At 66.7% G+C, this 56,071-nt stretch carries 52 protein-coding genes and 2 tRNA genes (2 of these 54 cut by a window edge); 13 read left to right on the forward strand and 41 right to left on the reverse strand.

Going from position 1 to position 56,071, the window contains the following annotated elements:
• Nucleotides 1-808, reverse strand: partial view of an autotransporter outer membrane beta-barrel domain-containing protein gene (locus AC1RNQ_RS18305; protein ID WP_493173436.1) — the start only. The gene continues 2,405 nt to the left of window position 1, outside the view; only the first 808 of its 3,213 coding nucleotides appear in the window; the start codon lies at nucleotides 806-808; the stop codon falls past the left edge of the window.
• Between the two features lie 208 nt (nucleotides 809-1,016).
• On the opposite strand from AC1RNQ_RS18305, the gene AC1RNQ_RS18310 reads away from it, so the two are divergent.
• From AC1RNQ_RS18310 to AC1RNQ_RS18320, 3 genes are read left to right on the forward strand one after another with little or no spacing between them, the layout of a single operon-like run.
• The gene (locus tag AC1RNQ_RS18310; protein WP_493173438.1) at nucleotides 1,017-2,213 is read left to right on the forward strand and encodes an efflux RND transporter periplasmic adaptor subunit; all 1,197 of its coding nucleotides are present in this window, start codon (nucleotides 1,017-1,019) and stop codon (nucleotides 2,211-2,213) included.
• Nucleotides 2,214-2,219: 6 nt separating this feature from the next.
• Nucleotides 2,220-5,414, forward strand: a complete 3,195-nt coding sequence (locus AC1RNQ_RS18315; RefSeq protein WP_493173440.1) for an efflux RND transporter permease subunit — start codon at nucleotides 2,220-2,222, stop codon at nucleotides 5,412-5,414.
• Entirely contained in the window at nucleotides 5,411-6,802 is a 1,392-nt protein-coding gene (locus AC1RNQ_RS18320; RefSeq protein ID WP_493173942.1) for an efflux transporter outer membrane subunit, read from the forward strand. Before AC1RNQ_RS18315 ends, AC1RNQ_RS18320 begins: the two co-directional genes overlap by 4 nt.
• Here the strand turns inward: AC1RNQ_RS18320 and AC1RNQ_RS18325 are convergent, their stop codons facing one another.
• Both AC1RNQ_RS18325 and AC1RNQ_RS18330 read right to left on the reverse strand, forming a co-directional pair.
• On the reverse strand, nucleotides 6,803-7,945 hold the full coding sequence (locus tag AC1RNQ_RS18325) for a GGDEF domain-containing protein (protein WP_493173442.1): 1,143 nt from the start codon (nucleotides 7,943-7,945) through the stop codon (nucleotides 6,803-6,805).
• A 91-nt stretch (nucleotides 7,946-8,036) separates the two neighbouring features.
• A tRNA-Ser gene (locus tag AC1RNQ_RS18330) sits at nucleotides 8,037-8,127 on the reverse strand.
• Nucleotides 8,128-8,201: 74 nt separating this feature from the next.
• Here AC1RNQ_RS18330 and AC1RNQ_RS18335 point away from each other — a divergent pair.
• On the forward strand, nucleotides 8,202-9,173 hold the full coding sequence (locus AC1RNQ_RS18335; RefSeq protein ID WP_493173444.1) for a peptidylprolyl isomerase: 972 nt from the start codon (nucleotides 8,202-8,204) through the stop codon (nucleotides 9,171-9,173).
• Between the two features lie 5 nt (nucleotides 9,174-9,178).
• A complete protein-coding gene (locus AC1RNQ_RS18340; protein ID WP_493173446.1) occupies nucleotides 9,179-9,493 on the forward strand; it encodes a DUF1905 domain-containing protein in 315 nt (104 codons plus the stop codon).
• Here the strand turns inward: AC1RNQ_RS18340 and AC1RNQ_RS18345 are convergent.
• The gene (locus tag AC1RNQ_RS18345) at nucleotides 9,483-9,611 is read right to left on the reverse strand and encodes a hypothetical protein (RefSeq protein ID WP_493173448.1); all 129 of its coding nucleotides are present in this window, start codon (nucleotides 9,609-9,611) and stop codon (nucleotides 9,483-9,485) included. The two genes, AC1RNQ_RS18340 and AC1RNQ_RS18345, sit on opposite strands and share 11 nt — an antisense overlap.
• A gap of 116 nt (nucleotides 9,612-9,727) precedes the next feature.
• Here AC1RNQ_RS18345 and AC1RNQ_RS18350 point away from each other — a divergent pair.
• A tRNA-Thr gene (locus tag AC1RNQ_RS18350) sits at nucleotides 9,728-9,802 on the forward strand.
• A 77-nt stretch (nucleotides 9,803-9,879) separates the two neighbouring features.
• On the opposite strand, the gene AC1RNQ_RS18355 is transcribed toward AC1RNQ_RS18350, so the two are convergent.
• Nucleotides 9,880-10,758, reverse strand: coding sequence for a LysR substrate-binding domain-containing protein (locus tag AC1RNQ_RS18355; protein ID WP_493173450.1), 879 nt, complete (start codon nucleotides 10,756-10,758; stop codon nucleotides 9,880-9,882).
• A 136-nt stretch (nucleotides 10,759-10,894) separates the two neighbouring features.
• Between AC1RNQ_RS18355 and AC1RNQ_RS18360 the strand changes: the two genes are divergently transcribed.
• Nucleotides 10,895-13,216: a CDC48 family AAA ATPase gene (locus tag AC1RNQ_RS18360; RefSeq protein ID WP_493173452.1), complete on the forward strand. Its 2,322-nt coding sequence runs from the start codon at nucleotides 10,895-10,897 to the stop codon at nucleotides 13,214-13,216.
• 86 nt (nucleotides 13,217-13,302) lie between these two features.
• Here the strand turns inward: AC1RNQ_RS18360 and AC1RNQ_RS18365 are convergent, their stop codons facing one another.
• Nucleotides 13,303-14,613, reverse strand: coding sequence for an MFS transporter (locus AC1RNQ_RS18365; protein ID WP_493173454.1), 1,311 nt, complete (start codon nucleotides 14,611-14,613; stop codon nucleotides 13,303-13,305).
• A 178-nt stretch (nucleotides 14,614-14,791) separates the two neighbouring features.
• On the opposite strand from AC1RNQ_RS18365, the gene AC1RNQ_RS18370 reads away from it, so the two are divergent.
• Nucleotides 14,792-15,430 (forward strand): class I SAM-dependent methyltransferase, encoded by a 639-nt coding sequence (locus AC1RNQ_RS18370; protein WP_493173456.1) that lies wholly within the window; start codon nucleotides 14,792-14,794, stop codon nucleotides 15,428-15,430.
• A 147-nt stretch (nucleotides 15,431-15,577) separates the two neighbouring features.
• Here the strand turns inward: AC1RNQ_RS18370 and AC1RNQ_RS18375 are convergent, their stop codons facing one another.
• Nucleotides 15,578-16,774, reverse strand: a complete 1,197-nt coding sequence (locus tag AC1RNQ_RS18375; RefSeq protein WP_493173458.1) for a phospholipase D-like domain-containing protein — start codon at nucleotides 16,772-16,774, stop codon at nucleotides 15,578-15,580.
• Nucleotides 16,775-16,929: 155 nt separating this feature from the next.
• Here AC1RNQ_RS18375 and rpoZ point away from each other — a divergent pair, with 155 nt between their 5' ends.
• A complete protein-coding gene (gene rpoZ / locus AC1RNQ_RS18380) occupies nucleotides 16,930-17,274 on the forward strand; it encodes a DNA-directed RNA polymerase subunit omega (RefSeq protein ID WP_058808280.1) in 345 nt (114 codons plus the stop codon).
• A gap of 93 nt (nucleotides 17,275-17,367) precedes the next feature.
• Here rpoZ and AC1RNQ_RS18385 read toward each other — a convergent pair whose 3' ends face one another.
• The 10 genes from AC1RNQ_RS18385 to wecB all read right to left on the reverse strand — a co-directional run bounded on the left by AC1RNQ_RS18385 (nucleotide 17,368) and on the right by wecB (nucleotide 28,093).
• Nucleotides 17,368-17,973: a DUF3800 domain-containing protein gene (locus AC1RNQ_RS18385; protein WP_493173460.1), complete on the reverse strand. Its 606-nt coding sequence runs from the start codon at nucleotides 17,971-17,973 to the stop codon at nucleotides 17,368-17,370.
• Between the two features lie 10 nt (nucleotides 17,974-17,983).
• Entirely contained in the window at nucleotides 17,984-18,475 is a 492-nt protein-coding gene (locus AC1RNQ_RS18390; RefSeq protein ID WP_493173462.1) for a hypothetical protein, read from the reverse strand.
• 26 nt (nucleotides 18,476-18,501) lie between these two features.
• Nucleotides 18,502-20,445: an ATP-dependent zinc metalloprotease FtsH gene (ftsH, locus tag AC1RNQ_RS18395; protein WP_493173464.1), complete on the reverse strand. Its 1,944-nt coding sequence runs from the start codon at nucleotides 20,443-20,445 to the stop codon at nucleotides 18,502-18,504.
• An 86-nt stretch (nucleotides 20,446-20,531) separates the two neighbouring features.
• Nucleotides 20,532-21,530, reverse strand: coding sequence for a tRNA lysidine(34) synthetase TilS (gene tilS / locus AC1RNQ_RS18400; protein WP_493173466.1), 999 nt, complete (start codon nucleotides 21,528-21,530; stop codon nucleotides 20,532-20,534).
• Nucleotides 21,484-22,467, reverse strand: a complete 984-nt coding sequence (locus tag AC1RNQ_RS18405) for a tetratricopeptide repeat protein (protein ID WP_493173468.1) — start codon at nucleotides 22,465-22,467, stop codon at nucleotides 21,484-21,486. The genes tilS and AC1RNQ_RS18405 overlap by 47 nt, the downstream gene beginning before the upstream one ends.
• 131 nt (nucleotides 22,468-22,598) lie before the next feature.
• On the reverse strand, nucleotides 22,599-23,444 hold the full coding sequence (locus tag AC1RNQ_RS18410; protein WP_493173470.1) for a helix-turn-helix domain-containing protein: 846 nt from the start codon (nucleotides 23,442-23,444) through the stop codon (nucleotides 22,599-22,601).
• 142 nt (nucleotides 23,445-23,586) lie between these two features.
• A complete protein-coding gene (hslU, locus tag AC1RNQ_RS18415) occupies nucleotides 23,587-24,888 on the reverse strand; it encodes an ATP-dependent protease ATPase subunit HslU (protein WP_493173471.1) in 1,302 nt (433 codons plus the stop codon).
• A gap of 4 nt (nucleotides 24,889-24,892) precedes the next feature.
• Entirely contained in the window at nucleotides 24,893-25,459 is a 567-nt protein-coding gene (gene hslV, locus AC1RNQ_RS18420) for an ATP-dependent protease subunit HslV (RefSeq protein WP_493173473.1), read from the reverse strand.
• Between the two features lie 233 nt (nucleotides 25,460-25,692).
• Nucleotides 25,693-26,988: a UDP-N-acetyl-D-mannosamine dehydrogenase gene (gene wecC, locus AC1RNQ_RS18425; RefSeq protein ID WP_493173475.1), complete on the reverse strand. Its 1,296-nt coding sequence runs from the start codon at nucleotides 26,986-26,988 to the stop codon at nucleotides 25,693-25,695.
• Nucleotides 26,978-28,093, reverse strand: a complete 1,116-nt coding sequence (wecB, locus tag AC1RNQ_RS18430) for a non-hydrolyzing UDP-N-acetylglucosamine 2-epimerase (protein ID WP_493173477.1) — start codon at nucleotides 28,091-28,093, stop codon at nucleotides 26,978-26,980. The genes wecC and wecB overlap by 11 nt, the downstream gene beginning before the upstream one ends.
• A 223-nt stretch (nucleotides 28,094-28,316) precedes the next feature.
• Between wecB and AC1RNQ_RS18435 the strand changes: the two genes are divergently transcribed.
• From AC1RNQ_RS18435 to AC1RNQ_RS18445, 3 genes are all read left to right on the forward strand, one after another.
• Nucleotides 28,317-29,099: a metallophosphoesterase gene (locus tag AC1RNQ_RS18435; protein ID WP_493173479.1), complete on the forward strand. Its 783-nt coding sequence runs from the start codon at nucleotides 28,317-28,319 to the stop codon at nucleotides 29,097-29,099.
• Complete coding sequence (locus AC1RNQ_RS18440) at nucleotides 29,096-31,060, forward strand: polysaccharide biosynthesis protein (RefSeq protein ID WP_493173481.1); 1,965 nt, start codon at nucleotides 29,096-29,098, stop codon at nucleotides 31,058-31,060. Before AC1RNQ_RS18435 ends, AC1RNQ_RS18440 begins: the two co-directional genes overlap by 4 nt.
• 68 nt (nucleotides 31,061-31,128) lie before the next feature.
• Nucleotides 31,129-31,926 carry a class I SAM-dependent methyltransferase gene (locus AC1RNQ_RS18445; RefSeq protein WP_493173483.1) on the forward strand — a complete coding sequence of 266 codons (798 nt, stop codon included), beginning with the start codon at nucleotides 31,129-31,131 and terminating at the stop codon, nucleotides 31,924-31,926.
• Between the two features lie 2 nt (nucleotides 31,927-31,928).
• Here AC1RNQ_RS18445 and AC1RNQ_RS18450 read toward each other — a convergent pair whose 3' ends face one another.
• Nucleotides 31,929-32,792 (reverse strand): FkbM family methyltransferase, encoded by an 864-nt coding sequence (locus tag AC1RNQ_RS18450; RefSeq protein WP_493173485.1) that lies wholly within the window; start codon nucleotides 32,790-32,792, stop codon nucleotides 31,929-31,931.
• Nucleotides 32,793-32,981: 189 nt separating this feature from the next.
• On the opposite strand from AC1RNQ_RS18450, the gene AC1RNQ_RS18455 reads away from it, so the two are divergent.
• On the forward strand, nucleotides 32,982-33,755 hold the full coding sequence (locus AC1RNQ_RS18455; RefSeq protein WP_493173487.1) for a class I SAM-dependent methyltransferase: 774 nt from the start codon (nucleotides 32,982-32,984) through the stop codon (nucleotides 33,753-33,755).
• 20 nt (nucleotides 33,756-33,775) lie between these two features.
• On the opposite strand, the gene AC1RNQ_RS18460 is transcribed toward AC1RNQ_RS18455, so the two are convergent.
• The 23 genes from AC1RNQ_RS18460 to AC1RNQ_RS18570 form a co-directional block, all read right to left on the reverse strand.
• Nucleotides 33,776-34,900, reverse strand: a complete 1,125-nt coding sequence (locus tag AC1RNQ_RS18460; protein WP_493173489.1) for a glycosyltransferase family protein — start codon at nucleotides 34,898-34,900, stop codon at nucleotides 33,776-33,778.
• A 5-nt stretch (nucleotides 34,901-34,905) separates the two neighbouring features.
• A complete protein-coding gene (locus AC1RNQ_RS18465; RefSeq protein ID WP_493173490.1) occupies nucleotides 34,906-36,063 on the reverse strand; it encodes an N-acetyl sugar amidotransferase in 1,158 nt (385 codons plus the stop codon).
• Nucleotides 36,064-36,073: 10 nt separating this feature from the next.
• Nucleotides 36,074-36,862: a HisA/HisF-related TIM barrel protein gene (locus tag AC1RNQ_RS18470; RefSeq protein ID WP_493173492.1), complete on the reverse strand. Its 789-nt coding sequence runs from the start codon at nucleotides 36,860-36,862 to the stop codon at nucleotides 36,074-36,076.
• A gap of 5 nt (nucleotides 36,863-36,867) precedes the next feature.
• Nucleotides 36,868-37,698 carry a sulfotransferase family protein gene (locus tag AC1RNQ_RS18475; RefSeq protein ID WP_493173494.1) on the reverse strand — a complete coding sequence of 277 codons (831 nt, stop codon included), beginning with the start codon at nucleotides 37,696-37,698 and terminating at the stop codon, nucleotides 36,868-36,870.
• 3 nt (nucleotides 37,699-37,701) lie between these two features.
• Nucleotides 37,702-38,310, reverse strand: a complete 609-nt coding sequence (gene hisH, locus AC1RNQ_RS18480) for an imidazole glycerol phosphate synthase subunit HisH (RefSeq protein ID WP_493173496.1) — start codon at nucleotides 38,308-38,310, stop codon at nucleotides 37,702-37,704.
• On the reverse strand, nucleotides 38,307-39,638 hold the full coding sequence (locus AC1RNQ_RS18485; protein WP_493173944.1) for an oligosaccharide flippase family protein: 1,332 nt from the start codon (nucleotides 39,636-39,638) through the stop codon (nucleotides 38,307-38,309). The genes hisH and AC1RNQ_RS18485 overlap by 4 nt, the downstream gene beginning before the upstream one ends.
• A 32-nt stretch (nucleotides 39,639-39,670) precedes the next feature.
• Nucleotides 39,671-41,497, reverse strand: a complete 1,827-nt coding sequence (asnB, locus tag AC1RNQ_RS18490) for an asparagine synthase (glutamine-hydrolyzing) (RefSeq protein ID WP_493173497.1) — start codon at nucleotides 41,495-41,497, stop codon at nucleotides 39,671-39,673.
• A 5-nt stretch (nucleotides 41,498-41,502) separates the two neighbouring features.
• Nucleotides 41,503-42,093, reverse strand: coding sequence for an acyltransferase (locus AC1RNQ_RS18495; RefSeq protein ID WP_493173499.1), 591 nt, complete (start codon nucleotides 42,091-42,093; stop codon nucleotides 41,503-41,505).
• Nucleotides 42,090-42,782: an acyltransferase gene (locus tag AC1RNQ_RS18500; protein ID WP_493173501.1), complete on the reverse strand. Its 693-nt coding sequence runs from the start codon at nucleotides 42,780-42,782 to the stop codon at nucleotides 42,090-42,092. The genes AC1RNQ_RS18495 and AC1RNQ_RS18500 overlap by 4 nt, the downstream gene beginning before the upstream one ends.
• An 11-nt stretch (nucleotides 42,783-42,793) precedes the next feature.
• Complete coding sequence (locus tag AC1RNQ_RS18505; RefSeq protein WP_493173503.1) at nucleotides 42,794-43,909, reverse strand: DegT/DnrJ/EryC1/StrS family aminotransferase; 1,116 nt, start codon at nucleotides 43,907-43,909, stop codon at nucleotides 42,794-42,796.
• Complete coding sequence (locus AC1RNQ_RS18510) at nucleotides 43,906-44,469, reverse strand: acyltransferase (RefSeq protein WP_493173505.1); 564 nt, start codon at nucleotides 44,467-44,469, stop codon at nucleotides 43,906-43,908. The genes AC1RNQ_RS18505 and AC1RNQ_RS18510 overlap by 4 nt, the downstream gene beginning before the upstream one ends.
• Entirely contained in the window at nucleotides 44,469-45,530 is a 1,062-nt protein-coding gene (locus AC1RNQ_RS18515; protein WP_493173507.1) for a Gfo/Idh/MocA family protein, read from the reverse strand. Before AC1RNQ_RS18515 ends, AC1RNQ_RS18510 begins: the two co-directional genes overlap by 1 nt.
• An 83-nt stretch (nucleotides 45,531-45,613) precedes the next feature.
• The gene (locus AC1RNQ_RS18520) at nucleotides 45,614-46,600 is read right to left on the reverse strand and encodes an MraY family glycosyltransferase (protein ID WP_493173509.1); all 987 of its coding nucleotides are present in this window, start codon (nucleotides 46,598-46,600) and stop codon (nucleotides 45,614-45,616) included.
• Complete coding sequence (locus AC1RNQ_RS18525; protein WP_493173511.1) at nucleotides 46,597-47,544, reverse strand: UDP-glucose 4-epimerase family protein; 948 nt, start codon at nucleotides 47,542-47,544, stop codon at nucleotides 46,597-46,599. The genes AC1RNQ_RS18520 and AC1RNQ_RS18525 overlap by 4 nt, the downstream gene beginning before the upstream one ends.
• On the reverse strand, nucleotides 47,544-48,317 hold the full coding sequence (locus tag AC1RNQ_RS18530) for a glycosyltransferase family 2 protein (RefSeq protein ID WP_493173513.1): 774 nt from the start codon (nucleotides 48,315-48,317) through the stop codon (nucleotides 47,544-47,546). The genes AC1RNQ_RS18525 and AC1RNQ_RS18530 overlap by 1 nt, the downstream gene beginning before the upstream one ends.
• Before the next feature lie 14 nt (nucleotides 48,318-48,331).
• Nucleotides 48,332-49,426 (reverse strand): glycosyltransferase, encoded by a 1,095-nt coding sequence (locus AC1RNQ_RS18535; protein ID WP_493173515.1) that lies wholly within the window; start codon nucleotides 49,424-49,426, stop codon nucleotides 48,332-48,334.
• Nucleotides 49,423-50,826, reverse strand: coding sequence for a hypothetical protein (locus tag AC1RNQ_RS18540; RefSeq protein WP_493173517.1), 1,404 nt, complete (start codon nucleotides 50,824-50,826; stop codon nucleotides 49,423-49,425). Before AC1RNQ_RS18540 ends, AC1RNQ_RS18535 begins: the two co-directional genes overlap by 4 nt.
• Nucleotides 50,827-50,920: 94 nt before the next feature.
• On the reverse strand, nucleotides 50,921-51,892 hold the full coding sequence (locus AC1RNQ_RS18545; protein WP_493173519.1) for an acyltransferase family protein: 972 nt from the start codon (nucleotides 51,890-51,892) through the stop codon (nucleotides 50,921-50,923).
• Nucleotides 51,892-52,944 carry a glycosyltransferase family 4 protein gene (locus AC1RNQ_RS18550; protein WP_493173521.1) on the reverse strand — a complete coding sequence of 351 codons (1,053 nt, stop codon included), beginning with the start codon at nucleotides 52,942-52,944 and terminating at the stop codon, nucleotides 51,892-51,894. The genes AC1RNQ_RS18545 and AC1RNQ_RS18550 overlap by 1 nt, the downstream gene beginning before the upstream one ends.
• 16 nt (nucleotides 52,945-52,960) lie before the next feature.
• A complete protein-coding gene (locus tag AC1RNQ_RS18555; protein WP_493173522.1) occupies nucleotides 52,961-53,977 on the reverse strand; it encodes a CgeB family protein in 1,017 nt (338 codons plus the stop codon).
• Complete coding sequence (locus AC1RNQ_RS18560) at nucleotides 53,974-55,107, reverse strand: glycosyltransferase (protein ID WP_493173524.1); 1,134 nt, start codon at nucleotides 55,105-55,107, stop codon at nucleotides 53,974-53,976. Before AC1RNQ_RS18560 ends, AC1RNQ_RS18555 begins: the two co-directional genes overlap by 4 nt.
• A gap of 18 nt (nucleotides 55,108-55,125) precedes the next feature.
• Nucleotides 55,126-55,986 carry an FkbM family methyltransferase gene (locus tag AC1RNQ_RS18565; RefSeq protein ID WP_493173526.1) on the reverse strand — a complete coding sequence of 287 codons (861 nt, stop codon included), beginning with the start codon at nucleotides 55,984-55,986 and terminating at the stop codon, nucleotides 55,126-55,128.
• On the reverse strand, nucleotides 55,986-56,071 hold the 3' portion of the coding sequence (locus AC1RNQ_RS18570; RefSeq protein WP_493173528.1) for a hypothetical protein. The gene runs 1,168 nt beyond the window's last position; 86 of the gene's 1,254 nt are visible here — the last part of the coding sequence; the start codon falls outside the window, past its right edge — the gene reads right to left on this strand; the stop codon is at nucleotides 55,986-55,988. Before AC1RNQ_RS18570 ends, AC1RNQ_RS18565 begins: the two co-directional genes overlap by 1 nt.

Here is a 56,071-nt window from a genome sequence, read left to right on the forward strand (position 1 = left end):
AGATGACACCGCCGGTGATGTCACCCTCGATCGACAGCGCGGGGCCGCCGTTCAGCAGGTCGTCGGCATCGAGCTTCGACGGGTCGGTCGGCGGCGTGGTGAAGCGATAGCCGGTCGAGGTCAGGTTGCCCTGGACGACGAGCGAACCGGCGATGTTGCCGCCGAGCCGGGCGGCGGTCGCGTCGAGGCCGGTCGCGGTGATCGTGCCCGCGAGGCGGACGTTGCCGGTGACATTCTGGAGCCCGACACCGAGCGCGCGGTCGCCGAGCACCGAGATCGTCCCGTCGGTCGTGAAATTGCCGGTTAGCGGGCCACCGAGGCGGATGCCTGCCGAGTCATTGCCCTCGATCGTGATCGCGCCCGAATTCAGGATGTTACCGTTGAAGGCACCGAGGGTCTCGATGCCGACGCGATTGCTGCCGATCGCAAAGGCGCCGTCGATGTCGCCGTCATTGTCGATATCGGTCGGCGCATAGCTTTCGTCGATGATGATTTTGCCGGTGGACGTGTTGGTGATGGCGCTCGTCGTGCCGGCGTTGGCCACAATACCCTTCGAGCCATCGGCGTTGGTGATCTGGATCGTGCCTTCGTTGACGAATTTGTGGTTGCTGTCGATCGTGACCGCGGTGCCCGAGGCCGGCATGATCGACCCCGAAGCCGCGAGCCGCGCATCGTCGGGGGTCGTGCCGCCGTTGACGGTCGAGGAGCGGATCGGCGTGGTAAGCGCATTCCCAATCACGGTTTCGGCAAAGGCGGGAGTGGCCATGACAGCCACCAGGCAGGTCGACGCGAGCAGGGTCTTGCGCATTGAGTTCCTCTTGAAATCGGGGCGGGAAAGCTCCCGCGACAATGGCTTGACGGAGCGGACGGGGCGCAGCCTTGGAAAATAGTGCCGGTCCGGACAGGAAAAGTGTCGCAACTTGTCGCAATCGTAACCACAGCCATTGCGTCCTGCGGCCCAATTTGCTGAATGATCGGGGGAGCAGGCTATCCCCAAGCCCGAAAAGGTTCTTCGAATGCGAAACTATGGGCGGTCGATGCTGCGGCTCGGCGCTGTCTGCATGGCGTTGACGATGCTCGCCGCCTGTTCGGCGGGCGACGACGACAGCAAGGGCGGGCGACAGGCGCCCGAGGTCGGCTATGTCGTCGTCCAGCCGGGGGCGGTGCCGGTGCCGATCGAACTCGGCGCGCGCACCGTCGCCTTCGAAACGAGCGAGGTGCGGCCGCAGATCAATGGCATCATCCTGCGCCGCCTGTTCGAACAGGGCAGCTATGTCCGCGCCGGGCAGCCGTTGTTCCAGATCGATGGCAGTCTGTATCGCGCCGCGGTCGACCAGGCGTCGGCCAATCTGTCGAGCGCGCGCGCCAGCGCCGAGGCGGCCAAGGTCCGCGCCGACCGCTTCAGGCCGCTCGCCGAGATGGAGGCGATCGCCAAGCAGGATTATACCGACGCCGCGGCGCAGGCACGCGTTGCGAGCGCCGTCGTCGCGCAAAATGCGGCGGCGCTCGAAACCGCGCGGATCAATTTGCGCTATACGACGATCAGCGCGCCGATCAGCGGGCGCATCGGGCGCACCCTGTTCACTGCGGGCGCGCTGGTCAACGCGAACCAGGCCGATGCGCTGGCGGTGATCCAGCGGACCGACCCCATCTATGTCGACATGCAGCAGTCGAGCGCCGAGCTCACGACGCTGCGCCAGTCGATCGCTTCGGGCGGCGTGCTACCGGGCAGCGCCAATGTGCGGCTGCTGCTCGAGGACGGCAGCCCCTATGGCTTTACCGGGACGATCGAGTTTTCCGAGGCCGTCGTGAGCGAGGGCACCGGGACGGTCACGCTGCGCGCGCGTTTCCCGAATCCCGAGGGAACCTTGCTGCCCGGCATGTTCGTGAAGGCGGTGTTCGACCAGGCGATCGAGCAGAACGCCTTTCGCGTGCCGCAGGCGGCGATGCAGCGCGACTTCGACGGGTCGGCCTTCGTCTATCTGGTCGGCAAGGACAATAAGGCGATGCGCCGCAAGGTCACCGCCGAACGGACGCTGGGCACCGACTGGATCGTTACCGAAGGCCTGAAGGCGGGCGAGCGCGTGATCAGCCAGGGTCTCGGAAACCTGCGCCAGGGGCAGGCGATCCGCCCGGTCGCGGCGACCAGCCCCCAACGCGTGGGCGCGCCGAAGAGTGGCGGCGCGGGCGGGCAAGCGAAGAAGGGCGACTGACCGCCGATGTCGCGCCTGTTCATCGATCGCCCGATCTTCGCCTGGGTGCTGGCGATCATCGTCATGCTGGGCGGGGTCGGCGCGCTCTATCTGCTGCCGATCGAGCAATATCCCGACATCGCCCCGGCACAGGTCAATATCCGCGCGAGCTATCCCGGCGCCTCGGCCGAGACGATCGAGAACAGCGTTACGCAGGTGCTGGAGCAGCAACTGACCGGCATCGACGGGCTGCTCTATTTCAGTTCGCAATCGAGCTCGCGCGGGCAGGCGAACATCACCGCGATCTTCGCCAAGGGCACCGACCCCGACATCGCGCAGGTGCAGGTCCAGAACAAGATCCAGTCGGCGCTGTCGCGCCTGCCGCAGCAGGTACAGGCGCAGGGCATCCGCGTCACCAAGTCCAATTCGGACACGCTGCTGCTCGTCGGCGTTTACGACGAGACCGACACGCGCGTGAACCAGGACGTGTCCGACTATATGGCGTCGAACATCCAGGATCCGCTGTCGCGCGTCGAGGGGGTCGGCGAGGTCAATATCTTCGGCGCGCCGCACGCGATGCGCATCTGGCTGAACCCGCAGCGGCTGGCGGCGGTGGCGCTGATGCCGAGCGACGTGATCTCGGCGATCAGCGCGCAGAACAGCGAGGTCGCGGCAGGCGACGTCGGCGGGCTGCCGTCGCCGCGGGGACAGATGCTGAACGCGACCGTCACCGCGCAGTCGCGCATGCAGACGGTGCCCGAGTTCGAGAATATCGTGCTCAAGACGCTGCCCGACGGATCGAGCGTGCGGATCAAGGACGTCGCGCGGGTCGAGATCGGCGCCGAAAGCTATGCCGTGATCAGCCGGATCAACGGCCACCCCGGCGCGGGCATGTCGATCTCGCTGTCGCCCGGCTCCGACGCGCTGGAGACCGCCGACCGGGTCAAGGCCCGCATGGAGGAACTCGCCGCCGATTTCCCCGACGGGCTGACCTACAGCTATGCCAATGACTCGACCGAGTTCATCAAGCTGTCGGTGAGCGAGGTGCAGAAGTCGCTGTTCGAGGCGATCCTGCTCGTCATCCTGGTGATGTTCGTCTTCCTGCAGAGCTGGCGCGCGGTGCTGATCCCCGCGATCGCGGTGCCGGTGGTGCTGCTCGGGACCTTCGCGATCTTCTATATGCTGGGGTTCAGCATCAACACGCTGACCCTGTTCGGGCTGACGCTGGCGATCGGCCTGCTCGTCGACGACGCGATCGTCGTGGTCGAAAATGTCGAGCGATTGATGGAAGAAAATCCCGGCATGTCGGCGCGCGAGGCGACGATCCAGTCGATGCAGGAGTTGCAGGTCGCGCTGATCGCGATCGCGCTGGTGCTGTCCGCGGTGTTTCTGCCGATGGCCTTCTTCGGCGGGTCGACGGGGGTCATCTACCGCCAATTCTCGGTCACCATCATTTCGGCGATGATGCTGTCGGTGCTCGTCGCGCTGATCCTGAGCCCGGCGCTGACCTCGACCCTGCTCAAGCCCAAGGATCATGGCGAGGCCGGCACGGCGGGCGGGCGCTTTCCCCGTGCGCGCGCCGTTTTCGAGCGTGCGAAAAACGGCTTCAACATGCGCTTCGATAATATGGTCGAGCGCTATGTCGGCAGCGTGACCAAGGTGGTCGACCGCAAATGGCTGTTCCTCGGAATCTATGCGGTGCTGCTCGTGGTGCTCGTCTTCCTCTTCCTGCGCCTGCCCGGCGGCTTCCTGCCGGGCGAGGACCAGGGCCGCGTCCAGATCCAGTTCCGCCTGCCTGCGGGCGCGACGCAGGAACGCACGCTGCAGGTGCGCGACGAGATCGAGAAATATATGCTTACGCAGGAGAAAGCGAACACCGGCGCGCTGTTCCTGATCGCGGGCGGCGGCGGCGGTTCGGCCGCGGGGCAGAATACGGGGCAGGGCTTCGTCAACCTCGTTCATTGGGACGATCGTCCCGGCGAGGATCGCACCGCCGATGCGATCGCCGAGCGCGCGCGCAAGGCGCTGAGCGGCCTGCGCGATGCACAGATCTTTGCGCTGGTGCCGGGCGCGGTGCGCGGGCTGGGCGACTCGTCGGGCTTCACGATGCAGTTCCAGAACCGCAGCGGGATGAGCCGCGAGCAGTTCGTCGAGGCGCGCGAGAAACTGCTCGCGATGGCCAACGCCAACCCCAAGCTGACCTCGGTGCGCCTGTCCGACCTGCCCGACGTCGCGACGCTCAAGATCGACATCGATACCCAGCGGCTCAACGCTTATGGCATCGCCAACAGCGATGTGAATGCGACGCTGTCGGCGGCGTGGGGCGGGCGCTACGTCAACGACTTCATCGACAAGGGGCGCGTCAAGCGCGTCTATGTCCAGGGCGATGCGCCCTATCGCGCCAAGCCCGAGGATCTGGGGCAATGGTATGTCCGCTCGAACGACGGCGAGATGTCGCCTTTCTCGGCCTTCGCCAAGACCGGCTGGTCGACCACGCCGAGCAGCAGCTCGCGCTTCCAGGGCGTGCCCGCCTTCGAAATCTCGGGCCAGCCGGCGCCGGGCACCAGCTCGGGCGAGGCGATGGACGAGATGGAGCGGATGGCGGGGGAAATCCCGGGGACCAGCGTCGCCTGGTCGGGCTCCTCCTATCAGGAGCGGCTGTCGTCGGGGCAGGCGCCCTTCCTCTACGCCATCTCGCTGCTGGTGGTCTTCCTGTGCCTCGCCGCGCTCTACGAAAGCTGGTCGATCCCCTTCGCGGTGATCCTCGTCATCCCGCTGGGGCTGATCGGCGCGGTGTTTGCGGTGAACCTGCGCGGGCTGGAGAATGACGTCTATCTCCAGATCGGGCTGCTCACGACGATGGGGTTAGCTGCGAAGAATGCGATCCTGATGATCGAGTTCGCCGAGCAGGAGGAGCGCAAGGGCAAGCGCGTGATCGAGGCGGCGGTCGAGGCGGCGCGCATCCGCCTGCGCCCGATCCTGATGACCAGCTTTGCCTTCATCTTCGGCGTGCTGCCGCTCGCGATCGCGACCGGGGCGGGGGCGAACAGCCGCGTCGCGATCGGCACCTCGGTGATCGGCGGCATGCTGACCGCGGCCTTCCTCGCGATCTTCTTCATCCCGCTGTTCTTCGTGCTCGTCCGCCGGGGCGTGCGCGACGGGCTGAAGGCGGTTCGCGAATGGCTAGGCCGGCGCCGCGGCGGCACGGCAGCGACGGCATGAAGCGCGCGCTGATCCTCGGCGCCGCGACGCTCGCGCTCGGCGCCTGCTCGCTCGCGCCCAAATATGTCCAGCCGGCGCCGCCGGTGCCGACCTCGTGGCCCGTCGGCGACGCCTATCTGGCGCAGAGCGAGGCGGCGCTGCCGCGCGTGACGCTGAACGACTTGTTCCGCGATCCGCGGCTGCAGCAGCTCATCGGGCAGGCGCTCGCGAACAACCGCGACCTGCGCATCGCCGCCGCCAATGTCGCCGCGGCGCGCGCGCAGGTGCGCGTGACGCGCTCGGCGCAATTTCCCGCCATCGGCGTGAGCGGCTCGGCCGATTATACCGACGGCGGCATCGCGGGCGGCGTCGCGGCCGGCGGGCGCGAAAGCTATGCGCTGCAGGCGGGGGTGTCGGCGTTCGAGCTCGACCTGTTCGGGCGGCTCGCCAATGCGACCGCCGCCGAACGCGACCGCGCCTTTGCCACCGAAGCCGCCGCACGCACGGTACGCCTCGCGCTGATCGCCGACCTCGCCGAGGCCTGGACCAATCACGCCGCCGACCGCGAACTGCTGGCGATCGCGCGCGATACCGCCGACAGCGCGCGGCGTAGCGTCGTGCTGACCCGCGCGCGGCTCGAGGGCGGGGTCGCGCCGCGCACCGACCTGCGTCAGGCCGAACAGGTGCTCGCGACCGCCGAGGGCGACCTCGCGCTACAGACCGCGGCGGTGGCGCAGGACGAGAATCTTATTCGGCTGCTCGTCGGCGCCGACTATGACAAGGCGCTGCTGCCCGCGAGCCTCGACGAGGTCAGCGCGTCGATCGCGACCTTGCCCGCGGGTACCAACTCGCGAATCCTGCTGCGCCGCCCCGACGTGATCGAGGCCGAATATCTGCTGCGCGCCGCCAATGCCGACATCGGCGTCGCGCGCGCGCGATTGTTCCCGACGATCTCGCTGACCGGGCTGCTCGGCTTCGCGAGCGACGCGCTGGGCTCGCTGTTCACCGGCGACGCCTTGCGCTTCACCGCGGGCGCCGACGCCAGCCTGTCGATCTTCGACGCGGGCGGGCGCCGCGCCGGGGTCGCGGTCAGCGAGGCGCAGCGCGACGCTGCGCTCGCCGCCTATGAACGCGCGATCCAGACCACTTTCCGCGAAGTCGCCGACGCGCTCGCCGACCAGGGCACGCTCGGCGAACGGCTGCGCGCGGCCAACGCCAACACCGAAGCGGCGGCCGATACCGCACGCCTGACCGACGCGCGTTATCGTGGCGGCGTCGACAGCTTCCTATCGAGCCTCGACGCCCAGCGCAGCCTCTACAGCGCGCGGCGGAGCGGGATTGCGGTCGAACTGGCGGCGGTGCGGAACAGGATTACATTGTTCCGAACGCTCGGCGGTTTGCCCGACTGATCATCCCGCAACGATACGGTTCTTGCCCGACGATTTGGCAGAGTACAGCGCCATGTCGGCGCGGCCGACCAGATCGTCGAGTCCGGCGTCGCCTGGCTGCAGTTCTGCGATGCCGAAGCTGCTGCACAACCGGGCGCCGGGTGCTCTTGGGAACAGCAGTTGCGTCAGATCGGACTGGATACGCTCGGCGACGATTGCGGCTTGCGGCGCGCGGCTGTTCGGAAGGATCAGGATGAACTCGTCGCCGCCCAGGCGGCCAACGATATCGTCCTTGCGGAGCGATCGCTGGAGGACGTCGGCAAAGCACTGCAGCGCGGTGTCGCCCGCCGCATGGCCGAATTCGTCGTTCAGGCGCTTGAACCCGTCAAGGTCGGAGGCGATCACCGACAGCCGCGTGTCGTGACGGCGCGCCGCAGCAAATGCGCGGCCGCCGAAATCGCCTAGCCCACGGCGGTTGAACACCAGCGTCAGCGGATCGACGAGCGACTGCATCAACAATTTCGCCGACAAGTCCCCCGCAACCATCAGGATCGCGGCGATGCCGGTGCCGATGAAGATCGGCGGCAACCCCATGACCAAAATGGTGCGATAGAGGTTCAGCCAGTCCTCAGCACGGGTTGTCGCCGCCTGGAAGCCGACGGTCAGCAAGAGCAGTTCGTAGCATGCGAAAAGGACGAGAAGCGCGGCATAGGTGATCTCGGCCGCACGCGCGGTGTGCCCGATCGGTAGCAGCCGGTACGCGCCGGCCGCCATGGTGCACGCGGTGTAGAGCGGGAGGAGGAAAGCGAGCACCAGATTGGCATCGATTGCGAAGGACACGAATCCCGCCAGCGCGGCAACCGCAAGCGCCGTCGCGATGATGCCGCGTAGCGGCGTACCGGGATCGCGCCGCCGCCGGATTCCGGCATAGGCCAGCGCGACGCTGGCGATCAGACAGACGCCCGACAGATACATCATTGGGGTGCTCTTGAGGCTCAATCCCGCCATATTGGTGAGCCACTGTAGCGTCGATGCCGCATAGGCCCCGGCCCAGAGAAGGATGTGCCGCTCGCGCGAAAATTGCAGCCAGGCCAGCGCCATCGCGCCGGTCATCACCACGCTTGTGAAGAGCAGCAGTGAAATCAGGAAATTGAGTGACGCCATCCAGGACAACCCCCTCCGATTGTTCTTCGGGCAAGGATTAGCCGCCGACCGGGCTCCGGCAACAGAAATCTGCGGTTTGCCCGGATGAAGGTGGCGGAGCGGGTGGGATTCGAACCCACGATAGGCTTTTGACCTATACTCACTTTCCAGGCGAGCGCCTTCGACCACTCGGCCACCGCTCCGCATGCACTGGAAGGCGCGCCCTAATCGCTTGGCGGGGCTTTCGCAAGTCGGATAGGCGTGGCAGACGGATGGCATGAACCATCGTTTCCTTGCCGCCGCTGCGGTACTCGCGCTTTCCTCTTCCGTCGCCGCGCAGGAGGCGTCGCCGCCGCCGTCGCCGGGCGAGATCGCCGCCGCGGCGCCGGCGAGCGACTGGATCGCGATTCCGGCGTCGGATATGCTGGTCATAGACTTGGCGCCCGATGCAGCGGGCAAGGCGCGCCGCGTCGTCATCCAGTTGATGCCCGCGCCCTTCGTCGCGGGGTGGGTGGGCAACATTCGCAAGCTCGCTGCCGCGCATTGGTGGGACGGGACGAGCGTCAACCGCCTGCAGGACAATTACGTAGCGCAATGGGGCGACGCGACCGAGAGGAAGGCGCTGCCCGAGGGTTTGGCGACTGTGCCCGAAAGCGACTATGTTCTCAGCGGGGACGCCGCCTATAGCCTGAAACGGCTGATCGTCGATCACGAGCGCGCGCTGATGGCCGATCCCTATTGGCGCAGCGGCGGCTATAGCTTTGCGAACGGCATGCCGGTCGCACTCGACGATGTCCGGCTGTCCGGCTTGCCCGACCCCAACCCGGCCAAGGCTTGGCCGATCCATTGCTACGGCGCGGTCGGCGTCGGCCGCAACCTGTCGCCCGATACTGGCAGCGGCGCCGAACTCTACACGGTGATCGGCCATGCGCCGCGCCACCTCGACCGGAATATCGCCGTCGTCGGCCGTGTGATCAGCGGAATCGAGCATCTGTCGAGCCTGCCGCGCGGGACCGGTGGGCTCGGCTTCTACGAAGACGCGAGGGAGCGGGTGCCAATCGCGTCGATCCGCATCGCCAGCGATCTGCCCGCCGCCGACCAGCCGAGGTTCGAATATCTGTCGACCGACAGCAGCAGCTTCCAGCGCTACGCCAACGCCCGCGCGAACCGGCGCGATCCCTTTTTCAACGTGCCCGCCGGCGGCGCCGACATCTGCAATATCCCGGTGCCGGTGCGCGCGGTGAAATAGGGACGGTGGAGACCTTCACCACCACCACGCCGCTATGGCGCTGGCAATCGGCGACCGCGCCCGCTGCCTGGTTCTTCCTGACCATCGCGGGCGAGGCGGCCGACGGGATCCGCTTTGCCGCGATGTCGGGGCAATGGCTCGACAAGCGCGGCGGGTTCGGCTCGGCGCGGGTGAGCGTGGCGATCGGCGAGACCGTCTGGCAGACCTCGGTCTTTCCGCACAAGGAGAGCGGCGGCTGGCTGCTGCCGGTCAAGGCCGCGGTGCGCAAGGCCGAGGGGATCGCCGAGGGCGACGACGTGACGGTGACCGTCAGTCTTTAGGTGGGGTTTTGGCCTTGCCCTCGCGCGCCTGCGCCTTTCTTTTGCGCAGATTTTCGCGCAGCGCATCGGCCAGGCGGCGTTCGCGTTCGAGGTCGGCGGGGGAGGGCGGCTTGCTCACGGGCCGTCCATGCGCGCGAAATCTGTCCAGCGTCAAGCCTATCGCCTTGACAGGCGAAGGGCGCCCCGCCATAGGCCGCGCCTGCCCCGCAGACATGCGTTCGCGGGCGCCCGGTTGCTGCTGTAGCTCAGTGGTAGAGCGCGTCATTGGTAATGACGAGGTCGACAGTTCAATCCTGTCCAGCAGCACCATTTCCTACCATCTGCAAGGCTCTGCCCTCGGGGCGACTGACTGCCCGCCCCGGCGCCCTGCCGCTGAATCGCGCGCGTCAGATCTTCGCGCCGAGCAGCCAGTCGTGGAACAGCTTGACCGCCGGCTGGCGCAGCGCGCGCGGGCGGCACACGAACCAGTAGCTGTACGGGCTGTCGACGTCGAAATCGAACAGCCGGACGAGCCGCGGGTCGTGCGCATCGTCGAAATGATGGCCGTGCATGAAGGCGACGCCGATGCCCTGCGCCGCGGCCTCGAGCATCAGCGGCCCCGAATCGAAATAGTCGATTCCCGCAGGCTCGAGATACGGCATGCCGATCGCCTTGCGCCATTCGCCGAAGGTCTCGGGCATTTCGCGGTGGAGCAGGATCGTCGCGCGCTGGAGCTGTTCGGGGACGGTGATCGGGCGGTTGCAGTCGGTGAGCGTGCGGGCGGCGATCGGGAAGACCTTGTCCTGATCGAGCCGCGCGGCATAGAGCGCCGGATCGATCGAGCGCGCGAGCGCGATCGCGGCGTCGATGCCCTCGCCGAGCCGCGCCTCGGCGTGCGACATCGTCTCGATATCGATATGCAGCTCGGGATGCTTTTGCCGGAGCTCGGGCAGGCGCGGGAAGAGCCGCTGCTGCGCGAAGAGCGGCAGGACGTTGAGGTGGAGGCGCAGCGACGCGTCGGGGCTGCCCGCCTGCGCGATGACGCTGCGCAAATCGTCCAGAATCGGCGATAGCTGGTCCTGCAGCGCACGCCCCGCCTCGGTCAGCCGCAGCCCATGATGGTGGCGATCGAACAGCGGGCGGCCGACGGCATGCTCGAGCGTCTGGATGCGCCGCGACAGCGCGGGCATTGACAGGCCAAGCTCGATCGCCGCGGCCTTGACCGTGCCATGCCGGGCAACCTCGAGAAAGGCTTCCATGCTGCTGAGGGGGGGGAGGCGTGCCATGATCGTTCGCCCGCAATGATGACATGACACCGCGCGTCCTGCCAGACTTTTGTGCACTGCGTCATAAGCTTGGGGTCGCAAAGGGGGAACGACCTCCCTATCTTCGCCGTTCTGACCATTTTGCGGGAGACACGCCTTGGCCGACGCAGCGGTGAAAGAAAAACAGGTCAAACTGCAGGTTGCCAACGCGCGGGCCGAGGAAAGCGGCGGCGGCATCGCGCGAATCCCGCGCGCGGCCATGGCCGAACTGGGGCTCTCCGAGGGCGATATCGTCCAGATCAGCGGCAAGCGCGACACCGCGTCGCGCGTCGTTTTGCCCTATGCCGAGGACGAGGGGCTCGACGTCATCCGCCTCGACGGGCTGCAGCGCGCCAATGCCGGCGCGGGCGCGGGCGACATGGTGGCGCTGACCCGCGTCGAGACGCGCCCCGCGGCGCGCGTGGTGTTCGCCCCGGCGCAGGAGAATCTGCGGCTGCAGGGCTCGGCCAATGCCTTGAAACGCAGCTTCTTCGGGCGGCCGCTGGTCGCGGGCGACACGGTGGCGACGGCGGGGCAGCAGCGGCTGCCGTCGGGCGACATGCCACCGCAGCTGCGCCAGATGCTCAACGCTCCGGCTTACGCGTTGGCCGAGGTGCGCCTGCTCGTGGTGTCGGCGAGCCCCAAGGGCGTCGTCTTCATCGACGAAAATACCGAGATCGAGCTGCTGCCCGAATTTCAGGAGCCGCAGGACGCACGGCGCACCGACGTCACCTATGACGATCTGGGCGGGCTGGGCGAGACGATCGACCAACTGCGCGAGATGGTCGAGCTGCCCTTGCGCTATCCCGAGCTGTTCCGCCGCCTGGGCGTCGATCCGCCGCGCGGGGTGCTGCTGCACGGGCCGCCGGGAACCGGCAAGACGCGGCTGGCGCGCGCGGTCGCCAACGAGAGCGAGGCGCAATTCTTCCTGATCAACGGGCCCGAGATCATGGGGTCCGCCTATGGCGAGTCCGAAAAGCGGTTGCGCGATATCTTCGAGCAGGCCGCGAAGGCCGCGCCGTCGATCCTGTTCATCGACGAGATCGATTCGATCGCGCCGAAGCGCGGGCAGGTGCAGGGCGAGGCCGAAAAGCGGCTCGTCGCGCAATTGCTGACGCTGATGGACGGGCTGGAGCCGCGAACCAACCTGGTGGTCATCGCCGCGACCAACCGCCCCGACGCGATCGACGAGGCGCTGCGGCGCCCGGGCCGTTTCGACCGCGAGATCGTCATCGGCGTCCCCGACGAAAAGGGACGGCGCGAGATATTGGGGATCCATACGCGCGGTATGCCGCTGGGCGAGGATGTCGATCTGGACGAGCTCGCACGCACGACCTTCGGTTTCGTCGGCGCCGACATGGCGGCGCTGACGCGCGAGGCGGCGATCGAGGCGGTGCGGCGGATCATGCCCAAGCTGAACCTCGAGGAAGGGACGATCCCGCCCGAGGTGCTCGACGAACTGCGCGTGACGCGCGCCGACTTCAACAATGCGCTGAAACGCGTCCAGCCGTCGGCGATGCGCGAGGTGATGGTTCAGGCGCCCAAGACGCGCTGGAGCGACATCGGCGGGCTCGACGCCGCGCGCGACAAGCTGATCGAAGGGATCGAACTGCCGCTGAAGAATCCCGAGGCGTTCCGGCGGCTGGGGATTCGGGCCGCGAAGGGCTTCCTGCTCTATGGTCCGCCGGGCACGGGCAAGACCCTGCTCGCCAAGGCCGCGGCGCGCGAATCCGACGCCAACTTCATCTCGATCAAGTCGTCGGACCTCTTGTCGAAATGGTATGGCGAGAGCGAGCAGCAGATCGCGCGGCTGTTCCAGCGCGCCCGCGCGGTCGCGCCGACGATCGTCTTCATCGACGAACTCGACAGCCTGGTGCCCGCGCGCGGTAGCGGCACGTCGGGCGAGCCGCAGGTGACCGAGCGCGTCGTCAACACGATCCTCGCCGAGATGGACGGGATCGAGGAAATGCAGTCGGTCGTCGTGATCGGCGCAACCAACCGCCCGAACCTGATTGATCCCGCGCTGCTGCGCCCGGGACGGCTCGACGAACTGATCTATGTGTCGGTGCCCAATGCCGAGGGACGGCGGCGCATCCTCGAGATCCAGACAGGCAAGATGCCGCTCGACAAGGATGTTGACCTGGGAGTGCTCGCCGAGAAGTCGGATCGCTTCACCGGCGCCGATCTGGAAGACCTCACGCGCCGCGCGGGCCTTGCCGCGCTCAAGCGCTCGATGGGCGCCGAGACGGTGACGATGGAGGATTTCGAAACCGCGCTGAAGGACACGCGCGCCTCGGTCACCGAGGCAATGGAGAAGGATTATGAAAAGATCCAGGGCGAGATCAAACAGAATGCGATGAGCGTCGACCCGATCGGCTTCTTCGCGCCGGGCATGCTCAAGCCCGTGCGCGAAAGGAAGCACGAGGAGTCGAAGGATTAAACTATTACGTCATCCCGGCGAGGGCCGGGATCTCAACCTCGCGTCATGATGCCCCGGCGAGATCCCGGCCTTCGCCGGGATGACAGTTAGTGGGTACCGGCTTCCAGTCGGAGCGCCTTCCAGCCCCACAGGACCAGCCAGCCGCAAAAGCCCGCCATCAGGCCGTAGGCGACGATCGGGTGCCAGTTATAGAGCAGCACCCCGATCGCGGGCGAGACGATATACGCCGAGCCGTTGATCGACGCGGTCATGCCCGCGACCGCGCCTTGGTCGCGGCGCGGCACCGCGAGCGACGACCCCGCGGTGAAACCCGGTCGGAACAGCCCGAAGCCCAGCGAGGCGAGCGCGAAGCCGATGATGATGCCGTGGAGGTCGAACGACAGCCCGGTCATCAGCGTGCCGGCCCCGCCGAGCGCCGCGCCGACGAGCACCGCGGTGCGCGGCGACATCTTGAGCAGCGGGATCAGCCCCCATTGCGACAGCAGGGTCGCGAAGGCGCCCGCCATCAGCACGATGCCGGTGATCGCCGCGCCCTCGTCGGGGCGCAGGCGGAGATTCATGCGGTCGAGGATCAGGAAGCCGATGACGCCGAGCATCATCGCCTGCGCCTGTCCGCCGAACAGCCCCGCGAGCAGCCAGGGCCGCACGCGCGCGTCGGTCCAGCGCAGCGGCGGCGATGCGGCGGACGAGGGGTCGACGATCTCGTCCTCCGCCTCGTCGGTCGCTGCCTCGGGCGAGCCGCCCGTGGTCGGGTAGGAGGCGATATTGCCGCGCGCCGCGAAACGCGGAACATCGTCGGGTAGCCGCCAACGCAGGGCGATCAGCACAGCGAGGCCGATCAGCGCGAAAACCAGCAGCGGGCCCGCGAGCCCGACGAAGGGCAGGATGAAGAAGGGCGCGATCGCGGGACCGATCACCGTCCCCAGCCCGAAGGAAGAGGAGACGAGCGACAGCGCCTGCGTCCGCTCCTCCGGATCGGTGCGCGAGGCGACATAAGCCTGCACCGCGGGCGGCGCCGCCGAGCCCAGCCCGCCATAAAGGCTGCGGAACAGTGCGAAGAGGACGAAGGTCACCCCCGCCGCGAGCCAGCCCTCGAGCCCCGACCACAAAACGAGCCCGCACAGCGCCATCGACGAGAGGAAGCCGATCACGCCGAGCGCCATCAGCGCCTTGCGCCCGCGCTTGTCCGACTGGCGCGCCCAGTGCGGCGCGGTGAGCACCCACAGCAGCGCCGACCAGCTGAAGGCGAGGCTGACCCAGACGTCGGGGATGTGCAGCTTGGCGCCGATCGCGGGCAGGATCGACTGCATCGCGGTGTTGCCCGCGGCGGCGACGAGCATCACCGCAAAGAGCACCGCCATGCGGTCGGCGGGGATCGAGCGGCTGATCGTCGACATGTCGCTCTCCCCCTTTTTGCTTCCGCGCGTGCGGATCGACGGTACCCAATCCCCTACACGCACTGTCCCGTCTGTCCAGACGCGGAACGCACGAGCGCATTGTCAAGCATAGTCTTTCCTTGCGTCCGGCGCGGCTTTTTGCCACGCCTTCGGCATCCGCAACAACGCGAAAGCCATCATGTCCAATCTCCGGGCGCATGCCCAAGAACAGAAGGTCGCGCTGTCCCAGCGGATCCGCGACCGCGCAAAGCGCTTTTTCGGGCCTTGGGGCATGTTCGTGAAGGGCTTCATCAAGCATCCGGTGATGGTCGGGTCGATCGTGCCGTCCTCGCCGACGCTGATCCGCCACATGCTGAAGCCCGTCGACTGGAAGAACACCAGGCTCTTCGTCGAATATGGCCCCGGCGTCGGCACCTTCTGCCGCCCGGTGCTCGAAAAGATGGCGGGCGATGCGACGCTGATCGCGATCGACACCAACGAGGATTTTATCGACTATCTGCGCAAGGACATCCGCGACAGCCGCTTCATCGCGGTGCACGGATCGGCCGCCGACGTCGAGGAGATCGTCCGCGCGCACGGCTTCGACCATGCCGATTATGTGCTGTCGGGCCTGCCTTTCTCGACGCTGCCGGCGGGCGTCGGCCCGGCGATCGCGGCGGCGACGCATCGCGTGCTGCGCCCCGGCGGCGCCTTCCTCGTCTATCAGTTCCGCGCCCGCGCGCGCGACTTCCTCGCGGCGCATTTTACCCGCATCGACAATGCGTTCGAATGGGTCAATGTCCCGCCCTGCTTCCTCTTCTGGGGCTGGAAAGACTAGGACCGATCGCCATTCGGCCCATGGCGGCCTGCAAATGGCGGCCTCTCGCGCTTCCGGTGCTCACGTACCGAAGTACGCTGCGCTCCAGGTCACGAGAAACCACCATTTTCGGCTCGCCCTGAGCCGAATGGCGACCGGTCCTTTGACCTAAACCTCGGTCTCGGGATCGATTTCGCCCAATCCGAAATTGAGCCGGCGGGATACCGTATAATCGGCGACGCCGACGACGAACCAGGCGAGCATCCAGCGCAGCCGCGTCAGCCAGGTGCCGCGTTTCTTGTGCTTGGCCGCGGTGATGGCGTCGCAATCGGGCTCCAGCCCCGCGATGAAATCGCGCATCTGCTGCGCAAAGCCCGCGTCGGCGACGCGCAGCATCACCTCGACGTTCATGAACAGGCTGCGCATGTCGAAATTGGCGGTGCCGACATAGACGACATCGTCGACCACGATCAGCTTCATGTGCAGCCGGCACGGCAGATATTCCCAGATCGTCGACCGCTTGCGCAGCAGATAGCCATAGAGCAGGCGCGAGGCGCCGATCGTCGCGGGATTGTCCGACTTCGCTGCCATCACGAAGCGCGCGCGGCCACGCTTGGCGACGCGGCCGAGGCGGCGGAGCATGCCCTGGCCGGGCGAAAAATAGGCCATCGCCATATCGAGCTGGCGCGCCTTGTCGAGGTCGGCGCGCACCGCACGCGCCCAGGGCGACAGCCGCTGGGTCGGGCCGCCGACGAGCCAGCTCACCGGGCCGATATCGACCGGCCATTCGCGGATCAGCCGGCGCAGCATCAAGAGCTTGCCGTCGTCGTTGACCGTATAGTCGTGGATCTCCGCGAACCATTGCACCATGCGCGCCACCGACGGGCCGCGGACGAGCACGCCGAGGTCGAACCAGCAATGGCTCAGCCGCGTGCCGAGATAGGGTTCGGCGATGTTGAAACCGCCGGTGATCGCGACATTTTCGTCGATCAGCAGCAGCTTCTGGTGGTTGCGGATCAAATAGCTCGACCGCCAGTGGCGCGAGAAGAAGGTGACGCTGCCGCCGGCTTCGCGCAAGGGGGTGAAGACGCTGTCCGGCACGTCGCCCGATCCGAAGCTGTCGATCACCGCGCGCACGCGCACCCCGCGCTTCGCCGCCGCGGTCATCGCCCCCAGCACGCGCGAACCCGCCGCGTCATGCTCGAAGATATACATGACCATGTCGATGCTGCGGATCGCGCCGTTCAGCAGCGTCAGCAGGCGGACGAGCCTTTCGTCGCCGTCGACGATGACCTCGATCGCGTGGCCCGCGACGTCCGCCTTGATCGTTTGGGCTTCGCAGGCGGACACGGGTTCGGCGGTCATGCGGCACCATAGGCGCTGGCTTGCGGCGCGGGCAAGGGCGAGGGGAAGTCGGGGGAAGGGCACGCGGTTTCGTTGACATTCGCCGGCCCGCCTGCTAGCGCGCAGCGCTTGCCGCCAGCCCCCCGGGCCGGCCTCTCCTCGATCAAGGAAAAAACATGGCCCGCGTTACCGTCGAAGATTGCGTCGACAAAGTCCCCAACCGTTTCGACCTGGTTCTGCTCTCGGCGCACCGCGCCCGCGAAATCTCGGGCGGTTCGGAGCTGACCATCGACCGCGACCGCGACAAGAACCCCGTCGTCGCGCTGCGCGAAATCGCCGAACAGACGGTGCGTCCGAAGGACCTGTCCGAAACGCTCGTCGGCTCGCTGCAGAAGGTCGTCGTCGACGACGACGACACGCCCGACGAAATCAGCTCGATCGCACGCTCGGCCGAGGCGCTCCGCCTCACCGCCGCCGCACCGCCGCGCAGCCCCGCGGGCGGCGGCAGCGACTTCGAATAAGTCGCGACAGCAAGATCACCAAGGAGGGCCGTGGGAAACCGCGGCCCTTTTTTGTCGGATAAGGTTACTCCCCGTTGGGGGAGGATCGGCTGCTCAGGGAACCCGCGTCAGCTCTGCCACCCTGATCGCCTTCGACGCCAGCATCGGTTCGATGATCCGCTCGATCCGGTGCGCGCGCGGCGAGTCGACCGCGACGTTGAACAGGCTGTTCGCGATCACGTCGGCGATCTGCACGCCGTCGCTGCGCTTGCTGTCGGCGAGCGTGGCGCGGCCCCACTGGCCGAGGCCCGCCTGGATATCCTCGCGGACGTGCGACAATATCTTGGGGTCGTAGCGGCCGTCGTCGATCACGACGTCGGTGCACACGCCGCCCGTTTCGGGGAGCCAATGGCCGACCGCGCTGTTGAGCAAGGCACCATAGAGCGCGAGGTCGCTCGGCAGCGTGCCGCCGGGCGATTGCGCGAGCTGCTCGCGCTTCGCCACCGCGACCCAGGCACGGCCGCCCGCGCGGTCGACCAGTTCGAGCAGATAGGCGCGCTCGACGATGCTGATGCGGCTGCCCTTGAGCTCGCCGCGCAGCCCGGTGACGGCGCGGAAACGCCTGTGGATGTCGGCGGCCGCCTGCGGAGTGAGCATCACCGCGGCAAAGGTCATGGCGCCGGCATTGAGCCCGCCCGATTCGTCGCAATAGATGGTCATCGCCGCCCGCTCAGCAGACGCCGCCGAAGAAGGTCACCGTCTTGACCGCGCCCGCGGCGAGCGGTTCGGCGAGCGTCCATTGAACGTGGGTGACGTCCTCGCGCGTCGCGGCGCGCGGCATGGCGCCGGGGAAGGTAACGCGAAGCTTGTCGAGCGACCCGAAGCTCGTGCCGCCATCGACCGAGACCGCGAAGCCGTCGAGATCGTCGGTGCCGACGAAACGTATCGCGCGCGGGATCGGATTGACGAAGGTCAGGCTGGCCGCGGGCTCGGCGGTCTTGTTTTCCATCTGCAGCTGGTAGCGCAGCCGGTCCCCGGGGATCACCACCTCGGGCTCGGCAAAGCTGATGCTGCGCTGGCCGCCGGCGCCGATGTCGACCTTCTCCAGCTCGATCCGCTGCGAGAATTGGACGCGCTGGAACGCCTGCGCCGGGCTGGCGAGCGCGAACATCGCCGCGACGCCGAGCCCGAAGCGGGGCAGGCTGAATTTCAGGCGCTTCATTTCCAATCCCCCCGCGGGCGACCGGGTCAGGCGCCCTGCGGGTTGGGACCGCCGAAGGGGCGCGGCTTGCGCTTGATCTGCGGCAGGCCGCCGGCGTGGCCCGACACGGGCGTGCCGCGCTTGTCGGCATCGTCCTCGCGGCCGATATCCTCGCCCTTGATCGCGCGCTTCGATTCCTCGCCCGACAGCGTCTCATATTCGAGCAGCGCGGCGGCGAGCAGGTGAAGCTCGTCGATATTGTCGGTCAGCACCTTGCGCGCGACATTCTCGCCTTCCTCGACGAGGCGGCGGACTTCGGCGTCGATCAGCCGCGCGGTGTCCTCCGACATATTCTGCGCGCGCGACACGCTGTGGCCGAGGAACACCTCGTCCTGGTTGTCGCGATAACGCAGCCAGCCGAGCTTTTCGGACATGCCATATTCCATGACCATCGAGCGCGCCATGTCGGTCGCCTGCTGGATGTCGTTCGACGCGCCGGTGTTGAGCTCGTCCTTGCCGTAGATCAGCTGTTCGGCGATGCGGCCGCCGAAGCAGAGCGCGAGGCGCGCCTTCATCTGCTTCATATTGGTCGAATAACGGTCGCGTTCGGGCAGGTTCCACGTCACGCCCAGCGCACGGCCGCGCGGGATGATCGTGACCTTGTGCAGCGGATCATTGCCCTCGACGTGCAGCGAGACGAGCGCATGCCCCGCCTCGTGATAGGCGGTTGCCTTCTTTTCGTCCTCGGTCATGACCATCGAACGGCGCTCGGCGCCCATCATGACCTTGTCCTTGGCTTCCTCGAACTCGTTGCTGGCGATCAGGCGCTTGCCCCTGCGCGCCGCCAGAAGCGCGGCTTCGTTGCAGAGGTTGGCGAGGTCGGCACCCGAAAACCCCGGGGTCCCGCGTGCGATGCGGCGCAGGTCGACATCGGGCGCGAGCGGTTTCTTGCGCGTGTGCACCTCGAGGATCTTCTGACGCCCCTCGATGTCGGGGCGCGGCACGACGACCTGGCGGTCGAAGCGGCCCGGGCGGAGCAGCGCGGGATCGAGCACGTCGGGACGGTTGGTCGCAGCGACGATGATGATGCCTTCATTGGCCTCGAAACCGTCCATCTCGACGAGCAGCTGGTTCAGCGTCTGTTCGCGCTCGTCGTTGCCGTTGCCGAGCCCGGCGCCGCGGTGGCGGCCGACCGCGTCGATTTCGTCGATGAAGACGATGCACGGCGCGTTGCGCTTCGCCTGTTCGAACATGTCGCGGACGCGGCTGGCACCGACGCCGACGAACATCTCGACGAAGTCCGAGCCCGAAATGGTGAAGAAGGGCACGCCCGCCTCACCCGCGATCGCGCGGGCGAGCAGGGTCTTGCCGGTGCCGGGCGAGCCGACGAGCAACGCGCCCTTGGGAATCTGGCCGCCGAGCTTCGAGAATTTGGTCGGGTCCTTCAGGAATTCGACGATTTCCTCGAGCTCCTCGCGCGCCTCGTCGATGCCCGCGACATCGTCGAAGGTCACGCGGCCCTGCTTTTCGGTGAGCATCTTGGCGCGCGACTTGCCGAAACCCATCGCGCCCGAACCATTGTTCTTCTGCACCTGGCGGAAGACGAAGAAGGCAATGCCGAGGATCAGCAGGAAGGGCAGCGACTGGATCAGCAGATAGACCCAGATATTGCCGGTTTCGGTCGGCTTGCCGTCATATTTGACGTTGTTGTCGTTGAGGAGCTTGAGCAGCTCGGGATCGCGGATCAGGTTCGCGCTGAAGCGGTCGCCGTTCGACAGCGTGCCCGTCGCGCGTTCCTCGGTCAGCACGACATCCTTGACGCTGCCGTCCACGATCTTCTGGCGGAACTCCGAATAGGTCAGCGGGTTGCCCGCAGGCTGCGACGCGCCGCCGAACATCGAGGCGACGAGGAGCATGGCAAGCAAGATGCCGCTCCAGATCATCACGCTCTTCATCCAGGGGTTGCCCTGCGGTTCCTTGTCGTCCTGCATCGGAATCTTTCCAAAAGCCGCGCGCGTCGCGCTTGTATCCTGCCAAGATAGGATAATCGCGTTAAATGACAATGAGCCTTTCGGCCTTATTTGCGCGCTTTCCGGCGCGGCGCGGCGGAAATGCGCCAGATCGTGCCTTCGAGGCCCGGAACGGCGTCGATCAGCAAGGCGCCGACCATAGCCCGGCGCCCGTCCTTCATCGCCTTGACGACGCCGTCGAGCGAGGCGCCGCGCAGCGCGAGCCCGGCGGCGTTGGCGCGCAGCCGCTGGGTGACGACGCGGCGAAAAATCTCGGGCGGATAGCCCTCGTCGCGGATCACCGCGATGTCCGATGCATCGGGCCAGCCGGCGATCAGCCGCTCGACCGCCCAGTCGATCGCGTCATCGGCCTCGGCGAGCCAGTCGGCCGAGCGCGCCGCGGCCTCGACGTCGAGCACGCTCTGCGATGCCAGCGCGTGGCGCAGCCGGGCGCGGTCGAAGCGGCTGTCGGCGTTCGACGGATCGTCGACGAAGGGCAGGTCCTCGTCGAGCGCGAGCCGCACCAGCTCGTCGCGGCGCCAGTGGAGCAGCGGGCGGAGAATATAGCCGTTCTTCGCGCGGATCGCGGCGAGGCCGCCGACACCGCTGCTGCGGTTGAGCCGCATGACGATCGTTTCGAGCTGGTCGTCGGCGTGGTGCGCGGTCAGGATATGCGCGAGCCCTTCGTCGGCGCGCCATTGTTCGAGCAGGCGATAGCGCTCGGCGCGCGCCGCCGCCTGCTGCGATCCCTTGATCGGCGTTGGCGGGGTGAGCGTGCTGTGCGGGATACGCTCGCGCGCGCAGAAGCCCGCGACCATCCGTGCTTCCTCGGCCGAACCCTGACGTAGGCCGTGGTCGACCGTCGCGGCCTTGACCTGGCCGGGGAGCAGGCTCGCCATCAGCCAGAGCAAGGCCATGGAGTCGGGGCCACCCGAGACCGCGACGCCGTAACTGCGCTGCTGCCAGCCCGGCCCGACCAGCGCCTCGAACTGGCGCGCGAGCCGGTGCGGCGCGTCGGCCTCAGCAGCCGGCTTTTGTTTTTGCGGCGGCTGCATCGGTGCGGACATCCTGCGGCGCCTTGTCGCCATAGGTATCTTGGAGTTCGGCGAAGGCCTTGCACGCCGCATCCTTGCGGCCGAGCTTGTCGAGCGCGACGCCCATGTACATCAGACTGTGCGGCGCGCGAGCTCCACCGGGGTTCTGCTTGTAATTATTATAGAAAGCGACCGCGGCGAGGCTCGGCTTGCCCTCGTCGAGATAGGCGCGGCCGAGCAGGTTCTGCGCAAAGCTGGCAAGCCGGTGGTTCGGCCATTTGGCGACGACGTCCTTCAGCTGCGTCTGCGCCTCGGGATAGAGCTTCGCCTCCCACAGGCGGTAGCCGTAATTATAGCCGTCATCGACCTCGTTGCCCGTGGCGGGGATCTCGACCTTCTTGACCAGCGCCAGCCGCGCTGCGCTGCTGGCCGACGCAGCGGGCGTTGCCGCGGGCTTTTTCGCGGGCGCCGCGGTGGGCGTCGTCGCGGCGGGCTTGGTTGTCGACGCCGTCGTCGTCGTCGCGGGCGGCTTTACCACGGGCGTCAGCGGCAGGCTCGCAGGCGTCGTCGTGGTTTCGGTCACCGGCGGCGGCGCGGCGAGGCGCTTTTCCATCTCGGCCTTATAGGCGGTGAACTGCTTTTCGAGCTCGCGCAGCTGGAAGGCGTTCTGTTCGGTCTGGCCGGTCAGCGTCTGGAGCTGGCTTTCGAGCGCGTCGACGCGCGCGGTCAGGTCGATCACCGGGGCATTGGCGCCGCTCCGCGCGCGCTCGCCCGGCGTGTTGTCGGGCGCGATCTCGCCTTCGAAGAAGGTCGGGCTACCGCCCGGAAAGACCGAGCGCTGTACCGCGCGCATCTCCTTTTCCAGCCGGTCGACGCGTTTGCCGATCGTGTCGTCCTGCGCCGTCGCCGCGCCCGGGATCGAAACCGCGAGCGCCATCGCCGCGGTGCCCAGGAGTATGTTGTGACGCATGTTCATCTGCCTTTCGGCCCCCACCCAGTTAACCATCGCGCGATCCATAACGCGCACGGGGGCATTTGCGCAAATCCAATCGGCGCAGCGACGCTTCGGTCCGTCGAGCGTTCGAGGCTCGTACGCGCCCCTCAGCGTTTGGTGGGAACAGGCGGCAGCGTCTGCGCTGCACCCGCGCCCTCGGCGCGCGCGACGAGATCGGCGGGCTTCATCGAGATATTCTTGACCAGCGTATCGGCGGGGCCGACCGCGCCGATATCGCGGCCGCCGACGGTGACCTTCAGCGCCTGCGGGATGCTGGTGCGCAGCGTGAACTGCTGGATATAGGCGGGCGGCACCTCATAGGTCTCGCCGGCCTCGAGCGTGCGCCAATTCTCGGTCTTGCCCGTCGCATCGTCGAAGCCGATCCACACTTCGGACAGGCCGGTGAGGACCACGGGGGCGTCGGCGGGGACGGCGCCGGCCTTGGTCACGGCCTTGGCCGCGGGAGTCGCCGATTTCGCGGGGGCTTCCGATTCCTCGGCCGCGCGGTTCTGCGCCGCGATCAGTGCCTCGTCGGGCTCGACCGACAGGAAGCGCCACACGCCATATGCCGACACCAGCACCAGCGCGACGATGACCAGCGTCCAGGTCAGCCGGGCGGTCGGCAGCCGCGCGGGATCGGTCGGCTCATAAGCTTCGTACGACGGGCGGCCATATTCTTCGTCTTCGAGCTCGCGGCGCACCGCGGCGCCGATCTCGGCCTCGGGCAGGTCGATGGCGCGGGCATAGGCGCGTGCGAAACCGGTGACATAGGTGCGGCCGGGGAGGGCGGAGAAATCGGACCTCTCGATCGCTTCGAGGTGGCGTTGGGTGATCCGCGTGCGCGTCGCGACGTCGGCGAGCGACAGCCCCGCCGCTTCGCGCGCCAGCCGCAGCCGGTCGCCCGTGCGGGTAATCGCCAGTTCGCCCTGCTCCGGGGCCTCCTCGTCTGCCATTACTGTCTCCGTGCCGGCCGTTAGCAACCCGGTTCGACCGTGCGCGCCGTTCATCGCACCGACGGCGCGGCAAAGTCAAATGAAGTTCGGTAAATGAACGGCTGAAAAGGGCTGCTATTAAGCCCGCCGGAGCACTCCGCGATCAGAGCACATATTTGCTGAGGTCGGTGTCGCCGACGATGTCCGCGAGCTGGCGGTCGACATAGGCCGCGTCGATGTCGAGCGACGTGCCGCCGATATCCTCGGCGGTGAAGCTGACCTCCTCGACGAGGCGTTCCATGATCGTCTGCAGCCGGCGTGCGCCGATATTCTCGACCTTCTCGTTGACCTCGGCGGCGAGCTTGGCGACGCGCGCGATCGCGTCGGGCTTGAAGTTCAGCGTCACGCCCTCGGTGCCGAGCAGCGCGGCATATTGTTCGGGCAGGCCCGCCTTCGTTTCGCTCAGGATGCGCACGAAATCGCTCTCGGTCAGCGCCCCCAGTTCGACGCGGATCGGCAGGCGGCCCTGGAGTTCGGGGAGCAGGTCGCTCGGCTTCGCGACATGGAAGGCGCCCGACGCGATGAACAGGATATGGTCGGTCTTCATCGGGCCATATTTGGTCGCGACGGTGGTGCCTTCGATCAGCGGCAGCAGGTCGCGCTGGACGCCCTCGCGGCTCACCGATCCGCCGCGCACGTCGCTGACCGCGATCTTGTCGATCTCGTCGAGGAAGACGATGCCGTTCGCCTCGGCATCGGCGAGCGCGACGCGCGCGACATCGTCCTGGTCGAGCCGCTTGTCCTGCTCTTCCTCGATCAGCCGCGTCGCGGCGTCGATGACCTTCATCTTGCGGCGCTTCTTGGGCAGCCCGCCCATCGCCTTGCCGAGCATGTCGGAGAGGTTGATCATGCTCATCTGTCCCGGCTGGCCGGGCAGGTCGAACGGCATCGAAGGCGCGTCGGAAACCTCGATCTCGACCTCGCTGTCGTCGAGATGGCCCTCGCGGATGCGCTGGCGGAAACTCTGGCGCGTCGCCTCGCTCGCGCCCTTGCCGGTCAGCGCGTCGAGCAGCCGCTCCATCGCCGCCTCTTCGGCGGCGGCCCGCACCGCGCCGCGGCGGCGTTCCTTTTCGAGCCGCACGGCTTCCTCGACCAGGTCGCGCGCGATCTGTTCGACGTCGCGGCCGACATAGCCGACCTCGGTGAATTTGGTGGCCTCGACCTTGATGAAGGGTGCGTCGGCGAGCTTGGCCAGGCGGCGCGAAATCTCGGTCTTGCCGCAGCCGGTGGGGCCGATCATCAGGATATTCTTGGGGCTGACCTCGTCGCGCAATTCGGCAGGCAGTTTCTGGCGGCGCCAGCGGTTGCGCAGCGCCACCGCGACCGCGCGCTTGGCGGCGTCCTGGCCGATGATATGCGTGTCGAGCGCGGCGACGATCGCCTTCGGAGTCAGTGCATCGTTCATATGATCATGCCTGGATTTCGATGGTTTCGGAGGTGAACTGGTCGTTGGTGTAGACGCAGATGTCGGCCGCGACCTCCATCGCCTTGCGCACCAGCACCTCGGGGTCCTTCTCGTAATCGACCAGCGCGCGCGCCGCCGACAGTGCGAAATTGCCGCCCGACCCGATCGCGGCGATCCCGCCCTTGGGTTCGAGCACATCGCCGTTGCCGGTGATGACAAGCGTCACTTCCTTGTCGGCGACGATCATCATCGCCTCGAGGTTGCGCAGATATTTGTCGGTGCGCCAGTCCTTGGCGAGCTCGACCGCGGCGCGCAGCAATTGCCCGTTGTGCCGCTCGAGCTTGCTCTCGAGCCGCTCGAACAAAGTGAAGGCGTCGGCGGTCGCGCCGGCGAAGCCGCCGATGACGCTGCCGTCGTGCAGGCGGCGCACTTTGCGGGCGTTGGGCTTCATCACCGTCTGCCCCATCGACACCTGGCCGTCACCGATGATGACGACCTTGTCGGCGCTGCGGGCGGAAAGGATGGTGGTTCCGTGCCAGGGCGAGGCACTATGCGGATGGGGATCGGTCATGCGGGGCGATATGGGAGAGTGAGGCGAGGGGTGCAAGGGGAGGGAATTGCCTTCCTCCCCCTCGATGGGGGAGGCAGCGAGACTTACGAACTTGTTCGTTAGCCGCAGCGGTGGGGGTGCGGCTTCGGTCTGAAACGAACGGCGCGAGCACGCGCCATCACCCTCATCCAACTCCGCCTAAGCCGCTTCGCGACCAAGGCTGCGTATCCTTCTCCCATCAAGGGAGAAGGAAATTAAGCCACCGCCCGCGGCACGCTTGCCGCCGCCGGCCAGCCCTGGTCGGGCCACAGGCCGCGCGTGTCGTAGACGATCTTGCCGCTGCGCTCCTCGAGCGGGACCGATTTGAACACGTCGTGATCGACGAGCACGATCATCAGGTCGCACTCGGCGAGCGCATCGTCGAGCTCGACCAGCTCCGCGCCGCTGCCCGCGAATTCCATCGGCAGACCGCGCGCGAAGGGTTCGACGATGCGGATGCGCTTGCCGAACTGGCGCGCGAGCGCGGCCGCAACCTCGACCGCCGGGCTTTCGCGGAAATCGTCGATATTGGGTTTGAACGCGAGCCCGAGCACGCCGACCTTCGCCTGCGGATGGCTCGCGACGAGCGCGGCGGTCGCGGCGATCACATGCGCGGTCTTCGACAGATTGACCTCGCGCGCGGTGCGGATCAGCCGGCTTTCGTCGGGCGCGCCATGCACGAGGAACCAGGGGTCGACCGCGATGCAATGCCCGCCGACGCCGGGGCCCGGCTGCAGGATGTTGACGCGGGGGTGGAGGTTGGCGAGGCGGATCACGTCCCACACATCGACCCCCATCTTGTCGGCAATCATCGACAGCTCGTTGGCGAAGGCGATGTTGACGTCGCGGTAGCTGTTCTCGACCAGCTTGACCATTTCGGCGGCGCGCGCGGTGGTGGTGACGCAGGCGCCGCGCACGAACTGGCGATAGAAGGTCATCGCGCGGCGCGCGCAGCGCGGGGTGATGCCGCCGATGCAGCGGTCGTTGTCGACCAGTTCGACGAGGATGCGCCCCGGCAAAACGCGCTCGGGGCAATAAGCGAGGAAGATATCGGGCGTACCGGCGCAGCGGCCCGGGACTTTCAGGTCGGGGCGCTCGGCGGCGAGCAGTTCGGCGACCTTCTCGGTCGTGCCGACCGGCGAGGTCGATTCGAGGATCACCAGATTGCCCGGCACGAGCACTTTGGCGATCGAACGCGCGGCGTCGAGGACGTAGCTGATGTCGGGCCGATGCTCGTCGTCGTGCGGGGTCGGCACCGCGATCACGAAGGTGTCGGCGGCGACCATTTCGGTGGAGGCGACGAGCGCGCCGCGCGACACGACGCCTTGCACCAGGCCGTCGAGATCGACTTCCTCGATATGCACCTTGCCGTTGTTGACCGTCTCGACGACATGCGCGCTGACGTCGATGCCGGTGACCTTGCAGCCCGAGCGCGCGATCAGCGCGGCGGTCGGCAGGCCGATATAGCCGAGGCCGACGACGGTGACTTTCTGTTCGATATCAACGGGCACGCGCGACAATCTCCGCAATCTGGGTGCCAGCCGTGCCGTCGCCGAACGGATTGTGGGCGCGCGCCATGGCAGCGTAGGAGCCTTCATCGTCCAAAAGGCTGAAAATTTCGGAAACGATGGTGTCGCGGTTGGTCCCTACGAGCCGCGCGGTGCCCGCCTCGATGCCTTCGGGGCGCTCTGTGGTCTCGCGCATCACCAGCACCGGCTTGCCGAGCGAGGGGGCTTCCTCCTGTACGCCGCCGCTGTCGGTGAGCACCAGCTCGCTCGATGCGAGCAGGCGGACGAAATGCGGATAATCGAGCGGGTCGATCAGCGCGACATTGGCGAGGCCGCCGAGGATCGGCTCCATCGCCGCGCGGACATGCGGATTGGGGTGGACCGGGAAGATCACCGCGACGTCGGCGCGCGCCGCGATCGCGGCGATGGCGTCGGCGATCGCCTTCATGCCGTCGCCGAAATTCTCGCGCCGGTGCGAGGTGACCGCAACGATGCGCTTATCCGCGAACCGCGCAAGCAACGGATCGAGCCCCGCGGCCAGCGCGGGTTCCTCGTCGATCCTTGCCTTGGTCGCGAGCAACGCGTCGATCACGGTGTTGCCGGTGACATGGATGCGGTCGGCGGGGACATTCTCGGCGCGCAACGCCGCCGCAGCCGTCCCGGTCGGCGCGAAATGCAGGTCGGCGACCGCACCGGTCACCTTGCGGTTCACCTCCTCGGGCCAGGGGTGATAGATATTGCCGCTACGCAGCCCGGCCTCGACATGGCCGACGGGGATCTTGCGGAAATAGGCGGACAAAGTGGCGGCCATCGTCGTCAGCGTGTCGCCATGGACGAGGATGCGGTCGGGCTTTTCGGCGTCGAAGGTCTCGCCGAGCCCCACAACGAGCCGAGCGAGCAGACCGTCGAGCGTCTGGTTCGCCTGCATGACGTCAAGGTCGATGTCCGGGACGATGCGCGCGATATCGAGCACCTGGTCGAGCATCTCGCGGTGCTGCGCGGTGACGCAGACGCGCACGTCGAGCCCCGGCTGGCGCCGCAAGGCGTGCACCACGGGAAACATCTTGATCGCTTCGGGACGCGTCCCGAACACCGTCATCACTTTCATCGGGGGCTCTTGTCTCGGCGGGTCATGTACATGTCTCCTAGCCGATTTTGGTTGTTATCCGCTTAACTTCGTGGCGAAAGCGGCAAAGGTGTGATCCTTGTCATTGCGGGCGTTGCCGGTAAATGCACGGGGATATGCATCCCGGGGGCGATTTGTGCGTTGTAGCGGGGCTGCGGCGACAGACCGGCATTGGGGTGGGGTGTCAGTTTCAATCGGTAAGATGATGATCAAAAGACTTTTCAGCCGCAAGCCGGCCCCGGAGCCCGTTGCCGACGACTGGCCGCAGGTGCCCGAAGGCACGCGCGTCTATGCCATCGGCGACGTCCACGGGCGGCTCGACCTGCTCGACGCGCTGCTGGCGCGCATCGCCGACGAAAGCGCGCGCGATCCCGCGGACAGCGTCCACCTTGTAATGCTCGGCGACCTCATCGATCGCGGCCCGCAATCGGCACAGGTTGTCGAGCGGCTGTTGACCGTTCCCAGGGGCGTCGACGAGATGCATTTGCTGATGGGCAACCACGAAGAGGCGCTGCTCGAAATCCTCGACGGCGCGCATTCGCAGCTGCCCGGCTGGATACGCTATGGCGGGGAACAGGCGCTGCAAAGCTATGGACTTGAAGACACGTCCATTTTCGGCGATAGAGAGGCCTTGGTCGCCAAAATCCACGCCGGCATACCGGCTTCGCATGTCCGTTTATTCCGTTCGATGGTGGATTATGTGCAGATCGGCGACTATCTTTTTGTCCATGCGGGCATTTTTCCCGGGCGCCCGCTCGAGCAGCAGCAGGTCCACGACTTGCGCTGGATCCGCGACGAATTCCTCGACGACAACCGGGACCATGGCATGATGGTCGTCCACGGGCACACCATCACCCCCGACGTCGATTGCCGTGTCAACCGCATCGGCATCGACACCGGCGCCTATCGCAGCGGCATGCTCACCGCGCTGGTGATCGAAGGCAGCGCGCGGCGCTTCCTCAAGACCGGGCAGGGCATCGCCGCATGATCCTCGCGCGGGCCTGGGGGGCGGTCGAAGAGCGCATTCTCGCGACGCTGGCGTCGCTCGTCGCCTTGGGGCGCAGCGAAAAGCGCGCGATCCTGATCGTCGCCGACGCGATGCTCTGCGTCGCCGCGGTGCTGATCGCCTTCTCGCTTCGCCTCGGCCGCTGGGAGATCTTCGACGCCGGGGTCGGCCTGGCGTCGGTGATCGCGCTGTCGAGCTGGCTGCCGGTCTTCCTGATGCGCGGCACCTATAGCTCGATCCTGCGCTTCTCGGGCGGGCGGACGATGGTCGGGCTCGCCTATTCGGTCGCGCTCTATTCGATCCCGCTGATCGTCATCCTCGGCTTCGTCGGCATGGAGGGCGTGCCGCGCACCGTCTCGGTGATCCAGCCGATCGTCTTCCTGCTGCTCCTCGCGATGACGCGCATCCTCGCGCGCTATGCCGTCGTCGACCTGCTCAAGCGCCGCGACATCCAGCAAGCGTCGATCGCGCTCATCTATGGCGCGGGCGAGGCGGGGCAGCAGCTGGCGATGGCGCTACGCAGCGACCCGTCGATGCGCCTCGTCGGTTTCATCGACGACGACCGCAAGATCGAGGGCGAGATCATCGACGGCGTGCCGATCTATTCGCGCCCCAAATTGCCGTGGCTGGTCGACACCTATGGCGTCACCGACGTGCTGCTCGCGCTGCCCCACGTCACCCGTTCGAAGCGCCGCCGGGTGATGAAGTCGCTCGAAGACTGGCCGATCCGCGTCCGCATGCTGCCCGCGATGCGCCAGATCATCGACGAACAGGTGTCGGTCAGCGACCTGCGCGACGTCCAGATCGAGGATCTGCTCGGCCGCGACCCGGTACCGCCGAACCAGCTGCTGCTCGGCCGCACGATCGTCGGCAAGACGGTGATGGTCAGCGGCGCCGGCGGTTCGATCGGCAGCGAGCTGACCCGCCAGATCGTGACGATGCGGCCGCACAAGCTGATCCTCGTCGAATCCTCCGAATTCGGCCTCTATGCGATCGGGCAGGAGCTGCAGGCGGTGATCGCCGGCTTGCCCGAGGGGCAGCAGCCCGAGCTGATCGAGGAACTGGCCAATGTCACCGACCAGCCGACCGTGCGCCGCCTGCTCGCGCGCTGGCAGCCCGACACCATCTTTCACGCCGCGGCGTACAAGCATGTGCCGCTGGTCGAGGCCAATCCCATCGCGGGCATCGGCAACAATGTCTGCGGCACCTTGTTCATGGCGAGCGAGGCCGACCGCGTCGGCGTCACCAATTTCGTGCTGATCAGCACCGACAAGGCGGTGCGCCCGACCAACGTCATGGGCGCGTCGAAGCGCGTGTGCGAGCTGGTGCTGCAGGGGCTGGCGGGCCGCGGCAGCAAAACGATCTTCGCGATGGTGCGCTTCGGCAACGTGCTGGGGTCGAGCGGGTCGGTCGTGCCTTTGTTCCGCGAGCAGATCAAGAATGGCGGGCCGGTGACGGTCACCCACCGCGACGTCACGCGCTTCTTCATGACCATCCCCGAGGCGGCGCAGCTCGTCATCCAGGCGGGCGCGATGGCCAAGGGCGGCGAGGTGTTCGTGCTCGACATGGGCAAGCCGGTGCGGATCATCGAGCTGGCGCACACGATGATCAACCTGTCGGGGCTGACCGTGCGCGACGAGGACCATCCCGACGGCGATATCGAAATCGCCGAGGTCGGCCTGCGCCAGGGCGAGAAGCTCTACGAAGAGCTGTTGATCGGCGACGATCCCAAGCCGACGGGGCACAGCCGGATCATGCAGGCGCGCGAGGCGATGCTCGAATGGCAGGAGCTGTCGGCGAAGCTCGACGCGCTGCGCGACGCGATGGACCATGGCCGCGCCGACGAATGCCTGGCGATCCTCCACGAGCTGGTCCCCGAATTCCGGCCCGCCGAAGAGGTGAACCAGGAAAGCGGTCCGGCGCAGGCGCCACTCGCGGGCTGATCGCGGGCACCGCCGTTGCGCGGTCCCGGCGCTTGCGATAGCGCGGCTTCATCCGACCACCCCTAAATATGGAGCGCGCCTTGGCCGCCGCATTCGAAGCTCTCGACCGCTATATCGACCGGCAGATCGAGGCCGTCCCCGGCTATTTCGGACAGGTCGAGGCGACCGCGATCGACGCGATCGGCCGCTGGCAGGTCGAGCAGGGGATCAGCGGCAATCTGGCCGAGATCGGCGTCCATCACGGCAAGCTCTTCTTCATCCTCGCGCTGCTGCGGCAGGCGGGCGAACGCGCGCTGGCGATCGACCTTTTCGAGGACGATGGCCTCAACACCGGTATCCATGCCGGACGCGACCGGGCGTTTTTCGAGAACCACGCCAAGCTGGGCATCGCGCTCGACGAAAGCGAAGTGTGGAAGACCGATTCGACGACGATCACGTCCGCGGCGCTGGACGAGCGGATCGGCAAGGTGCGGATGATCAGCGTCGACGGCGGGCACGATTATCGCACCGTCACCAGCGACCTGAAGCTCGCCGACGCGGTGCTTGCCGACGACGGCGTGATGATGATCCACGATTTCTTCGGCATCGGCTGGCCCGACGTGTCGGTTGCGGCGATCCATTTCCTGACCGCGCAGCGCGAGCGGCTGCAGCCCTTCCTGATCACCCCGTACAAGCTGTTCGTCGCGCGGCCCGCCGCCGCGACACGCTATCGCGCGATGCTGCCCGGCAATCCATGGCTCGGCAAGGCGGCGCTGTCCGAACGGACGATGTTCGAAGCGCCGATCATGGTGATGACACTCGGCCGTCGCGAAGTGCTCAAGCGGAGCCTCCGGCGCAAGCTGGGACTGCTGCCCAAACGGCTCTGAGCCTACTCCGCCGTGAGCAGTTCGGCGACACGTTCTGCGGGGCACATGACATATTCGCACAGCGCGAGGTCGCCGTGGATGCCGATCGTCTCGAGCGGTTCGAAGGCGAAGCCGCCGCCCTGTCCGGCGTGGAGCACGCGCAATATGCGATAGTCGGCCTCGGCGAGCCGTGCCTCGATCCGGGCCTGCCGCGCGATGCGGTCGGTGCGCTCGGCCGAATAGCAGGGCAGGATCTCCATCGTGATCAACGGACGGTCGCGGGCGATCACCGGCGCCAGCGCGTCGATGACGTCGGCCTCGGCGCCTTCGACGTCGATCTTGACGATGCCCACGGGCGGCGCGAGCAGGTCGTCGGGCAGGTCGTCGGGGCCCAGCACGACGACGGTCTTGCGAAAGGTCACCGCTTCGCCGGGGCGGAAACCCTCGACGATCGACGCCGCCGAATCGCCGCCGCGTCCGTGATAGAGCTCGAGCTGGAACAGCCCGCGGCTCGTACCGAGCCCCGCGGGCACGACGCGGCAGTCGCTCCAGCCATTGGCCGCCACCAGTTCCTCGACATAATGCACGCACACCGGATTGGGTTCGAAACCGACATAGCGACGCGCCGGATCGACCGCCTTCGCCTTGATGAGTGTCTGGCCGAGGTTGACGCCGACGTCGACGAAGCCGCCCGGCGCCATCGCCATCAGCCGCTGCAACAGCGCGAACATCCAGGGTTCGGTGAGGTCCGCCATCAGCCCGGCCGTCACCGGAATGGCGATGTCGCGCCCCCCGACCTCGGCGCGGGTGGTGCGGTTCACGCGGCCGAACAGCCCGGCGCGGCGAAGGATGCGGTTGGCCAGGCGGCCGAGATTCGATTGCCGCATGGTCGGCCTAACCCCTGTGTCTGAACTGGTTGATCCTATACAGAGTTTCCCTTGCCAATGACAATCGGCGATCCTCGCGCCAGGCGGCCCAAAGAAGCGAACGTCGCGATTGCACGGGCGCCGACGATGCCATAAACGCCGCGGACCAGCCGGCGCCCCGCCGGACAAATGTTTTGCAGGAGCAAAGGCGTGGCAGGCAGTTCGATCGATCTCAATCAATATGCGAACGGGCAGGTCGAGACGGTCAGCGGCTGGTTGGGGGATGTCGATATCTTCGCGATCAAGGCGATCGGCGAATGGCAGGCGGAGCAGGGCATCGAGGGCGATCTGGCCGAAATCGGCGTGCACCATGGCAAGCTCTATTTCCTGCTCGCGCTCCATCGCCGCGCCAGCGAGAAAGCGCTGGCGATCGACCTGTACGAGGACGACAGCATGAATGTCGGCACGCAGGCGCGCCGCGACATCATGTTGTTCAAAAACGCCGAGCGGTTCGGCATCCCGATCTCGGACGCGGAAATCTGGAAGACAGATTCGACCATCATCACGCCGCAGGATATCGCCGCAAAGGTCAGCAATGTAAGGATTTTCAGCGTCGACGGCGGGCATGAATACCACCATGTCGCCGCCGACCTGCGTACCGCAGCGTCGGTGCTGGGCGAGCGCGGCGTGATCATCATCGACGATTTCTTCGGCAAGGGCTGGCCCGACGTCACCGTCGCGGCGATCGAGATGCTGGGCGAATATCCCGACCTCCGCCCGTTCCTGATCACCCACACCAAGCTTTATGTGTGCCGCAAGGATGCGGTGGCCGATTATCGCCAGTTGCTGACCGTCCATCCCGACACCGCCGCGATGCCCAAGGCCGAGCGGAATATGTTCCGCCAGCCGATCACCGTGATGCAGGTCGGCCGCCGCCAGTTCCTCGGGCGCCGGCTGCTGCGCCGCTTCCGCCGCCGCGACTGACCGGCGGCAACGCGGTAACGCTAAATCGCCGCCAGATGGGCCGTGACCTCGCGGAAATTGGCGGCGTAGCTGTTCGCCAGCGCCTGGTCGATACGCCGCCGCCATCCGGTATCGCATCCCTCGCGGACCGTTTGCACAGCGTCGTCCAGCAGCGCCGCGATCCGGTCGGGCGCGTCCGCGGGCGCCATGAAAATCCCCGGCGCATCGACCTGCGCCTCGATATGACTGCTCACCACCTCGCCGCCGGTCGAAAAATATTCCAGCAATTTGTGCGAGTTGACGCCCTTGTTGGGGTCGAGGTCACGATCGTAGCAAAGCAGCCAGATCTGGACGCCGCGCATCGCTTCGACCAGCGCCGCGCCCGTCTTGGGGCCCGCCAGCTCGACGTTCGGCAACGCGCGCAGCCGATCGACCCACGCCCGCCGCTCGGCCGACGCATCCTGTTCGGGACCGATGAAGCGAAAGCGTAGCGCCGGATTGGCCTCGATCAGCGCCAGCAGGCGTGGGCGATCCATCCATGGTTGCGTCAGGTTGCCGAGAAAGCCGATCGTGATCGCGCCGGTCTCCGGGGCCGGATCGCCGCCGGCGAGGCGCGCGCGCGCCAGATCGGCGAACAGCGGCGCCAGCCCGTGCGGCACGACGCGGCGCGGGATGCCGCGCGGCGGCAGCGCGTCGATCAGCGTCGGCGCGACCCCCAGGATCAGGTCGGCATGGCGGCCGTGGCGCACGCCTTCGTCGGCCCGGTCCATGGCGTGCAGGATGCTCCGCCGCGCGCCGAATGCCCGGTGATCGGCGAACTGGCCCGAATTGTCGAAATCCCACAGCAGGTCGATCGGCCCCGTCGCGGCGATGATCGCCCGCGCACGGCGCCTCGCGGCATGATCGAACAGCCAGCGCGCGCGAAATTTGGCGCGGCGCAGCGGCATGGCGGGATGATCGAGAAGGGTGATGTTCGGGGTTCCGCTCGCGCTCAGCGCGATCGCGGCGGCGCCGCCCGGCGGATTGGCGAAGATCACGTCATGCCCCCGCGCCGCGGCTTCGCGCGCATAATGATGCTTCGAAACCTGCAGCCCGGTCCACGGCTGCGGCGAAAGGATCAGGATGCGCAGCGGATCGCCGAGCAGATCGACCGGTGCGTGCGGCATCGCGCTCAGCGTTTCAGTCCGAGCTTGCGCATCGCCGTGCCCAGCGCGCCGATGATGCGGAAATAGCGCTCGCGTTGCTTCTTGTCGGTGCCATAGATTTCGTGCCGCTGGTTGGGCAGGCTCAGCACCGCGTCGAACTCGCTCTCGGTGAAGCCGAGCTTCTTGCGCACATAGGCCTTGTCGCGCTCCTGCAGCGCCTCGTCATAGGTCGGCTGCTGCAGTTCGCGCAGCGCCTCGTCGCGCGTCATCTGGCCCGACAGGATCAGGTTCGACAGATGCGCTTTGCGCTTGTCGACCCCGAATTTCCGCGGGAGGATATGGCCCTGGTAGAAGCGCGTGAAGAGCGATTCATAATGTTTGCCGCCATAGTCGACCCAGTCGAGCTCGCGGATCAGCAGCGCCTTCGCCTCGGCCTTGTTGTAATCGATCAGGTCGAGCACGGCTTCCGAATGGATGCCGCGGATCAATTGGTACCAGGCCTTTTGCCACACGCCGAGCGCGGGCAGCTTCTTGAGCGGCCTGGTGCCGAATTTTTTGTGAATGTTGCGAATATTTTCGAGGTCGAACTTGGCATAGTTCCACGATGGTGGCATCACCGATTCGGTCGCGAAATTGAGCCCCGAGAGCATATATTTGAGCTTGTGCTGCGCCGCGAGGCGATAGAGCGCGCCGGAGATCATATGGTCGGTGGGGACTTCGAGGTCGACGACCGACGCCTTGAAATAGGCGCGCTGGAGGTCGCGGAATTCCTCCCAGTCCATCACGAAGGTGTGGAGTTCGAAGCCCAGCTTCTTGCAGATATTCTCGATATTGCGGACCGCGAGCTCGTTGTTCCAGCCATTGTCGAAATGGACGATCAGCGGGCGCAGCTCCCATTGTTTGGCGAGCCAGGTCACATAGCTGCTGTCGACCCCGCCCGACAGGCCGATGACGCAGTCATAGTCCTTGCCCGCACCGTCGGCCTTGATATCGGCGAGCAATGTCTCGAGCCGCGCCTTCTTCTGCCCGGCGTTCGGCTGCGTCGCCATCAGCGCGCGATATTCGTGCCAATGGTTCGACACGCCGTCGGCGTCGAAGACGATGTCGGGATCGCTGCCGTCCATGACGGTGCGCGTGCACATCTGTACCGACGGCGAAGGCAGGGGAGAGCTGGCCTGGGTCACTTTTTCTCATTCAATCAGAGTTTTGGCAATCGAGATTCTGGAAGAGCTGTTCCTTGAGGTCGGCCTCGTCGGGATAGGAGATAAGAACGCCCTGATTCGGTGCGCGATAGACGAACAGGCTCGACGCCGCCACCGCCGAGGCGCCGCCGCGTACCGCGGGCAGGAAATCGCCGAGCCCCGCCGCGCCGCCGCACGCCACTACGGGCACGTCGACCGCCTCGGCCACCGCGGTGACCGTCGCGAGGTCGTACCCCGACCATTTGCCGTCGCGATCGACGCTATAGACGATGATCTCGCCCGCCCCCGCCTCGGCCATCGCCTTCGCCGCCTCGACCGGCGCCTGGCCGGTCCTGGTCTTGCCGCTGCGCGTCACCACCTGCTGCCCGCCGAGCAGTTTCTTGGCATAGGGCAGCGACACCGCGACCGCCTGCGCGCCGAAACGCTCGGCGATGGCGGTGACGAGGCCGGGCTGCGCCAGCGCCGCGCTCGACAGCACGACCTTTTCGAGCCCCAGCTGGAACAGCCGCGCGGCGTCGTCGACGCTGCGGATACCGCCGCCATAACCCATCGGCAGGAAGGCTTCCTCGACGATGTCGCCGATCGCCTCGAAGCTCGGCCCGCGGCCATCGACGCTCGCGTCGATGTCGAGCAGCAATATCTCGTCGACCATCTTGGTGTTGAAGATGCGCACCGCGTTGATCGGGTCGCCGATATAGGTGCGCTTGCCGAAGGTCACGGTCTTCACCAGCCGCCGCTCGCGGTCGATGGTCAGCACGGGGATCACACGGATACGGCGCATGCGGCTCAAACCTGCCATTTCGCGAAGGGCTGGCCCGTCAGCGCGCGCAGTTGCGCGACCTCGGGGGCGTAGCGATTGCGCAGGTCGTCGATCTGGTCGTCGGACAATTCGGGCTTTTCGAGGCCCGGGAAAAGGACCTTTGCGACCGCCGGACGGCTGAGCTGCGCGTCGAGGTCGAACGGCGCCAGCTTGCGCGCGGCGCGATAGGGAAGCGCCATGCGCCAGCGGTTGGGGACGCCGTTCGACGCGTTCGTATTCGATTTGAACGCGAAGGCCTTTTCGTCGGTGATCGCATCGAGGCCGAGGAAGGCGAAAATGGCGTTCATCGTTTCGTGCCGCGCGCGATTGAGCTCGTCGCTGTCGACCACCAGTATCTGCTCCATCGGGAAATGCTCGAGGAAAAAGCGCAGCTGCCACGCATATTTGCCGGTCTGGAACTGGTGATCGTTGGCCAGGTTCCAGGCGATATCCTCCTGCACCGTCTCGCCGACGTAATTTTCGACGATGTGCGAGCGATAGCGCTCGATCGGGTCGCGGACGAGGTAGATCAGCTTCGCTTCGGGGATGATCGCCGCCATCCGCTCGGGCGCGCCCCTGTAGAAGGGGTGGTGGCTCTTGGTGTAATTCTGCGACGCCTCGCCGCGCACCGCCTTCGAGCCGTCATATTGCGCGCAATACCAGTCGAGCGAGCGATGGGCATTCTCGCCCGAGAAGAAGTTGATCTCCTTGTCGGCCGCCATATGCACGTCGGGGTGCTGGTCGAGATAGTCGTTGAGGCTGGTCGTGCCGCATTTCATCGCACCGATGACGACGAGGTTGGGGAGCGCGGGGGTCATCGCTCAGATCGCCGCATAGCGGCTGAGCACCGCCATTCCGAAGGAGAGGCTCTTTTCGGGGTGGAACTGCACCCCGAAGACATTGTCCTGTTCGACGCCGGCGGTGAAGCGGTAGCCATGAACCGTATTGCACAGCTCGGTCCTGGGGTCGTCGCACGCGATATGGAAGCTGTGGACATAATAATAGCGCGCCCCGGGCGTATCGACCGCCATACGATGCCCGGCGTTCCAGCCGGTGTCGGCCCAACCGATATGCGGCACCTTGAGCCGCGCACCCAGGCGGCTGCGGTCGAAGGCGACCGTCGTCGCGGGGACCCAGCCGAAACCGGGAAGCGCGCCCTCTTCGCTGCCGCGCGTCAGCAATTGCGCGCCGAGGCAGATGCCGAGCATCGGCACCCCGCGCTTCACCGCTTCGTCGAGCGGCGCCGAGAGCCCCTTGTCGTGCAATCGCTGCATGCCCCAGTCGAACTTGCCGACCCCGGGCAGGATCAGCCGCTCGGCCTTCGCCACTTTGTCGGGATCGCCGGTCAGCTCGGCGCGATGCCCCAGATATTGGAGCATGTTGATGATCGAGCGCGGGTTGCCCGCATCATAATCGACGATGGTGATCATGGTTTCACCGCTGCCGCTTCCGCGGGCTGTCCCTGTCTGGTTCGGTGATCGCGCTCGACGATCAGGATGCTGCTGCCTAGATAAACGAGGTATAACAATATCTGCGCGCCCGCAAACACGTCGATCGCGATCTCGGGCGCAAAACCGAGAAAGGCGACCGAGGCGACCGCGACGGTGGTTACCAATGCAAACAGGATCGACAGGAAAAAATCGAGCCGCTGGCGGTGATAGAGCCACATCACCTTCGACGCGGGCATGACGATCAGCTGCAGCGCCATCACCGGCGCCAGGATCCGTGCGATATGCCCCGCCTCGCTCCACTGCGGCCCGAGCACGAAGACGAACAATTGCGGCGCGATCAGTGCCAAGAGGACAAAGGTCGGCACGCTGATCGCGGTCATCGCGGCGACCAGCTTCCAGAACAACGGTCGGCAATGGCCGTCGCGCGCCATGTCCTGCGCGCCGCGGCGGAAGAAGACCTGGCCGATCGCGCCGCCCAAGATGCCGACGGGCAGCATCAGCAGGCCCCGCGCGCGGTTATAATGGCCGACGATCGCCAGCATATTGCCCCACAGCGACAGCACGAGCACCGGTGAGGCCGACGAGACCTGCTCGATCATCGACGTCGGCGTCGTCCACAGCGCATAGTTGCGATGTGCATGGCCCGCCGTCCGCATCCGCGCCCAGCTCATGCCGCGCAGCGAGGCGACCGCGTCGCGATTGCCGATCCACGCCCACAGGAAGGCGGCGAGCTGTCCGAGGAAATAGCCGATCATCAGCCCGCGCGCGCCATAGCCGGCCCAGGCGAGGAGCAAGGCGCCGCCCGACGAGACGACGACGTTGAGAATCTGGTAGCCGCTCATCAGCCGGTAGCGGTGGTGCCGGTTTGCCCAGCCGAGCAGCGCGGCGCCGGTGCCCGACGCGAGGACGGTCGCGGGGAGGAGGAGGAGCCAGACGCCGAGATCGTCGAGCCCCTGAACGCCGCCGGCGCGAAGCAACAACACCCCCGCGAGCGTCAGCGCAGAAAAGGCGAAGGCGAGCAGCAGGCTGAGCCCGAGCAGCGCATGCGCCTGCTCCTCGTCGGCCTCGGCGACCAGCGCGCGCGCCATCTGCAAATTGGCGAGCGCCGACAGGATGACCGCGATCGACATATAGGTCGCGAGCACGCCATAGTCCTGCGGCGCGTAGAGGCGGCTGAGGATCGGCGCGAAACCGAAGCTGATTGCGGTCGCGACGAACTGCCCGCCCGACAGCGTCGCCGCGCTGCGCAGGAAGGAGGAACGTCGCAGATGGAACAGTCTGGCCAGCAAATTCGCGCCAATCATCATCTTCAAGAGGCCGCCGCGATGGCCGCCCCGGGTTACAGCGAAACCGCGAACCGCCTGACCCACGCCGCGAGGCTGATCAAGCGAAATATCGCCGGGTCGTAGCGCGCCGGGTCGAGCCGGTAACGGCCGAGCCGCGCACCAAGCTCCGCAGTGTCGAGCAGCGGCGCGAGTGTCGCCGTGGCATCGCCGAGCATCCCCGCGAGGCGTTCGGGATATTGCACGCCGAACTCGGCATCGGGCGACGAAAAGCCGACCTTGCTCCGGCGCCAGCGGATCGCGTCGGGCAATTCGGCCATCGTGTCGCGGAAAATCCGTTTCTGCCAGCCGCGCCCGACCAGATAATCGGTCGGCAGCCCGCAGACGAATTCGACCAGCCGGTGATCGAGGAAAGGAACGCGCGATTCGATGCCGAACTGCATCGCGTTGCGGTCCTGCGAATGAAGCTGATAGGGGATGCTCGACCGCACCAGCTCGTCGAACGACAAGGCGCGGAAATCCGTCGGCAGGGCATAGGCATGGCGCGCCGCACCCCTGCCGCGCCACAGGCCCGCCATCAGCGGTGACAGCCCGTTCTCGCGCCGCAGCAGCGCCGCGACCATCTTGCGCGTGGTCAGGGTCAGCGATTCGCTATTGGTCAGGCCGCGACCGCGCAGATTGCGACCGACCTCCGCGATGTTGCCGCTTTTCAGGGCCGCGCGCTGCGCCGCGAGCCAGAACTCGCCATAGCCGCCGAAATATTCGTCGGCGCCCTGACCGTCGAGCATCACTGTCACGCCCGCCTCATGCGCCGCCTTGAACAGCGCATGTTCGTTGAAATGGCTGCCGCCGGGCAGCGGCTGGTCCTGCGACCAGGCAAAGCTCTCGAGCCATTCGGGCGTGTAATAATCGAGCAGCGATACCGGCACCTCGATGTGCCGGAAACCGAAGCGCTCCGACACTTGTGTCGCATAGCCGCGCTCGTCGTGGCGCTCGTCGGCGTGATAGATGGTGAAGAGCGGAAAATCGCCCGGATCGCCGACGACCGGCGCGCTCGCCGCGGCGATCGACGAGCTGTCGATTCCGCCCGACAGGCTGGCGCCCACGGGGACATTGGCGACATGGTGCGAGCGGACGGCGTCGTCGAACAGCGCGTGCAGCCGCTCGCACGCCTCGCCATAGCCGATATCCTGCGGCTCTACATGGATCGCCAGGTCGTACCAGCGCATCTTGAGGAACTGGCCGCCGACCAGGTCGTGGATCGCGAACTCGCCGGGCGCCAGCGACTTGATGTCGGCGAAGAAGCTGCGTTCGTCGAGGTTCAGCCGCCCATATTCGAGGAAGGTGCGCAGGACCGAGTGATCGGGCGCCGAGCCGACGAGGCCGGTGGCGAGCAATTGCTTCGCCTCGGACCCCGCGACGAAGACGCGGTCCGAGAGGTGATAGCAGAGCGGCTTGATCCCGAAGCGATCGCGCGCGAGCAGCAATTTCTTCCGCCGCCCGTCGTAGAAGCAGAAGGAGAACATCCCCTGCAGCCGCGGCAGCGCATCGACCCACCATTGGTCGAGCGCATGGAGCAGCACCTCGGTATCCGACTTGGTGTGGAATTTATGCCCGAGCGCCTCGAGTTCGGTGCGCAGCTCGCGGAAATTATAGATGGCGCCGTTGAATTGCAGCCAATTGTCGCCGCTTCGCATCGGCTGGTTCGAGCGGTCGTTGACGTCGATCACCGCGAGGCGCCGGTGCGCAAGCCCGACCGCGCCGAGCTCGACGATCCCCTCGGCATCGGGGCCGCGATGCGCGACGGCATTCGCCATCGCCTGCAACTTGGCGCGTTCGACCGGTCGCCCGTCGCGATTTACGAGGATTCCCCACCCGCACATTGAGATCAGCTACCCGTCGTCGATGATGGCGTAAAGGCGGCGCCGAAGCGGCCGAGATAGTGATGGCGCAGGTTGCGGCGCGCGAAGGCGTCGAACTCGGCGGCGGGGATATAGCCGTGCTTCGCGTCGGGGGGGATCGCGGGGGCAGCGCGGTCGTGCGTGCCGACGACCTTCGCCGGATTGCCCGACAGGATCGATCGCGGTTCCAGGCAGGATTTGGTCACCACGCTGCCGCGCGTGACGATACAGAAATCGGCCAGCTCGACGCCAGGCAGGATCGTGCAGCCATCCTCGATGATACAATGATTGCCAATGACTTGCGGGTCGACCTGAATATAGTTTGTGAGCCGTATCGGATCATGGTCGCCCGAGATCAGCCCGACCTCGCGCCCGATCCGCACGCCGTCGCCGACGACGAGCCCCATATTCGCGCTGACGTAGCAAAGCGGCTCGATCCCCGGCCAGCTGTTGCGCCCGAGCAGGACGCGGTTCGGATAGGCAAGCTGGCTGTCGGGATGCATCGGCCAATAGGCCGCGCCGTTGATGCCGACCAGATGCTGGGCGAAGCGGATGCGCCAAGGGACCGCGCGGCTCATGACGCGCCCCAGATGCGGTCGAAGAGCGCCGGTTCGATTGCGGTGCCGCGCAGCGTCGCGACCTCGGCGAGCGGCGTATAGCCGACATAGGGATTGGGGCGCTGCCAATGCTCGCAGGCCGCTGGATCGAGCCGCTTGATCAGCCGCGCCGGATTGCCCGCGATGACGCAATGGCCTTCGGGAAAGCTGTCGGTGACGACGCTGTTCGCGCCGACGATCGTGAAATCGCCGAGCGTCACCCCGGCCTCGACCGTGACGTTCATCGTCAGCAGGCTGTATTTGCCGATGAAGATCGAAAAATCGTCGGGAGCCTCGGTCGGCTCCCTCCCCCCGGCGACCGAATGCATCCGCACCGTCGGCGCGATCTGGGTATAATCGCCGATATAGATGCCGCCGCGGCCGTCGATGTCGCAGCCGACGCTCCAGCCCGGCGAGGTTTCGGGGCCGATCACCACGAAGCGCCCGCCGCGCACGCGCGTCGACGGATGCACCGGCCAATAGGCCTCGGCATTGCGGCGCATGACGCGCTGCCAGAACCACATGCGAAAGTGGATATCGACCTGCGTCTGCGCGGTATCGACGAAGAAACGCTGGCCGGCCAGCCGGTGGAAGCGCGTCTCGAACAGCCGGCGCAGCCGGTCGACCGCCGTCGCGGGCCAGCTTAGCTGCATGTTGAGGAGGCGGCTCATGCCAGCGTGCGTCAGGCCGCGCCGGCCCCCGCCAGCACCGCGGCGATGATGCGGTCCTGCGCTTCGTCGGTGAGGTACGCGTGCATCGGCAGGCTGAACACCTGATCCGACCAGCGGTCGGTTTCGGCCATGCTGCCCGCGACGCGGCACTTGTCCTTATAGGCCGGCTGGATATGCATCGGCTCGGGATAATGGACCCCGCTCGGCACGCCCGCTGCTTTGAGCGCATCGAGGATCGCGGCGCGGTTCGGCGATTTGAGCGCGAAATAGCCCCAGACGCTCGTCCGGTCGGCGGCGATCATCGGCAGTTCGAGCGCATTATGCCCGGCAAAGGCCGCAAGATAGCGCGCACCGAGTGCCTGGCGCCGCGCGATTTCCTCGTCGAAGATTTCGAGCTTGGCGAGCAGCACCGCCGCCTGGATCGTGTCGAGCCGCCCGCCCACCCCGACGCGCGTGTGGTGGAAGCGACGCGACTGGCCGTGGACGCGGATTTCGCGGCACGCCTGCGCGAGGTCGTCGTGGTCGGTGAAAATCGCGCCACCATCGCCGTAGCAGCCGAGCGGCTTGGCGGGGAAGAAGCTGGTGCAGCCGATGCCCGAAGTGCTGCCGCTGCGGCGCCCCTTGTAGGTCGAACCGAAACTCTGCGCGCCATCCTCGATCACCGCGATATCGCGCGGCGCGGCGATCGCGTTGATCGCGTCCATGTCGGCGCACTGGCCGTAGAGCGAGACGGGGATGATCGCGCGCGTCCTGTCGCCGATCGCAGCCTTCACCGCCTGCGGGTCGATCGTCGAGGTCGCGGGATCGATATCGACGAACACCGGCGTCGCACCGACGAGCGCGATGACCTCGACCGTCGCCACGAAAGTGGCCGACGTCGTGATCACCTCGTCGCCCGGCCCAACATCGAGCGCCATCAGCGCAATCAGCAGCGCCTCAGTCCCCGATGCAACGCCGATGCAATGTTTCGCGCCGGTATAGGCGGCGAGCTTCTCTTCGACCTCGGCGACCTCGGGCCCCATGATATATTGGCCATGGTCGAGCACCGCCTGGATGCGCGCGTCGACCGAGGTCTTCACCGCGCGATATTGGGCCTTCAGGTCGTTGAATTCGATCACGTCGCTCATCGGGGAGAACATTCCTCGTCTGTTATCTGATATGGACTGTCGCACGCGGTGCAGGTGACGTCGCCCTGGCCTTCGAGCCGGACGCCGCATTCGCACATCCAGCCGATCCGCCGCGCGGGGACACCGACCATCAGCGCATAGGGCTTCACATCGCGGTTGATCACCGATCCCGCGCCGACGAAGCCATATTCGCCGATCGTCACGCCGCATACGATGGTGCAGTTCGCGCCCAAAGTCGCGCCCTTGCGCACGATGGTCTCGCGATATTCGTCCTTGCGCGGCACCGCCGAGCGCGGGTTGTAGACATTGGTGAAGACCATCGCGGGGCCGCAAAAGACATCGTCCTCCAGCGTCACCGCGTCATAGACCGAGACGCCGTTCTGGATGCGGACATTGTTGCCGATCGTCACATCGTTGCCGACATAGACATTCTGCCCGAGCGAGCAGCCGCTGCCGATGCGCGCGGTGGCGCAGACATGCACCCAGTGCCAGATCGCGGTGCCGTCGCCGATCTCGGCGCCGGCATCGACGATCGCGGTGTCGTGGATCTTCGCGGGCATCAATAGTCCAGCGGCAGCGACACGCGCTTGCCGTCGCGCGCTGAGAGATAGGAGGCGATCAGCACTTCGAGGCTGCGCAGCCCCTCGCGCCCGTCGGTCGCAGCGGCGCAATCGCCCGCCAGCGTGCCGATGACATTGTCGTAATAGAGCTGGTGCCCGAAACCATAGACCGAGCCCGTATCATAGGACGCCGAGGCGACGAGTTCGTCGTCGGCGTGCGGCGACTCGAACTCCCAATTCTCGATCTTGTTCAATGCGACGCCGCCGACCTTCACGCTGCCCTTTTCGCCGAGGATGGTGATCGAGCCTTCGAGATTCTTGGGATAGGTCAGCATCGTGACGTTCATCGACCCGAGCGCGCCCGAGCGCCAGCGGACGTTGATCACCGCCGTATCCTCGACCTCGATATTGCGCGCCAGCGTCGCAGTATAGGCGTGCAGGCTCTCGATCGGACCGCCGAGCCAGTCGAGCAGATCGACATAATGGCTCGCCTGGTTCATCAGCGCGCCGCCGTCGAACTCCCACGTCCCGCGCCACGCGGCGCTGTCGTAATAGTCCTGCGGCCGCGTCCAGAACACATTGACTGCGACCATATAGATGCGCCCGAAACGCCCGCTGGTGACGGCATTTTTGAGCAGTTGCAGCGTAGCATTGCGGCGGTTCTGTTTGACGATGAACAGCTGGACACCCGCCTTGTCGCACGCCTCGACCATGCGCAGGCCGTCCCGCCAGCGCGTCGCCATCGGCTTTTCGGAGATGACGTGGCGCCCCGACTCGGCGATCTCGATCACCTGCGCGGGGTGCAGCCCGCTCGGCGTGGTGACGATCACGGCGTCGGCGTCGGTCGCCTTGAGCATCTCGGTCAGCGAGGCATGACCGCGGGCGCCGGTACGCTCGGTCGCCTTCGCCAGCGCGGCGGGATCGATGTCGCAGACGTCGACGATCTCGACGCTGTTGCCATGCGCTTCGAGCGCTCCGAAATGATTAGTCGAGATGCGGCCGCATCCGACGAGCGCATAGCGCTGGCGGCGGCCCGTAATCGGCTGAATTGCAACGCTCATAAGGTGTTCGTTTTCCTGTTGCGATTGCCCTGCCTCGGCGCGGGCCGGTGGCGGGAGGTCTATGGACAAGCTTCCGGCAAAGATCAATCGGTGCGCGGGGTCCCTGCGCGGAAGGCGAAGGCGGCGAGGCCGAGTAGCGCGAGGTCGATCGCCGCGGCCCAGAAGGGCAGGTGGCCCCGGGCGATCGCATAGGCGACGGGAATCTGCACGAGCGCGGTGATCGCGAACAGCGCATAGCTGACCCGCGCATGCCCCCAGCGGCGCTTGGCGTGCTGATAGGCGTGCTCGCTGTGCGCCTGCGTCACATTCCGGCGGCGCAGCGCGCGGCGGAGCAGCGTCACCGCGCTGTCGCACAGGAATACGCCCTGCAGCAGCAGCAGCGCCAGCCCGTAGCGCCAGTTCGCCGTCGCTACCGCGAGCGTCACCGCGGCGACGAACAGCCCGAGCGGCGCGCTGCCGCTGTCGCCCATGAAAAGCTTGGCGGGCGGGCGGTTGAACAGGAAGAAGCCGAACACCGCGGCGCCGATCAGCAGGACCGGCAGGCTCAGCGCATTCTGCGGCAGGATCAGCAGCGCCCCCACGACGAAGCCGAGCATCTGGAGCGCAACGATGCCGTCGATCCCGTCCATGAAATTGGTGATGTTCGCCGAATAGACGAGATAGAGCAGCGCGACGATCGCCAGCGGCACGATCCAGCCCTCGGGCAATGCGGGCCAGGGCCAGAGGAGCAGGAACAGCCCCGCGCAGCCGAATTGCACCGCGAAACGAACGCTCGTCGGCAGCGGCGTGCGGTCGTCGAGCCAGCCGAGCCACATCAGGCAGACGACCGCCGGCCCAAGTGCCAGCGCACCGCTGTCCTGACCGGGAATCAGCAGCGCGGCCGCCGCAAGCGCGACCGCCCACACCGACAGGAAGACGAGCCCGCCGCCGGTCGGGGTCGCCTTGGCATGCGCGCTACGCTCGTTCGGCGTGTCGACCATCCGCTGCTTCGCCCAGTCGACATAGAGGCTGAGCAGCATGATCGTCGCGATCAGGCAGATCGCGGCGAGCGCGAGGCCGGTGTCGATCATCGCTCGGGCTCCGCCGACGCCGCCATTTCGGCGAGCGTCTCGGCCATCGTCACCGGCGGGTGCCAGCCGAGCAGCCGGCGCGCGGGCTCGCCATCGACGACCAGCGGGTCGCACAATCGGTCGATCGCGGCGCGCTGGCCGGTCAGGCTGCCCGCCAGCCGCAGCAGCCCCGGCGGCACGGGAAGGAGCCGCGCCGGGCGGCCATAAGCGGTGCCGATACGCGCGAGCAGGTCGCGCACGCTCACCGTTTCGCCGTCGCTCGCGAGCAAGGTGGCGTCGGCGGCGTCGGGATGCCGGCTCGCGGCGATCGCCAGCGAGGCGAGGTTGGTCACCGACACCAGACTGCGCTGGTTGCGGCAGAGGCCGAAGGGCAGGGGGCGGCCACGCGCGACCCACGATACCATGCGCGCAAAATTGGCGCGGACGCCGGGGCCATAGACCAAAGGCGGGCGGACGATGACGACTTCGAGCCCCGTTTCGGCGGCGACCGCATGGAGCGCCTGTTCGGCTTCCCATTTGGACAAGCCATAGGGATCCTGCGGATCGGGCGCATCCTCGGCGGTAAAGGGTGCGCGATCCTTCGTGGTCTCGCCATTGACTTTGATCGAGCTCAGGAAGACGAGGCGTTTGACGCCCGCATCCGCCGCCTGCCGCGCCAGCGTCGCGGTGCCGTCGCGGTTGACCGCGCGGAAGGCTGCGAGCGGGTCCGCCGCGCGGTCGTCCATCTGGTGCACGCGCGCAGCGCAGTGGATCACGCGATCGACCCCGGAGAGCGCGGCACTCCAGTCGGTCTCCTTCCCGATATCGCCGACCGCCACCTCGTCGCCCGCGCTCGTCGCGGACCGCACCGCAAGCCGCACCGCCGCATCCTGCGCACGCAATTGGCGGACGATCTCCGCCCCGACAAAACCGTTCGCCCCGGTGACGAGGGTGCGCTCGGTCATCAGGCCGCCCGGCGCGGTATATATTGGAAGATCTTGGTCAGATATTTCGACCAGATCATCAGCGAATTGGTGCGCACCCCGTTGCGCTTGCACGCGATCCCGATCTCGCGGTTGATGATCCGGCGGCTCTGCAGCCCCTGGTTCGACACCCCGCCGGTCGCCATGGTCACGATCGGCGCGGCGACATGCACCGCGCGCCGTTCGCCGGTGCAGAAAAAGCGCAACATCAGGTCATAGTCGGCGGCGATGCGGTAATCGGTCGCGAAACCGCCCATCTCGCGGAACAGATCGGTGCGCATATAGAAGCCCGGATGCGGCGGCATCTGTCCCCAGCGCAGCCGCCGCCGCCAGTTGCCCGCGCCCGAATAATAGCGCTGGCGCTTGGGCTTGGCGGGATCGACGATCACGACGTCGCCCTGCACCGCATCGGCGCCGGGATTTGCGGCAGCCGCCTCGGCGAGGCGCGCGATCGCGTCGGGATCGGCCAGCCAGTCGTCGGCGTTGAGGAAGCCGACATAGTCGCCGGTCGCGCGGAGGGCGCCCTTGTTCATCGCGTCGTAAATGCCCTTGTCGGGTTCGGAGACGAGGATGCCCTTGAACCAGCCCAGCTGGCCGATGCGTTCGGCGGTGCCGTCGGGCGACGCGCCGTCGATCACGATATGCTCGATAAACGGATAGCCCTGGTCGGCGACCGAGCGCAGGCACGCCTCGATCGTCTCGCCGGGATTATAGCAGACGGTGACGATCGAAAAACGCACGCCCGGAACAACCACCGAGAATCCCCTAATTAAATCGGCGCAGGACTGGCCATCGCGTCCGCATAGGCATCGGCAAACTGCTTGGCAATGGCGGGCCAGTGCAGGTGATCGGCAACCCATGCCCGGCCCGTCGCACCCATGGCGACCAGCCGGGGATCGGGCAGCGCGGTCGCCTCGGCCAGCGCGGTGGCAATCGCTGCGGTCTCGGGCGCGACCCACCAGCCGCAGCCCTCGGTCTCGAGCACCTGCCACGGCGTGCCCGTCGTCGTGATCACCGGCAGCCCATGCGCGAGCGCCTCCGCGGCCGAAATGCCGAAATTCTCGGTATAGCTCGGCAGCAGAAACAGCGACGCCGCGTCGTAGAAGGCGCGCTTGGCGCCGCCGCTCGCCGGACCCGCGATGGCGATGCCCTCGGCGAGGCCAGCCGCCGCGATCTGCGTTTCGAGCTGCGCGCGGAAGCCGTCCTCGTCGGGGCCGACGAGCTGTAGCCGCCAGCCCGCGGGCCTGAGCTGCGCCCAGGCATCGACGAGCATCGTCAGCCCCTTGACCGGATGGATACGGCCCAGAAACAGCGCGGTGCGCGTCTCGCCCTCGGCTTTGGGCGTCCGCGGCGCCATGTCGGGAATGTCGATGCCGTTGGCGATCAGCAGCGGCCGGCGCGCGGGATAGCGCTCGCGGATCTTGCCGACCTCGTCCTCGGCGGTCGCGTGCAACCGCGCCGCGCTTTCGACCCCACGTTTCTGGTAGAGCGCCCAGGCGAGGCGCTTTTTCCAGCGCCGGTGGTTCCACGCCCAGGGCTGCATCATCCCCCTGACGCTCAGCAGCCGCGGGATCGCCTGCGCGCGGCAATGACGCGCGAGCGCGGCGCCATAGGGCAGCCACAGCCCATTGTCGTGGACGACGTCCCAGCGCTCGCCTGCCAGCAGCTCGCCGATCGCGCCGCTCGCGACCCTGACCGAGCCGCTGGGGTCCATCGCGCGCACGCGCTCGGCGCTGCCATCGGCGGCCCAGACGGTGACATCATGGCCGAGCGCCCCGAGCGCGCCCGCCAGCCGCCCCACCGAATAGGCCGGGCCGCCATGTTCGAGCTGGAAACTGGGGTTCGTCAGGAGCAGCCGGGTCATGCTTTCTGCGACCGGCGCTTGTCCTCGGCAAACAGCTGGATATCCAGATAGCGCTCCATGAACTTCACGATCAGGAAGCCGACGATCAGCGAAGCGTAGAAGGTCGAAAAGAGACTGCTCGCATTGGCCAAGGGCTGGACCAGTGCGACGAGCCCCGACATCAACGGGATGGCTTCGTTCATGCGCCCGTCCGCCAGCGCGCGAAAGGCCCGCAAATCAAGATAGCGAATGAACATCCCCATCAGGAACGAGAAGAAGATGACGCCGAACATCGCGAAATTGGCGTAATATTCGAAGAAGGGCCCGATACCGAAGGTCGTTTCCTCGCTCGCCTGATAGCCGGTATGTTCGCGAACGAAGGCCGAGCCGCCGCGCACCGGCTTGTTCGTCCAGATCGCGCGCGGCACGAAAGCGAACAGGCCTGCAAGCAGCGTCCCGCCATTTTCATAGGTATCGGGCTGCGCGTCGAACTTCTCGATCGCCATGCCCGTGAAGATGCTCTGGTCGAGGCGCGAATCGAGGACATAAAGCTGCTTCTGATCGTCGCTCGACAAGGGACCGAACTGGCTGATCGCGTTGACGAGCCCGTCGACGCGCTCCGACAGGGTCGACGTCGGTTCCCATACCACGTCGCGAAACTGACCGCGGACGAGCAGATAATTGGTCGACAGAAAGAGGAAGATATAACCCGAGAGCACGATCGCGACGAGGATCCGTCCGATCCCGAAATGTCGCCCCGCGACCGCCAGCCAGAAACAGGCGATGATGATGATCGCCGAAAGCGCGTCGGCGAGAATGGCGTTGCCGAGCAGGTTCGCGATGGGGATCGCGATCGAGATGGCGGCGATCTGCCACATCTGCATCCCCTCTTTCAGCCAGACGCGCCGCAGGATCGACAGGCAGAGACCGATGACGAGCAGATTCTTGCCGCTGACGATCACCGCGCCGATCGTCGGGATCTGCGCAATCGACGGGACGAAGGTGATGCCGAAGAAGAACACCATGCCGATCAGCAGCACCGTTTTCTGGGCGAGGCGGAGAAACTCCACCGGAACCCGTTGCAAGTCGAAATCGACCTTGCGATAGTCGCTCAAATAGCTCGTCAGCCAGATGCCCAGCGCCATCATGACGAACCCGATGGTCGATGCCTGGAGCCCCTTGGCCACCGAATCGCGCGTGTAGCCGATCGCGTTGAGATAGGGGTCATATTGGTGAAAATAGCCGGGGATCAGGTGCACGCCGGCGGCGATGTGCATGACAGCGAGTGCGAACATCATCGCCATAGGAAAGCCGAGCGTGCCCTTCGGCGAGCGGATCGTGTGGACCAGCACGGCGATCATGGCGAGGGCGCCGACCACCAGCCAGAACAAAATCGTGGATTCTGCGGTTTCGAAAAGCATGCGCCGCCCTATTGCCCTGCTATGCGCGGGCTGTCGAGCGCCGCATCCCATATCGGCCGCGGCCGCGCGATCCTCGCCGGAAATCGGGCGCCGTTCATCGCATGGCACCCTCTTCGCGCATGCCGAGGAAGAATCGCCGCGTCACGGCAAATCGTGCGAAAAGCCGATGCAAGGCGAACCCTGCGACCACCGCCACGATCACGATGACCGGCCAGCTGGTCACGGATTGGAGCAGGCTGAAAAAAAGCAGATGGGTGTACATGATCGTCAAGGACGCGCGTCCGATAGCGGCGACGCCGGGAACCGAAATCGCCGACACGCAACAGGTGACGAAAATCGCGGCGGCGGCGGCAAGGGTGGACGCCGGGAACGGCCCGTAGCGCAGATATTTATACTCCACCCGTCCGATGTGGGGCGCCAGCAGGAAAAAGACGGCAATCACCAGCGCAAGCACGACGATCGTCTTCCAGCCCGGCTCCAGCGACCGGCCAAGGCCGACATGGTAGCCGGCGGCCGCGAAGGGCAGGGCCATGGCAACGGTCAGCAAGCCATAGGGATTATAGGCGACCGCATCGCCGAGCAGGAACGCCGCGCCGGCCATGGCGGCCAGGACGACGGCCTGCAGCCGGACGGACAAGCGAACCACCAGATTGAGGAGCAGCAAGGTGGCGAGCAGGGCGGTGGGGAACCAGAAGGTTCCGAAGGCTCCCACCAGAAGATTGCCGCCGAGCAGGAAATGCAATGGGCCCGGGATGACGAGGTCGAGCTTGAAAGCCAGATTGGCCGTCGCCAGGCACGCCGTCACGAGGAGCGCGAAGGCGATATAGGGGAGCAGCATCGCCTGCACCTTGGCCAGCACCCGGTCCCGGCCGGTAAATGGTTTGAAGGTCACGCCCGACAGAAAGAAGAACAGCGGCATGTGAAAGATCAGGATGTCGAGGACCAGGCGGTCGACGCTGCTGACATGGCCGATGACGACCAGGATGATGCCATAGCCCTTGGCGCGATCGACCCAGGCAGCGCGCGGTGGCGGCACCGGCCTTTCCCCTGTCGTCGCCCGTTCCACTATCGCCGTCCCATGCCAGCACCCGAAATCACCGCGCGCATCGCCCGCTCGATCTCTTTAGCGAAGAAACCGAAGTTATATATATCGAGCGCTTCGCGCGGAGGTGCCTTCGCGGCCAGCGTCGCTTCGACGCCCGCGGCGACGGCGGCGCGATCGCCGGGATCGACGAGCAACCCCAATTCGCCGTCGATCAACGCGTCGCGGCCGCCATCGAGCCGGCTGCCCATCACAGGCACCCCGCAGGCCAGCGATTCGAGGAAGACGATGCCGAAGCCCTCACCGCGGCTGGGCATAGCGAACGCGTCAGCCAGCCTGTAATGATCGAGCTTTTCGCCGCGCTCGATAAATCCGGCAAAAATCACCCTGTCGGCGACGCCCAAATGCGCGGCAAGGTCGATCAGCCGCTGCTTGTCGGGACCCTCGCCCGCGACAAGGTAGCGCAGGTCGGGCCGGCTGCGCTTCAGGTCCGCCATCGCCTGGATCATCTCGTCGATGCCCTTGTGGCGGTCCCACCCCGGCAGGCGGGCGAGCGTCATCACCACCTGCTTGCCGGCCAGCCCATAGCGTTCGATCAGATAGTCCGGTTTCGGCCCGGGCGTGAAATCCGACAGCTCGACGCAATTGTGGATGATATGCATCGGCACATCGGGCAGCCAGCCCCGCATGCGATCCTGCGTCGTCCGGCTCACCGGCCAGATCTCCGTCACCCGTTCGGTGGCGCGGAGTCGCGAAGGGCCGGGCTTGTCCCAGACCTCGATGCCGTGCGCGGGCAGGACCACGGGAATCGCAAGCCGCCGGGCTGCCTCGATCACCAGGGGCACGAGGTTGATATGCCCGACGAAAATCAGGTCAGGGCGCCATACGAGGCAATAGAAGAGGGCCTTCAGCCCGAAGATCGCCTTGTCCGCCGCCGCGACGGAGAGCTGCCCGCGACAGACGATCCGCATCTCGGCGCCGTCGATCCCGCGCAAGGCGTCGGCGACGTTGCGGTTATACTGCGCGATGCCGCTCGCGGCCTGATAATCCTCGTTGAGAAGCAGGAGTATCTTCATCGGCGATCGCCCGCGCTCACCGCCCCGACAGCTTCATGATCTCGGCGAGCAAGCTGCTCGCGCGATCGTCGAAATGCGCCCGGATTTCCAGGGTACGCCGCCGCGCCGCGGCACGGACGCCGTCCGCTTCGGTCGCCGGCATCGCCAGAAGATTTTGCGCCTTCGCCAGCATTTCGTCGGGATTGGCGAAGTAGAAGGCATCGCGCCCTTCGACGAAAAATTCGCGATGCTCGGAGCTGTCGGGGGCCAGCAATATGCCGCCGACCGCGGGCACTTCGAAGCTGCGCAAATTGTGCGACCCTTCGTTGTGCGGGCGGAACATGTTGAGCTGGAACCGGTAGCGCCGCAGGATACGCAGCATGGCGATATCGCGCTCGACCGGATAGATCCCCAGCATCGGGCCGGGTTTCACGAATTTCTCCCAGCCCCAGCCGAACACGTCCATCGCCACGCCATTCTCGGTGAGCAAGCGGATCGCGGCGGCGCGTTCCTCGTCGGGATTGGCGTTGAAGCAGCCGCGCAGCACCTCGGCCTCGGTCGCGAGTTCGGTGTAGAGATCGTCCGCGACCGCATGGCCGAAGGGCACCACCGCGACATCGAGCGAAGGATAGGCCTCCGCCAGTTCGCGTGCGATCGGGCCGCTGTAGGTCACATACAGGTCATAGGCAGGGATGCTGTCGCGCACATTGGCATTGCCCGCGCCCGCGAGGAAAAAGCGAAAGGGATGGTCCGAGCAGTAATTGACCAGCTTCACCCCGCGCGCGGCGATCCTGCGGAGCAGGGCTGGGGGATAATCGACCCCTTTGAAGACGATCAGCACATCGGGCTTCGCCGCATCGACCGCCGCCAGCAGCTGCTGCGCCGCTTCGGATCCCAGCGCGCGCCGGATGCGCCGCACCATGCGGCCGATCAGCGACACCGGCGCCTCGCCGACATCGTAAGTGACGACATCGGCACCGGCCTTGACCATGCCGCGATGATAGCAATCCGGAACCGCCCAGAAATTGCCGCTGACGGGGGTCAATATCTTCATCGCTCGCCCCCGGCGCCGACCGTCATACGCTGCAGGACCGGGCGAAACTGCTCCTCATAGGCCCAGTCGGCGAGCATCCGCTGGCGCGCGCTTTCGCCCATCGCCCGCACCGCGTTGCGATCGGCACCCAGGCGGCGGAAGGCGTCGGCGATCGACGCCGCATCGGCGGGGTCGCAGGCGACCGCGAAGTCGGGCTCGACGAACATCTTGTGCCAGTCGGGACCCGGCCCGACGATCAGCGCCTGCCCCTGGCCGATCGCATCGAAGGTCTTGTTCGATGCGCCCGCCATATGGCGGAGGTTTACGTCGCTGGCGTCCGCCGGCAACGCCGCGAAGGTCACGTCGTAGTCGCGCAGCGCGAGCAGTAACTCGTGATAGGGCATCGCGTCGCGGATCAGCAAGCGGTCGGCGCAGCCCCGCTCGGCGGCATGGGCGCGCAGCCGGTCGTTATGGCCACGCGACGATACGGTCTCGTAACCGATCAGCGTCAGCTCGATATTGGGCACCGCGGCGAGCGCGTCGATCAGCGCCAGCGGCACGCGCTGGATATTGATCGACCCGGCATAGACCACGCGCACCGGACCTTTCCCGACAGCGTCGCGCGCCGGGCCGACTTCGTCGCGGCACGGGGTGTTCCACGCGGTGATCGGGGCGTGGGCGGGCGCCAGTCCAGCTTCTTTTGCGAGCAGCGCGGCGCGGTCGCTGTTCGGCAGCACGACGGCCCGCGCGCGGCGCGCCATCGCGTTGCGCGCGTTCCATTCCATCCGGCTGCGCAGCGAGGCGCCGGGGGCAGGGGAATCATGCTCGTGATAGACGATGCCGCCGCGGTGCAATGTGCGGAGCGGCGCGCAGGTCAGCGCCGCCGTCGCATCGGCGATGTAGAGCCAGTCGGGCTTCCAGCCCCCGACGAGCGCCACCGCCCGCGCGGCAAATCGCAGCGGCGTCAGTCGGCCGAACGGCACCCAGTCGCAATGGCCGGCAAGGTCGCCCGCGACGGCCAGCGGATCGCCGTCGCCAAAATCCACGCCCAGATAGCGGACCTCGTGCCCTTCGGTGCGCCAGAGGCGCCCGGCGCGCATCGCGGCGGGAAAGGCTCCCGGATTGGCATATTGAATATAGAGGATTCTCATGTCGCGGGCGCGGGGTGCCTAGACGGCGATCCCGTAGACATCGACCGGTGCGGCATCCTGGAGCCGCTCCAGGACAAAGGCCTCGTCGCGGATGTAGAGGCTGTTGTTCGCCGAATGCACCGGCGCCTGCGACAGGCGCCGCGTAAACGGATCATAATGCCGCTGGACGAAGCCGTGCCCGGCCAGCATGTCGGCGACATCCTGCGTCACCGTCTCGACCTCCACCGCCCTGAGCTCGGGCGATGCCAGCGTCCTTTGCGCGCCGGCGACGACCGCCGGCTCGTGCCCCTCGACGTCGATCTTGATCAGCAGCGGCACGCGCCCCGCCAGCACCGTGTCGAGCGTCGTGCCATGGACGCGCACCGCGCCCGGGGTGTCGGCGTTGGCGACATGGTTGATCGTGTCCATGCCGCTGGTGAACCACAAGTCCTGTTCGCGGTCGCCGAGCGCGCTGGTGTGCACCGCGACCCGCGCGCCGACGTCGTTCGCGGCGATATTGCGCGCGAGCGTGGCGGCGGTGTTGGTGTCGGGCTCGAAGGCGATGACCTCGGCGCCCGAAACCTTCGCCGCGAGGATGGTGAAGCTGCCGATATTGGCGCCGATATCGACGAACAGGTCGCCCGCGCGCAGCATGTGCAATACGAAGCCCATGTCGGCGAACTCGTGCAGCCCGAAATAGACATTGCCTGTCGCGCCGGTCATCCCGCGCTCGACCACCAGCCGGCTGCCACCGACCCAGTCATGGACGCGCGGCCCGCCGATCAGCCGTGCTCTGAGCTGCCAGCGCGCGATCCGCGCGAGCGTCCGCAGCCGCTGCCGCTCGCCGATCGGATGCGCCATTGCATAGCGGACGAGCCGCGCCGGCGAGAAGCCGCCCATCAGGCGACCGGCTGCAGCAGCACTTGCTGGAACTCGGCCTGGAACGAGGTCGAACCAAAGCCCGCAGCGGCGGTCAGGCTGACCC

It is taken from the genome of Sphingopyxis sp. GW821-FHT12F08, from assembly GCF_058806755.1.

Bases quoted from the DNA above. Each gene is read 5' to 3' on its own strand.
- AC1RNQ_RS18310 (WP_493173438.1), top strand. From the start codon at position 1,017: ATGCGAAACTATGGGCGGTCGATGCTGCGGCTCGGCGCTGTCTGCATG.
- AC1RNQ_RS18315 (WP_493173440.1), top strand. From the start codon at position 2,220: ATGTCGCGCCTGTTCATCGATCGCCCGATCTTCGCCTGGGTGCTGGCG.
- AC1RNQ_RS18320 (WP_493173942.1), top strand. From the start codon at position 5,411: ATGAAGCGCGCGCTGATCCTCGGCGCCGCGACGCTCGCGCTCGGCGCC.
- AC1RNQ_RS18325 (WP_493173442.1), bottom strand. From the start codon at position 7,945: ATGGCGTCACTCAATTTCCTGATTTCACTGCTGCTCTTCACAAGCGTG.
- AC1RNQ_RS18335 (WP_493173444.1), top strand. From the start codon at position 8,202: ATGAACCATCGTTTCCTTGCCGCCGCTGCGGTACTCGCGCTTTCCTCT.
- AC1RNQ_RS18355 (WP_493173450.1), bottom strand. From the start codon at position 10,758: ATGGCACGCCTCCCCCCCCTCAGCAGCATGGAAGCCTTTCTCGAGGTT.
- AC1RNQ_RS18365 (WP_493173454.1), bottom strand. From the start codon at position 14,613: ATGTCGACGATCAGCCGCTCGATCCCCGCCGACCGCATGGCGGTGCTC.
- AC1RNQ_RS18370 (WP_493173456.1), top strand. From the start codon at position 14,792: ATGTCCAATCTCCGGGCGCATGCCCAAGAACAGAAGGTCGCGCTGTCC.
- AC1RNQ_RS18375 (WP_493173458.1), bottom strand. From the start codon at position 16,774: ATGACCGCCGAACCCGTGTCCGCCTGCGAAGCCCAAACGATCAAGGCG.
- rpoZ (WP_058808280.1), top strand. From the start codon at position 16,930: ATGGCCCGCGTTACCGTCGAAGATTGCGTCGACAAAGTCCCCAACCGT.
- AC1RNQ_RS18385 (WP_493173460.1), bottom strand. From the start codon at position 17,973: ATGACCATCTATTGCGACGAATCGGGCGGGCTCAATGCCGGCGCCATG.
- AC1RNQ_RS18390 (WP_493173462.1), bottom strand. From the start codon at position 18,475: ATGAAGCGCCTGAAATTCAGCCTGCCCCGCTTCGGGCTCGGCGTCGCG.
- ftsH (WP_493173464.1), bottom strand. From the start codon at position 20,445: ATGCAGGACGACAAGGAACCGCAGGGCAACCCCTGGATGAAGAGCGTG.
- tilS (WP_493173466.1), bottom strand. From the start codon at position 21,530: ATGTCCGCACCGATGCAGCCGCCGCAAAAACAAAAGCCGGCTGCTGAG.
- AC1RNQ_RS18405 (WP_493173468.1), bottom strand. From the start codon at position 22,467: ATGCGTCACAACATACTCCTGGGCACCGCGGCGATGGCGCTCGCGGTT.
- AC1RNQ_RS18410 (WP_493173470.1), bottom strand. From the start codon at position 23,444: ATGGCAGACGAGGAGGCCCCGGAGCAGGGCGAACTGGCGATTACCCGC.
- hslU (WP_493173471.1), bottom strand. From the start codon at position 24,888: ATGAACGATGCACTGACTCCGAAGGCGATCGTCGCCGCGCTCGACACG.
- hslV (WP_493173473.1), bottom strand. From the start codon at position 25,459: ATGACCGATCCCCATCCGCATAGTGCCTCGCCCTGGCACGGAACCACC.
- wecB (WP_493173477.1), bottom strand. From the start codon at position 28,093: ATGAAAGTGATGACGGTGTTCGGGACGCGTCCCGAAGCGATCAAGATG.
- AC1RNQ_RS18435 (WP_493173479.1), top strand. From the start codon at position 28,317: ATGATCAAAAGACTTTTCAGCCGCAAGCCGGCCCCGGAGCCCGTTGCC.
- AC1RNQ_RS18440 (WP_493173481.1), top strand. From the start codon at position 29,096: ATGATCCTCGCGCGGGCCTGGGGGGCGGTCGAAGAGCGCATTCTCGCG.
- AC1RNQ_RS18445 (WP_493173483.1), top strand. From the start codon at position 31,129: ATGGAGCGCGCCTTGGCCGCCGCATTCGAAGCTCTCGACCGCTATATC.
- AC1RNQ_RS18450 (WP_493173485.1), bottom strand. From the start codon at position 32,792: ATGCGGCAATCGAATCTCGGCCGCCTGGCCAACCGCATCCTTCGCCGC.
- AC1RNQ_RS18460 (WP_493173489.1), bottom strand. From the start codon at position 34,900: ATGCCGCACGCACCGGTCGATCTGCTCGGCGATCCGCTGCGCATCCTG.
- AC1RNQ_RS18470 (WP_493173492.1), bottom strand. From the start codon at position 36,862: ATGCGCCGTATCCGTGTGATCCCCGTGCTGACCATCGACCGCGAGCGG.
- AC1RNQ_RS18475 (WP_493173494.1), bottom strand. From the start codon at position 37,698: ATGACCCCCGCGCTCCCCAACCTCGTCGTCATCGGTGCGATGAAATGC.
- hisH (WP_493173496.1), bottom strand. From the start codon at position 38,310: ATGATCACCATCGTCGATTATGATGCGGGCAACCCGCGCTCGATCATC.
- AC1RNQ_RS18485 (WP_493173944.1), bottom strand. From the start codon at position 39,638: ATGATGATTGGCGCGAATTTGCTGGCCAGACTGTTCCATCTGCGACGT.
- asnB (WP_493173497.1), bottom strand. From the start codon at position 41,497: ATGTGCGGGTGGGGAATCCTCGTAAATCGCGACGGGCGACCGGTCGAA.
- AC1RNQ_RS18495 (WP_493173499.1), bottom strand. From the start codon at position 42,093: ATGAGCCGCGCGGTCCCTTGGCGCATCCGCTTCGCCCAGCATCTGGTC.
- AC1RNQ_RS18500 (WP_493173501.1), bottom strand. From the start codon at position 42,782: ATGAGCCGCCTCCTCAACATGCAGCTAAGCTGGCCCGCGACGGCGGTC.
- AC1RNQ_RS18505 (WP_493173503.1), bottom strand. From the start codon at position 43,909: ATGAGCGACGTGATCGAATTCAACGACCTGAAGGCCCAATATCGCGCG.
- AC1RNQ_RS18510 (WP_493173505.1), bottom strand. From the start codon at position 44,469: ATGCCCGCGAAGATCCACGACACCGCGATCGTCGATGCCGGCGCCGAG.
- AC1RNQ_RS18515 (WP_493173507.1), bottom strand. From the start codon at position 45,530: ATGAGCGTTGCAATTCAGCCGATTACGGGCCGCCGCCAGCGCTATGCG.
- AC1RNQ_RS18520 (WP_493173509.1), bottom strand. From the start codon at position 46,600: ATGATCGACACCGGCCTCGCGCTCGCCGCGATCTGCCTGATCGCGACG.
- AC1RNQ_RS18525 (WP_493173511.1), bottom strand. From the start codon at position 47,544: ATGACCGAGCGCACCCTCGTCACCGGGGCGAACGGTTTTGTCGGGGCG.
- AC1RNQ_RS18535 (WP_493173515.1), bottom strand. From the start codon at position 49,426: ATGACCCGGCTGCTCCTGACGAACCCCAGTTTCCAGCTCGAACATGGC.
- AC1RNQ_RS18540 (WP_493173517.1), bottom strand. From the start codon at position 50,826: ATGCTTTTCGAAACCGCAGAATCCACGATTTTGTTCTGGCTGGTGGTC.
- AC1RNQ_RS18550 (WP_493173521.1), bottom strand. From the start codon at position 52,944: ATGAAGATACTCCTGCTTCTCAACGAGGATTATCAGGCCGCGAGCGGC.
- AC1RNQ_RS18555 (WP_493173522.1), bottom strand. From the start codon at position 53,977: ATGAAGATATTGACCCCCGTCAGCGGCAATTTCTGGGCGGTTCCGGAT.
- AC1RNQ_RS18560 (WP_493173524.1), bottom strand. From the start codon at position 55,107: ATGAGAATCCTCTATATTCAATATGCCAATCCGGGAGCCTTTCCCGCC.
- AC1RNQ_RS18565 (WP_493173526.1), bottom strand. From the start codon at position 55,986: ATGGGCGGCTTCTCGCCGGCGCGGCTCGTCCGCTATGCAATGGCGCAT.